We start from the raw sequence: 49,392 nt of genomic DNA on the forward strand, positions 1-49,392 counted from the left end.
ATATTAAGATGTTCGAAAAACTTGATGAACCTGCTCGAGAAAGTACGAACCCATGGAATAACGCTGGCACAGGACATGCTGCATTATGCGAGCTAAACTACACTTCTGAAGATGAGAACAAAAATATTGATATGACTAAGGCAATCAATGTGAATGAGCAATTCCAAGTATCGCTTCAGTATTGGTCATATTTAGTGAATGAAAACAAACTTTCAAATCCTGAAGAATTCATTAATTCAGTTCCACACTTGAGCTTTGTAGAAGGTGAAGAGAACGTGGACTTTTTAAGAAGAAGACAAGAATTAATGAGTACTAATCCATTGTTTGAAGGAATGGAGTTTACAGACGATAGAGAAGTATTAAAAGAATGGATTCCATTAATGATGGAAGGTCGTACTTATGATGAAAAGATTGCAGCAACATTTTCTGATAAAGGTACAGATGTGAACTTTGGATCACTGACAACACAGTTATTCGATAATTTAGAAGAAAGCGGAGCTATGCTTTCTTACGGGCATGAAGTAAAATCAATAAAGCGTATGGATAACGGTAAGTGGGAAATTAAAGTTTTAGATTTATCATCAGATGCAGTAGAATTCCATATTGCTGATTTTGTGTTTATCGGTGCAGGTGGAGCAAGTCTACCATTACTACAAAAAACTAAGATTCCTGAGTCTAAAAATATTGGTGGTTTTCCAGTAAGCGGCTTATTCCTAGTATGTGATGATGAAGAAATAGCAAATAAACATGACGGTAAAGTTTATGGTAAAGCAAAAGTTGGTGCACCACCAATGTCAGTACCACACCTTGACACACGCTATATCGACGGTAAAAAGTCACTATTATTTGGACCATTCGCTGGATTTACGCCTAAGTTCTTAAAAGAGGGTTCATACTTCGACTTGTTCGGTTCACTAAAAGCAAACAACCTCTTAACTATGATGGCTGCTGGTGTGAAAGAAATGAGCTTAACTAAATACCTTATTGGTGAATTGATGTTAAGCGAAGAACAAAGAATCGATGCATTGCGTGAATTTGTTCCTGAAGCTAAATCTAGCGACTGGAGAATAGCTGTAGCTGGTCAACGCGTTCAAGTCATTAAAGATACTGATAAAGGTAAAGGCACATTAATGTTTGGTACAGAGGTTATCGTTTCAGAAGACGGTTCTGTAGCAGCATTACTCGGTGCTTCACCAGGAGCTTCAACAGCGACTAGCGCAATGCTAAATGTATTAAAACAGTCATTCCCAGAACAGTACTCTTCATGGGAAGACCAACTAACTGAAATGATTCCATCATATGGACAAGCGTTAGCAGAAAACAAAGAACTCTTTAAGAAGATTGATAAAGATGTACGTAAAACCCTCAAATTAAATTAATATTCCTAAACAACACTATGTGATGCAGTGTAATATCACATAGTGTTATTTTTATGTGGAAAGTCTTTAAAAACGTGATATAATAAGATAAGTTAACGTAACGCCTAGCGTTATATATAGTGTTATTATGTAAAGGAGTACCGATTATGAGTCAACAAAATCAAATTTATTATACTACAGCACAAGTGACTGATATGGTAGAACTTTCGGATCAGAACGTACGTAAATATGTTCGTATGCTAGAAGAGCGTGGATACGATGTTGCTAAAGATGAGCACCAGAGACGTCTGTTTTCACAAAATGATGTGAGCGTTCTAAACGAAATGATTCGAACGTCAAAAACGCCAGGCTTCACACTTGAACTTGCTGCCGATGAAATCATGAAAAACTTAGATGAGATTGTTTCAAAAAATGAAATCGATACTGACGATAACAGAGGAACAAATGAAGACATTCTAAAGGTATTAGAAAAAGTTTTAGTTAAACTAGACGAAATGCGCCAAGAAAATATTGTTCTAAGAGAAAACGTGAGCCACCTTGTATCGAGATTAGAAGAATACGATGCACGTATTTTAGAGGTGGGGAACGAACAAAAATTAATTTCTACTCAAATGGAAGAAATTAAGGAACAGACAGAACCTCAGAATGAAAAAACTCAACAAGTGACAGCGTCTACTGAAACGACAGTTGAAGAAGAAAAATCACGTGAAATAGAGACAAAATCTGACTCTAGCGAAGCTAATACAACTGGAGATATGAAAGGAACAGAAGAATCTACAGAAACAGCTGAAGAAGAGAAATCAGAAACCTCATCAAATATTGATATGAGTAAGTATGAAGATCCGATGGAAGCAATCGAAGTACCTGAAGACAACAAAGAGACGATAAAAACGAATGAAGATACACAAACTAAAATACCAGAACAAACACGTCCAGTTGAAGAACCAAAGAAAAAAGGATTCTTTGCAAGACTGTTCGGAAATTAAATAAAGAGGGCATGTTACTTGAAAGTCGGGTAACATGCCTTTTGTTTAATTCATCAATAGATTTTATAATATCGTGTTAAAGATTGAATCAACGGTATAATCCACTAATCTTCCGGATTATATTCCAAATCATGTAAATCGTGATAGCGTCTCTTCGACTCTACCATCATCCTCTCCATCTTCTGGATATCATTCGTTCTAATAGCATCTTCCATACGTTCTATTTCATCTTTGAACAATGTAATATGACGCAACAGATGATTCTTATTCATTAAAAATAATTCTGGCCACAGCTTTTCATTTATATTTGTAATACGTGTCAAATCACGGTAACTATCGCCGGTATAACGCTTAGAGTTACGCTCTATATCGTCACTATTGATAAGTGATACAGCAATAACGTGTGCGAGTTGCGATGTAAACCCAATGACTTCATCATGAAATTCTGGTGTGACCTTAGAAACGTTACCAAAGCCAAGTTTTTTTACGAAATTCTCAAGAAACATTATATTCTCATGTTTATTTTTCTTAGTTGGTGTGATAATGTAGTTTGCATTTTGAAATATGTCACGGCTTGAAAAACCAAGTCCACGACTCTCACGTCCCGCCATCGGATGTCCAAACACAAAATCGATTTTACTATGAAGTAACGGTTCTATCTCTGCAATAATACTTTCCTTTACACCAGTCACATCTGTTAAAATCGCGTTTGGCTTGAAATATGGCGCATAACTTTCTACCATATTCTTTAAAGTCATTGGATATACCGAGAAAATAACAAGATCCGCTTCAGGTATTATTTCTTTAAAATCGGTATAACCTTTATTGATTATATCAAGTTTTTCCGCTTCTCTAAGCGTATCTACATTAATATCTATTGCATATATATTATAATCTTTAAACGAATGTCTGATGGACTTAGCAAAGGACCCACCAATATTTCCAAGCCCTACGATTACTACATTCATAGCTTACCTCCGAATGATTGATACACTTATTTTATAGATTGATTAAAATTTAATCAAATTTCAAAATAGTTAATATATTTAAAAAACTTTCCAATTTGTTTGACAAGTATAAATTATGTGTTTATAATTCAATTCAACACATTATAGAGAAGGCGATTTTTATGTTGAATTTAAATATTACTCAACTCAATAATGTAAATCGATTTTACTTTGGCTATTACTGATACCGTTTGTATTCATCATTGAGTACAAACGATACAAGTTTGTATCAATGATGGCTGAAGATTTTTGTAATGCTAGCCATTATTGCGAAATAAGTGGCTAGGTGAACGTATCTGATTTTTTTATATACCCAACTACCACTTATTAATTTTATAGGTGGTAGTTTTTTTATATTGTTTTATAATTTAGGAGGAAGCACTATGATTATTCATATATCAAACAATGCAACAGAGGCACAAATTGAGGAACTGATCGGAGCAATTCAGTCACTTGGTCTTCGAGTTCACACATCAGTAGGCGATGTACGTACTGTACTTGGTCTAATCGGAGATCTGTCTCAAGTTGATGTCAATACATTGAAAAAATATCAGATAGTAGATGGGGTGTACAGAATCTCAGCGCCATACAAGAAAGCTAACAGACAATTTCATGAAAAAGACAGTATTATCGATGTCGATGGTGTAAAAATCGGTGGTTCTAACTTCATGATGTGTGCAGGTCCATGTTCTGTTGAAAACGAAGAAGACACAGTGGAACTTGCTAAATTATTAAAAGAAGCAGGAGCAAACACACTACGTGGTGGTGCGTTTAAACCAAGAACATCACCATACAGTTTCCAAGGACTTGGAATTGAAGGATTACGCATTTTAAACATAGCAAAAGAAGAAACAGGATTACCAATTGTTTCAGAGTTAATGGGTACAGAGCACATAGATATATTTGTCGACATGGTGGACTGTATCCAAGTTGGAGCACGTAATATGCAGAACTACGATTTACTTAAAGCACTTGGACAAACCAATAAACCTATTTTATTAAAGCGTGGCATGTCAGCGACTTACGAAGAATGGTTAATGAGTGCCGAATACATCATGGCAGGCGGAAACAATAATGTAATCTTCTGTGAACGTGGTATCCGTACATTCGAAACAGCAACGCGTAACACATTAGATATTCAAGCTGTACCTGTGATTCAAAAAGAATCACATTTACCAATCGTTGTCGATCCATCACACGCAGCAGGTGTGCGTTACCTCATTCCTTCTATGGCAAAAGCCGCAGTAATGTCAGGTGCTAATGGTATGCAAATTGAAGTACACCAAAACCCTGAAAAAGCATGGAGTGACGGTCAACAATGCTTAACACCAGCAGAATTCAAAGAGCTTATGATTACAATAAACATGTTACTCGAAATTGAAGGCAAAACGATTATTCAAAAATAGGGTGGTGATTCCAATGACAAAACATGAGGAATTGAGAATTGAAATTAATAAAATTGATGCGTCCCTTGTAGAGTTATTCGAAGACCGAATGAAAATCTGTAAAGAAATTGCAGCTTATAAAAGTAAGAAAAATATCAAAATTTTTGACAAAGTTAGAGAACAAGAAGTTGTCAAAAATAATGTGAACAGATTATCGTGCCATGAGTTCGATGCTCATGCAGAGAAATTTTTTAAAGAATTAATGAAGATCTCACGCAAAATCCAAAAAGAACACATACAAAGTATTTAACTTGTATGTGTTCTTTTTTGTCTATTTAAGTGATTCAAAATAATACGATGTATACTTGGTACTGATTGCTAAGCTATTTATTAAAGAGGAGATGTCTGTAGATCTACCAGGCTTCACGTTCGTATTATTTACCACACGCTCGATAATTGTCAAATGATTTCCGCTACTCAATTGTCCGTAGTTAACTACTAAGAATTGTCTTTTCCAAATAATTCTAAATATAAAAGTGTTGATTTTTCTCAAAAGCACTGTATAATTTGATTAAATTAGTACATTTAGGATGAGATAGTATGAAAACTGACTTAAAGATTCTAAACGGTCATCTCACTACATATCAAATCAGTCAAGCTATTGATTTGCCGATTGAGACAACGAAGGATTTACTCGACAAGAAAATATCAATTACTGATCTTGACGGAACGACCCAGAAAAAGTTATTAGCACTAGAAGAAGCCTTATATGAAGATTAATAAATCACCGAGACTGACGATGTCAGTCTTGTTTTATTTGGAAGGATAGTATGAAAAAATTAAATCTACCGCACGTCCAAGTAATTTTCTTACTTGTGGTCATCGCACTGTTCCTACTCGCGTTTGTTATCTCGATGCAGGCGCTCGTTAAAAAGGAGACTGAACCAATGTATACATTTGAAGAAGCACTAGAAAGACAGTTAAACAACGGAACTGAAGACTTACGATTTGATGAATATGGATACCTTGTACCAGGAAGCCCTGAGGATATCCGAGACGCAATGAATGTTGATAACAGAAATATGTTTGAATTTATCCGTATTGATAAAGATACAAATATCACTGCAGATGAAGCGAACAAGCTTCTTGAAGGTAAAGGTATTTTAGAGGGTACTGGAAAGTATTTCATTGAGGCGGAAACAGAATATGATGTGAGTGCAGTTTATTTGATTGCACACGCACTGATTGAAACAGGGAACGGTCATTCTGAACTTGCGAAAGGAATTACCGTTAACGATGAAAAGTATTATAACTTTTTTGGAATTGGTGCATTTGACCATGCGGCGGTAAAAGAAGGCTCAAGTTTCGCAAAACGAGGAAACTGGAACTCACCTGAACGTGCAATCAAGGGTGGCGCGAAGTTTATTCGTGATAATTATTTAGAAAATGATCAAAACACGTTATATAAGATGAGATGGAATCCTGAGAATCCTGGGACGCACCTGTATGCGACAGATATACACTGGGCAGGATCTATCGCACGTAATATGGATGTATTCTATGATGAACTCTCATTACAACCAGCAATAAAAGAGGATCACATGTATAAGGAAGAGGCAGAGTAATTTTACTCCGCCTCTTTTTTGATGCGCCAAGGGTGGCTATATATATTGAATGATCCTCTTCTAATAAACCCAATCGCCGTGATATTCAAGTCATCAGCAAGATCAATTGCAAGGTCTGTTGCTGCTGCTTTAGAAAGTACAACTCCGACGCCGATCTTTGATGCTTTGGTTAAAATTTCCGAGGAAATACGACCGCTGAATACGAGGATTTTATCATGTACAGTAATGTTATTACGTAAGCAATAACCGTAAAGCTTGTCCAGAGCGTTATGACGACCAATATCCCCACGATGTATGATTAGGCCATCTGGTGATGCGATGCACGCATTGTGTATCGCACCGGTTTCTTTGAACGTGTCTGAAGATTCTTGCAGTTCTCTTTGAAGTGTCATTACTTGTCTTGGTGTTAAAGTCACTTTTGCAGCAGAAACTTTAGACATCTGCATGTCGTTTTGGAAGTAGAATTGTCTACTCTTACCACAACATGAACCGAGCACGCGTTTTGTGAATGTAAAGTAGTTCGGATCAATATCTCGTTTTGATTCAATATGACAGAATCCACTGCGGTCGTCGATATTCATTGAAATGATATCACTGAACGTACGAATCACACCTTCTGATGCTAAAAATCCGATAACAAGATCTTCAAGATAATCGGGGGTGCATACTAAAGTTGCAAATTCTACGTCATTAATATAGATGGTTAGCGGAAATTCTACAGCCATTATGTCTGTATCCTCTAAGAAGTCACCCGCACTAAATCTTGTTATAGTTTTGTTAGTAATAATGTCCATTTGCATAAACTCCTAAAATTTATTGAAAATTTCCTATATTAATAATATAATTCCCTTAACAAACATAAACAAATTTCTATAACACTATTTTACAGTGTTTTTGACTTAAGGAGGAGTTTTATGACTAAAACAAAAAATCGTTGGTTAATTGCACTTGCAGGCGTTGGGTTACATATCTCAATTGGTTCAGTGTATGCATGGAGTGTATTTACTAGCCCGCTTCAAGAAGAAATCGGTTGGACGCTCAGTGAAGTGTCGCTCATTTTTAGCATCGCTATATTCTTTTTAGGGGTCTCTGCGGCCTTTATGGGACACTTTGTAGAAAAGCACGGACCCAGAAAATCCGGTTTAATCTCCACTCTCTTTTTCGCTTCGGGTTTAGCTCTCTCTGGTTTTGCAGTTTCGATTGAAAATTTATATTTATTATATCTCGGTTATGGAGTACTTGGAGGAATCGGTCTTGGCATCGGGTATATCACTCCAGTATCGACACTAGTTAAGTGGTTTCCTGACCGTCGTGGTATGGCAACAGGTCTCGCGATTATGGGATTCGGTTTTGCTGCGATGATCGCAAGCCCAGTGATGAGCAGTCTTATCAATTCAGTAGGTATTTCAAATACATTTTACATAATGGCTTCAGTGTATTTTGTCATCATGATTTGCGCGAGTCTGTATTTAGAAAAACCCGCTGATGGTTATCATCCAAAAGGCCTTGATTTAAATAAAACTACAACAGTCAAAAAAGACTACGTACAGCTCCTCGCGAACGAAGCAATCAAGACACGTAGATTCTATTTTTTATGGTTTATGTTATTCATTAACGTGACTTGTGGTATTGCGATACTTGCGGTTGCGAGTCCAATGGGGCAAGAAGTTGCTGGACTTACACCAGCAGCAGCTGCGGTAATGGTAGGTATCATGGGAGTGTTCAATGGTGGAGGTCGTTTAATCTGGGCAACAATCTCGGATTACATCGGACGTCCGAATCTTTACACAACATTCTTTATTTTACAGATTGTTATTTTTGCGCTCTTGCCATTCACATCGAACGCACTTTTATTCATGTTAATGCTATTTATTATGATTAGCTGTTATGGTGGAGGGTTCTCAGCAATTCCAGCATACATTGCTGACCTATTCGGAACAAAGCAACTTGGAGCCATTCATGGATACATTCTAACAGCATGGGCAATGGCGGGACTCGTTGGACCATTTATTGTATCAAAAGTTCGCGAAGCTACAAATAGCTATAACTTAACGCTATACCTATTCGTTGCATTCTTTGTAGTCGCGCTTGTGATTTCAATACTTATTCGCCAAGATATTAAAAAGATAAAAGCAGAATCTGAAACAATACAAGGAAACAAGAATGAAACTGCTCCTGTTACCTCTTAATATAAAAACTACCCGTATAAATACGGGTAGTTTTTTGCACAAAAAAGCGTGTGACTACAGTCACACGCTTTTATTTTAATCATATACGATGAGTTCATCAGGTAGCTCTTCTCTTGTAGTATAGAGAATCGTTTCGGATATGTTTCTTGCATTATAGCCGATACGTTCTAAGTCACTAATGAGTTCTGCATACATAGCACCAGAGTCTGGTGAGCATGTACCATTGTTTAGTCGTTCAACATGATCTCGACGAAGTTTGTTTTCAATTCTATGTGACTGATTACCGAGCTGAATCACTTGTTCTAGGCCACTTGGGTCGTAGATATCAATAGATTCAGAAGTAAGTCTGAGAATACGTTCAATATGATGCATCAGAGTTTCTACTCCGAGTTTTGCATCGTCTGATAATATAATTTCAGATTCATTTTTCTTATGATAATTCTCGGCAAAATTACCAGTTAAATGTGATGCTTTAGTTAATAATCGGGTAATTTCAAGTAATGCTGCTAAATTTTCAGTATCTGCTTGACGACTGTTTTCAACTTCATTCATTTTCATAAGATATTTACGAATGCTTTCTTGAATGTTATCCGTTAACTGTACCTTTTCTTTTACGCGTCGATATACTTTCAAATCACCATTTTCGACATATTCTTTAAGATCAGAGAATGTATTTGAAACGAGATTACTTAAGTTTTGAACCTCCGTTTGAGCACTTTGAATCGCAAGTTGTGGCGATTGTTTCATCAGAATCGGATCTAGAAGGTTAGGCTTATAGTCTTCTGACAGGTCTTGGCCAGGAACAACTTTTGTAACTATCCAAGCTAAGACGCCTATGAATGGCAATTGAATCAGTGTGTTAATAATATTATATGATGCATGTGCAAATGCGATTGTCATTGGTTTGTTAAGATGTAGGAGCGTTTCCAGTGTTCCTACATACCAAATGAATAATGGCATGAGTATCATAAAAATAATTGCACCAATAACGTTAAAAATAACATGAACAGCTGCCGCACGTTTTGCTGCAAGTGATCCGACAAGCGCAGCAAGTATTGCTGTAATTGTAGTACCAATATTATCACCAAGTAATACAGGTAGAGCCGCATTTAGATCTACAAGATCATTCAAGTAAAAGTTCTGTAGAATTGCGATAGTTGCACTTGAACTCTGTACGATTAGAGTTAATATTAGTCCGACACCTAGACCTAAAAAGCTGCTATCACTCATCTGCAACATTAAGTCTGTGAACCATGGTAAATCAGCAAGGGGTTTTACACCATTACCCATTAAATCAAGTCCAAAGAATAGTGCACCAAAACCAAAGAATACACGTCCTAAGTTATTGATTGCAGGTTTGCTAAAGAAGAAAATCATGAATGAACCAATTGCAAGTATTGGCAAACCATAATCACCAATATTTAGACCGATAATAAACGCAGTTACCGTCGTACCAATATTGGCACCCATAATAACTCCAATTGCTTGTCTCAATGTGATAAAACCAGCAGATACAAGTCCAATGGTAATTACTGTTGTACCAGAGCTGCTTTGTATTAAAATTGTAACTAACATACCAGCAAAGATACCGCGTATTGGATTTTGTGTCATGCGGTTTAAGATCTCGCGCAAACGGTCACCAGCTGCAGCTTGCAGTCCGTCACCCATTTGCTTAATTCCGTATAAAAATATCCCTAATCCACCAATAAATGTTATGAATAGTTCGAGTGGAGAGATGCTCATAAAGTGGGCCTCCAAATGTTTTAATAATAGTTTACAAGAAATCTTAATCAATTTCTATTATATCATTATACTTCTACAAGTATAATTCAAGTAGTTATGATAAAATTAATACTGTTAAATTTTTAATGTGAGGTAAAACGATGATTAGATGGCTTAATATTTTCCGAGGTTTTCTAATGGGGATTGTAGAACTCGTCCCTGGAATTAGTAGTGGAACACTTGCTCTATTACTCGGTATATATGATGAATTACTTATTTCAATACAAAAATTATTTACTAAAGACTTTAAGAAAGCGGCTGGATTTGTATTCCCACTAATCATAGGTATGGCTATCGCAATCCTGTCGATGTCATCCATTATAAATTATTTTCTAGTAAATCACACAATTATTATTCACTGGTTCTTTTTAGGACTTGTCTTTGGAGTTATACCAATGATGTTTAAACTCGGTAACTATAAATATGAATTTAAATGGATACATTATATCCTTATCTTTTTAACGATTATTGGTATGTATGTTCTGAACAATGTAAAATCTGAGGTTCAAGAAGTAATGCAGGTCGATACATCATTCAGCGCACTTCTGTTTTTATTCATCGCAGGATTTATAGGCTCAATGGCACTTGTACTTCCTGGATTATCCGGATCCGTAATTTTACTGATTCTCGGTGCCTATCCTATTGTCATTTACGCCATCTCGGAATTTACAAGTTTCAACTTTGAGGTCTTACCTATATTGTTTGCGACTGGATTTGGAATTATGTTTGGTATCATATTCGCGAGCAAGTTCATTCATTATCTACTGACACACTATACGTATCTAACATACGCATTCATTATTGGATTATTACTCGGCTCGAGCTTTCCAATTTTCCATGGCTTTCCAACAAATGGATTGCAGTGGGTTTTATCTGTAATACTATTCCTATTTGGACTAGGTCTTAGTTACTCCGTTTCAAGACGAAATAACAAAGAAACGATTTAAAGATAAGTGACTAAAATCGTGTAACCATGAATAAGTGCTACAATTATATTTATAATCGATAAAATCACGGTGCTCTTTGGGCTCTTCACGATAATGTAAATAACAGAGAGTACAAAAGAAATCACAAATACCATGATGCGGATGCTCAATAATGAGATGATCTCATCATGGGCGTAGTTCATATATATGTCAAATGCATTCCAAGCATTAAAAATTATAAAGAAAATAACGAATAGATTTTTCATAAATCTCACCTTTCAGTTGTTATTATATCAAAAAAGAAGTATATGAAGGCGGAATTAAATGGAACAAATGATTTTAACTGAAAAAGAACACAATCAATTTATTGAAAATCACCCAAATGGAGACTTATTACAACTTTCTGACTGGGCGACTTCAAAAGAATTGACGGGTTGGTATTCAAAACGTATCGCAGTAGGGCATGGCGGGGATATTAAGGGAGTAGCAACGTTACAGTTCAAGAAGTTACCGAAAGTGAAGTATACACTCTGCTATATTTCGCGCGGATTTGTTGTTGATTATCATGACACGCTTGCGGTGAAAGCACTTCTTGCGATTGCGATTGAAGAAGCAAAAAACGAACATGCATATGTCATTAAAATTGACCCAGATATCGAAGAGGAAAATGAAGCGGCGTTCAAGCTTCTTAAAGACCTTGGTTTTATCCACCATGGATTTGTTGATGGTATGAGCAAAGATGCGATTCAGCCACGACAAACAATGGTCACGGATATCTCTGTAACGGATAAGGAACTTTTAAACAGCTTTGAAAGAAATAACCGTACTAGGGTGCGACGTGCATTAAAAACAGGAACAGAGGTTATAAAGAGTGATCGAGAGGGCCTGAAAGTATTCCACGAACTTATGAAAATAACGGGGGAACGTGATGGTTTCTTAACTCGTGATATCACGTACTTTGAATCGATGTATGATGCATTAAATCCAAATGGTCATATGGAGCTCTTTTTAGTTACACTTCATGGAAAAGAAGTACGTGAAAATCTGGAGAACGATATAAAGAAAGTTCAAAAAGATATTAAGAAGGCAGAGAAGAATAAGGACGAAACTAAACGTGCCAATTTACTTGAGAATTTAAACAACCGATTAGACAAATTGAACAGTCAAGTGGAAGAAACAAAATTGATTGAAGAGGAGTATCCAGAAGGTGCAGTGCTATCTGGTGCGCTTTACGCACAAAGTGGTAAAAAAGCGTACTACTTATATGGTGCTTCATCGAATGATTTTAGGGACTTCCTACCAAACCATCATATGCAATTTCATATGATGCAGTATGCACGTGAAAATGGTGCAACGTCATATGACTTTGGTGGAGTGTCCGTTTCACCAGATAAAGAATCGGAGTACTTTGGACTATGGCAGTTTAAGAGCCAATGGGGAACGAAAGTGTCAAATAAGATCGGAGAGTTTGATTTTATCTTAAATAGACCGGTTTATCATTTACTCAACATTGCAATTCCGGCAGCACAAAAAACGAAGATTGCATTAAATAGAATAAGAAATAAATAAACGAAACACCCTAATCTGAGGGTGTTTTTTCATGAAAAAACATCCAACCGGAAATTCCTGATTGGATGTTATAAATAATAGGGTTCAGTCACAACGATATAAAGTACAAATACGAGGCTAGACAGAGATAGTGTCACGAGCGTTAAGGAAAAATACCCTTGTAATTGTGTAGATTCTCTTGAAACTTGCTCTTTCATGAAGTCTCGTGCACCCGCTACTATAGAGATGAGTGCGACAGAGACCCAAATGTAAATATTAAAAAACAAAATGCCTTCATTCAGTGTGAAGTTTATGAAGAACAACATCTGAATGAATAAAAGCAAGATAAGTATGACACGTGTCACGTAATCCCCCTCCTAGACCGTGAATAAAAGAATAATCAATACGAGACTCATCGCAACTGTGAACGCATGAATAAGAAATAGTCGCTTGTCGTCTCCTTTATACTGCTTAAACGAAGTGATTTCAATTGATGAAATGATTGCGATCGCTAAAGATAGGATCAGATATTTATCAGTTCCAATGACGGGTAAGATAAACGCAATAATCATTACCAAGAATACAATCCCTGAAACAATGCGAAGGGCATCAAACAACTTTGATCTTATAAATAAAATCGTAAACATAGAAACGGTTAAATACATGAGAAGTAGTAAGGTTGTTAAAATAGTCACGCAATATTACCTCTTTTTCTATAGTATTGGTAGATAAAGAATGTAGATAGAAGTACCATAAGTGCGCCGAAATAGAACGGTAATCCGTAGTACATAACGAATAGTAAGTTAAAGAATATCGGGCCTACGATACGTCCGAGACTATCTAGTGAATATGTTGTTGCTGTTAATTTTCCAACTTCATGACTCATTGCTTCTTTTGTAATTTGGCTTGTCATCAGTGTCTTAACGAGCGCATTACCGCTCATCAGTAGGACGATACATATACCAGCATAAACGAGACCTGTCATATACGGTAACATTATGAATGCGATGAGAGCGAGTACCTGACCAATAATCATTGCTGGATACTCTTGCCCATCTTTTAATTTTCTAATTACGCCACCTTGAACAATCACGTTAAAAATACCACCAATAAAGAATAATACACCCATTTGACCTGGAGTGATATTAATTCGTTTTTGTCCAAGCAATTGAAACGTACTCTCCATACCGCTCATCATGAACATGACGAAGAATGTTGCAACAAGTAAAATGCCTACGGGTTGGATGAAGTATTCTTTAGCCATTGTGATTTTACCTGGTGCAGTAGTTGAAGGCTTGTATGTTTCTTGAATAAAGAGAAATGCTACAAATAATGCCACTAAAATGACGGCTGAGGTCATGAAGAATGGTATGCTCATCGCTACTGAACCGAGTATTCCTCCGATACCGGGTCCAAATACAAATCCGAACCCCATACTCATACCAATAAGTCCCATGTACTTCGTACGATCATGTACAGATGTCAAGTCTGCAACCATAGAAGTCGTCGCTGTGTATAATGCACCTGAAGCCATACCACCAACGAAACGAGTAATATAAAGTATCGTTAAGCTATGAGAGAATACAGCGAATACGAAGAAGCTCAGTGAGAAGATAAGTAGTCCGCCAATAAGTAAGGGACGTCTTCCTGTTTTGTCACTCAGAATTCCGAAGAATGGTGCTGAAATAAAGCTGGCAATCGAATAGATTGCAAGAACAAATCCAAGATGCATCGTACTGACATTATAGTCCACAATCAGCTGTGGCATCACAGGAATAATCATGCTGAATCCAAAATATATTAAAAACTGCACGAGCATGATAAAAACGATATGCTTCATTAAGTTATTTTTCATCTTAATCCTCCAATGATTGACGTGCACGGATTTCTTTTTTTAAATTACGCATCTCGTCTTCAATGTCGTGTAATTTCGCGATCATCTTTTCAGGACTATGACCTGTAGATTCGATTTTTTCAAGGTCACCCTGCAGACGGATATAGTCATATTTTAACTCTTTAAGTTTTTGTTCTAGGTCCATATGTATCACTCCTATATACTAGTATTATCATATCATAAATGCATTATCTTGTTTTAAACAAAAAAGAGACAGCCGATTGGCTGTCTTAATTATTTTAGTCATCAATTTCTACAAAGTCTCCTGATTTTGCATCGATGATTACATCAACTTCTTCACCGCTTTGGCTTACGATCGAAACTTCATAATATAGGACATCATCGTCCCACTCTGTACTAATTTCAACAGCTCTCCCATCAACTTCGTTTTTTGCAGTTTGAATTGCTTCTTCCAAAGTAACGAGGTCTTCATATTTAAAGGATTCATTATCGTCATCATCGTCTTCAGTTTCTGATTCCTGATTAATAACATCTAGAGTATTTACGTCGAATGTTACGTCGTATTCTTCAGTGTCACTTTCTAACTCAATTTTGTATACCCATTTATTGTTCTCATTATCTAAAGTAATATCAGTAAGTTGACCATCAAAGTTTGACTTAGCCTTTTTAATAGCATCTTCAATTGTTGAATCAAAGGATTCCAAGTTGATTTCAGACGAAGATGTTTTATCCGTATCATTGTCTGTACTGTCATCATCTGTCTCGGTTGTTGTCTCTGTAGCTGTCTCGTCAGTTTTTTGTACTGTGTCGCTATCGACCTTTGAATCTGAATTACTCGTGCCACATGCAGCAAGTGTGAGTGTCAATGCGAGCAGTAACGCTGTTAATCTTATTTTTTTATCCATATAATTATCACCCAAATTTTGAATACCCTTAAAAGGATATCTTAATCATTAAAAGAATGTGCACACGACTAAAACGCTACCAAACACGAATGATTTATTAAAAAACATTGAAATCATTCGGAAATGAGAGAAAAAGTATTGCGTAATGCTTAAAAAGCGTTTAAAATAAATGCGAACTTAGATAATAATAATAATGTCTTTCATATAATGTGGATGAGATAAGGAGAAGAGAATGAGGAAATATTTTGAGTTTGAACAACTCGGCACCAATTATCGCAAAGAGACTATTGGTGGTATTACAACGTTTCTATCCATGGCGTATATTTTAGCGGTAAATCCAGCGATGCTTTCACTTGCTGGTGTGGATGGTGTACCTGACAGCATGCGCATGGACATCAATGCAGTATTCGTTGCAACATGTTTAGCAGCGTTTGTCGGTACTCTAATCATGGGAGTTTATGCGAGATATCCAATCGCACTTGCACCAGGTATGGGATTGAATGCATTTTTCGCATTCGCTGTAGTTTTAGGAATGGGTATTCCTTGGCAAACTGGTTTAACAGGCGTTTTAGTTTCAGGAGTTCTGTTCGTAATTCTGACTGCATCTGGTTTAAGAGAATATGTTATTAACTCCATACCAATGGAAATGAAGATGGCGGTTAGTGCTGGGATTGGTTTCTTCATTGCTTTCGTTGGTTTACAAGGGGCAGGCATTATTGTTGCTGATCAAAACACGTTAGTAAGCGTGGGTGATTTCCATGATTCGTCAGTATTACTCGCTGTGTTTGGTATTGTACTTACGGTCGTATTAATGGCAAAACGTGTACCAGCCGCGATTTTTATTGGTATGATCATGACGGCAATTGCAGGTCTTATATTTGGGTTACTTCCAATGCCAGAAGCAATCGTAAGTAAAGTACCAAGTATCGCTCCAACATTCGGTGCGGCATTTGAAGCTTTTAGAAACCCAACAGAAATTTTTAACTTACAGTTCTTAGTAGTCGTTTTAACATTCCTATTTGTAGACTTTTTTGATACAGCAGGGACATTAGTCGGTGTTGCTTCACAGGCAAATTTAATTAAAGATAACAAATTGCCAAGAGCAGGACGTGCGCTTGTATCGGATTCAATTGCGACTATTACAGGTGCAATATTCGGTACTTCAACAACTACTTCATATGTAGAGTCTACCGCAGGTGTTGCAGCAGGAGCGCGTAGTGGTTTTGCAAGTGTAGTAACGGCTTTCTTATTCTTGCTTGCGATATTTTTCTCACCACTGATCGTTATGTTTACGTCAGAAGTAACTGCTCCAGCATTAATCATCGTTGGTGCGTTAATGGCTTCAAACCTATCGCGTATTGAATGGTCAAGATTTGAAATTGCGGTACCCGCATTTTTAACAGTATTATTAATGCCGCTCACTTATAGTATTGCAACTGGGATTGCTATTGGCTTTATCTTCTATCCAATAACATTGATGATGGCCGGCAAGAAAAAACAGGTGAACCCAGTAATGTGGGTTTTAGCAATTATATTTGTACTTTACTTCATATTTATATTATAATGATATGACGATTTTCAAAGTGAATAAATAAATTTATAAAAAAGAGCGAAAAAATCCAAGTTAACTCTTGATTTTCTCGCTCTTTTCATGTATTATTTATAGCGTTGGACTTAACTGTGGACGTTTTTCGTTCACATAATGCGATGCTAAGCCTTGATAGAAATGGCTTCGCGCATGATTATCGCTGAAACGAGAGGTTACTGACACACCCGGCCGCATTGCCATGGCATGTGTGACAGAAAATTTTCGTGGAGAAAGTCTATCAATTAATGATGGCGACCGAGGAGGTAAAATAATGGCAAAACAAAAAATTCGTATTCGTTTAAAAGCGTACGAGCACAGAGTGCTTGATCAATCAGCGGAAAAAATCGTTGAAACAGCTAAACGTTCTGGTGCAGAAGTTTCGGGTCCAATCCCACTTCCGACTGAAAGAACGGTATACACAATCTTACGTGCAGTACACAAGTACAAAGATTCACGTGAGCAATTCGAACAACGTACGCATAAACGTCTTATCGACATTTTAAACCCTACACCAAAAACAGTTGATGCTCTAATGGGCTTAAACTTACCATCTGGTGTGGACATCGAAATTAAACTATAAAATTTTCAGGAGGTGCGACTTTCGATGACCAAAGGAATCTTAGGTAGAAAAGTTGGGATGACTCAAGTTTTCGGTGAAAACGGTGAATTAATCCCGGTAACAGTAATTGAAGCGGCAGGAAACGTTGTCGTTCAAAAGAAAACAGAAGAAGTTGATGGATATAACGCAATCCAAATTGGATTCGACTCTAAACAAGAGTACAAACCATCTAGAAGAACAAACAAATTTGCGAATAAAGCAGAAACTGGACATGCTAAAGCATCTGGTGCTGCTCCTAAGCGCTTCGTACGCGAATTCCGCAATTTAAATGTAGATGAATTCGACGTAGGTCAAGAAGTCTCTGTAAATACATTCGTAGCAGGCGACATCGTTGACGTAACAGGAACATCTAAAGGTAAAGGTTTCCAAGGTAACATTAAGCGTCACGGTCAAAGCCGCGGACCTATGAGCCACGGTTCTCGTTACCACAGAAGACCAGGTTCAATGGGTATGGTTGACCCAGGACACGTTCTAAAAGGTAAAGCATTACCAGGACGTATGGGTGGAGAAAAAGTAACTCTTCAAAACCTAGAGATCGTAAGAGTTGACGAAGAACGTAACGTAATCCTTGTAAAAGGAAACGTTCCAGGACCTAAAAAAGGTTTCGTAAAAATCCAATCAGCAATTAAAGGTGTTAACTAATAAGGAAGGGAGGATATAACACAATGGCAAACGTAGATGTATTATCTATTGATGGTTCAAAAGTAAGCTCAATCGAACTAAGCGATGCAGTTTTCGGTATTGAACCAAACCAGCATGCATTATTTGAAGCAGTAACTCTTCAACGTGCATCTTTAAGACAAGGTAACCATAAAGTTAAAAACCGTTCAGAAGTACGCGGCGGTGGTAGAAAACCATTCAGACAAAAAGGTACAGGTAACGCGCGTCAAGGTACGATTCGAGCGCCGCATATGGTTGGCGGTGGAGTAGTATTCGGACCAACTCCAAGAAGTCACTCGTTCAAGATGCCGAGAAAAATGAGACGCTTAGCGCTTCGTTCAGCATTATCTGCACGAGTAAACGAAGAAGTTTTAACTGTGGTTGACGACTTCAAATTAGAAGCTCCAAAAACTAAAGAGCTTGTCTCAATATTAGGAAAGTTAGGTGCTGACAAAAAGGCACTAATCGTACTTGAGGATAGAAACGAAGCAGTTGAAAAATCAGCTAACAACCTTCAAGGAGTTAGAGTAATCACTGCTACAGGCCTTAACGTACTAGATATCCTTTCTGCAGACCGTGTTATTTTCACGGAGGGAGCAATTAAAAAAGCAGAGGAGGTACTTGGGTAATGGAAGCACGCGACATTATCAAACGCCCGGTAATTACTGAGCGTTCTGCTGACTTAATGGCAGAAAATAAATACACATTTGATGTAGATGTTAGAGCAAACAAAACACAAGTTAAACACGCGATTGAAGAAATTTTCGACGTTAAAGTTGAAAAAGTAAATATTATGAACGTTAAGCCTAAAAAGAAACGCATGGGTCGTTACGAGGGCTATACAAACAGAAGAAGAAAAGCAATTGTAAAATTAAGCGAAGGTTCAATCGAACTCTTCTAATTTAGATAGAAAGATACCATTAGGGAGGTAAAACGAGGATGGCAATTAAACATTATAAGCCAACTACAAACGCTCGTCGTAATATGACAAGCCTGGACTACTCTGAGATTACTTCAACTACTCCAGAGCGTTCATTATTACAGCCGCTACCGAAAAGAGCGGGACGTAACCATCAAGGTAAAATTACAGTGCGTCACAAAGGTGGCGGACATAAGCGTCAATACAGAGTGATCGATTTCAAACGTGACAAGGATGGAATTCCAGCGCGTGTTAAAACAATCGAATACGATCCAAACCGCTCTGCTAACATCGCGTTAGTAGCATATGCGGATGGTGAGAAGAGATACATCATCGCACCAAAAGGATTAGTGGTTGGACAAGAAATCATGAGTGGTAAAGACGCAGATATCAAAGTAGGTAACACACTTACTTTAGCGGACTTACCTATGGGTACAACGATTCACAATATCGAGTTGAAACCTGGTAAAGGTGGACAGATCGCGCGTTCAGCGGGGGCATCAGCACAATTACTTGGTAAAGAAGGTAAGTATGCAATCGTACGTCTTGCTTCAGGTGAGATGAGAATGATATTACTAACTTGCCGCGCAACAGTAGGTTCTGTTGGTAACGAGCAACATGAGCTTGTTAACGTAGGTAAAGCAGGTCGCTCAAGATGGGCGGGTAAGAGACCAACGGTTCGTGGTTCTGCAATGAACCCTAACGATCACCCACACGGTGGTGGTGAAGGTAGAACTCCAATCGGACGTCCTGCTCCAGTTTCACCTTGGGGTAAACCAGCTCTTGGTAAGAAAACGCGTAACAAGAAGAAAAAATCTAGCAAGTTAATTATCAGAAGACGTAAGAAATAATAGATCAATTAATTGTGCGGCATAAGCCGCACATGCTAATTGAAGGGAGGCGCCATAATGGCACGTAGTGTTAAAAAAGGACCTTTTGTTGATGGTCACTTAATGAATAAAGTTGAAGCGCTCAATGAATCAAACAAAAAGAGTGTAATAAAAACATGGTCACGTCGTTCTACGATTTTCCCGAACTTCATCGGACACACAATCGCAGTTTATGACGGACGCAAGCACGTACCTGTATACGTTACAGAAGATATGGTTGGACACAAACTTGGTGAGTTTGCTCCTACTAGAACGTACAAAGGTCACGGTGCAGATGACAAGAAGACAAGAAGATAATTGATAAACACCCTACAAAGGAGGAACCGAGATGCAAGCGAAAGCAGTTGCAAGAACAGTACGTATTGCACCACGTAAAGTACGTTTAGTACTTGACCTTGTAAGAGGTAAAGACGTTGGCGAAGCAGTAGCACTTCTTAAACTTACTAACAAAAGAGCAGCATCAGTTGTAGAAAAATTAGTTTTATCAGCTGTTGCAAATGCTGAACACAACTATGACATGGATACTGACAACTTAATAGTTTCAGAAATCTATGCTAATGAAGGACCAACACTTAAACGTTTCCGTCCTAGAGCACAAGGTCGTGCGACGCAAATTCTAAAACGTACGAGCCACATCACAGTAGTTGTAAGTGAAAAAGAACAAGTAGCAGAAGAAGCTACGGTAGAAAACGCTGAATAATACAAGGAGGGAATTATTTTGGGTCAAAAGATTAATCCAACTGGTCTACGCGTAGGCGTTATTAAAGACTGGGAAGCAAAATGGTATGCGGATAAAAACTTTGCTACGTTATTACACGAAGACTTAGAAATCCGTAAATATATTGAAACGAACCTAAAAGATGCAGCTGTATCTAAAGTTGAGATTGAGCGTGCTGCAAACCGTATTAATATCGCACTACATACTGGTAAACCAGGTATGGTTATCGGTAAAGGCGGTAGTGAGATTGAAAAATTACGTAATGCATTAGTTAAATTAACTAACAAACGTATCCACATTAATGTTATCGAAGTTAAGAAGGTGGACATCGACGCTAAGCTCGTTGCAGAAAACATTGCACGTCAACTTGAAAACCGTGTATCTTTCCGTAGAGCTCAAAAACAAGCAATCCAGAGAGCTATGAGATCTGGAGCAAAAGGTATTAAAACACAAGTATCAGGACGTCTTGGCGGTGCTGACATCGCGCGTGCTGAAGGCTATAACGAAGGAACAGTACCACTCCACACACTTCGCGCTGACATTGATTACGCACATGAAGAAGCAGACACTACTTACGGTAAGTTAGGTGTTAAAGTGTGGGTTTACCGTGGAGAAGTTCTTCCAACTAAAAAAAATAACTAAGAGAGGAGCACTTGTAAATGTTATTACCAAAAAGAGTTAAGTACCGTCGTCAACATAGACCAAGCTTAAAAGGCAAATCTAAAGGCGGGAATCAAGTAAGTTTTGGCGATTACGGCTTACAAGCTACGACTACATCTTGGGTTACTTCAAGACAAATCGAAGCAGCACGTATCGCGATGACACGTTATATGAAACGTGGCGGTAAAGTTTGGATCAATATTTTCCCACACACGCCACTCACAAAGAAACCATTAGAAGTACGTATGGGTTCTGGTAAAGGTGCAGTTGAGCAATGGATCGCATCAGTTAAACCAGGCCGCGTAATGTTTGAGGTTGCAGGTGTTTCTGAAGAAGTAGCAAGAGAAGCATTAAGACTTGCAAGCCATAAACTACCAGTAAAAACAAAGATCGTTAAACGTGAAGAATTAGGTGGTGATACGAATGAAGGCTAAGGAAATCCGTGATTTAACTACATCAGAAATCGAAACAAATATTAAAGAGCTTAAAGAAGAACTCTTCAACTTACGCTTTCAACTAGCTACAGGTCAGCTAGAGAACACTGCTCGTATCAAAGAGGTAAGAAAAACAATCGCGAGAATGAAAACTACAATTCGCGAAAGAGAAATTGAAGAAGCTAAAGCGAATCAATAATTTAGGGGAGGTTCTATAATAGTGGAAGGTAAAAACGAACGTAAAGTTTACCAAGGCCGTGTAGTGTCTGACAAAATGGACAAGACAATTACAGTACTTGTAGAAACGTACAAAAAACATCCAATTATTGGTAAACGTGTGAAGTATTCTAAGAAATACAAAGCACACGATGCAAATAACTCAGCTAAAATGGGCGATGTCGTTAAAATTCAAGAAACACGTCCTTTATCAGCAACAAAACGTTTCCGTTTAGTGGAAATCGTAGAAGAATCAGTAATTATCTAAACCAAGTAAAAAGGGAGGTAACCACGCATGATTCAACAAGAATCTCGTATGAAAGTTGCCGACAACTCAGGAGCTCGTGAAGTTTTAACGATCAAAGTACTTGGTGGTACAGGTCGTAAAACAGCTAATATCGGCGACGTTGTTGTTGCAACTGTAAAACAAGCAACACCTGGTGGTGTTGTCAAGAAAGGTGACGTCGTGAAGGCTGTCATCGTTAGAACTAAAACAGGTGTACGTCGTGAAGACGGTTCATATATTAAATTCGATGAGAACGCATGTGTTATCATTCGTGATGACAAAGGTCCAAGAGGTACGCGTATTTTCGGACCAGTCGCTCGTGAATTACGTGAAGGAAACTTCATGAGAATCATCTCATTAGCACCAGAAGTACTATAACTCATTAAAATATACAAGGAGGTGCGCCAAACGATGCACGTTAAATCAGGTGATAAAGTTATTGTTATCAGTGGTAAAGATAAAGGGAAGACAGGCACAATATTAAAAGCTATTCCTTCTAAAAATCGTGTTGTTGTTGAAGGTGTGAACATTGTAAAAAAACACCAAAAACCAACTCAAGATAATCCAGATGGTGGAATCTTAGAGACTGAAGCAGCAATTCACGTATCAAACGTTATGCACGTTGATCCTGAATCAGGTGAACGCACTAGAGTCCGTCACGAATTCAAAGACGGAAAGAAAATTAGAATCGCTGTTAAATCAGGTAAAGAGATTAAGTAGTTATATCGGAAGGAGGACAACATAAGTGATTCGTTTAAAAGATAAATACAACGAAACAATTAAAGATGAGCTAGTTAAAAAGTTTAACTATAGTTCAGTAATGCAAGCACCTAAAATCGACAAAATCGTAGTAAACATGGGTGTGGGTGACGCTGTACAAAACGCGAAAGTTTTAGACAACGCTGTTGAAGAACTGACTCAAATTACAGGTCAAAAACCACAAATTACTAAAGCGAAGAAATCAATTGCTACTTTCCGTTTACGTGATGGTATGCCTATCGGAGCGAAAGTTACACTACGTGGAGACAGAATGTATGACTTCTTAGATAAACTCATTGCAGTTTCATTGCCTCGTGTAAGAGACTTCAGAGGTGTTTCTAAGAAAGCATTCGACGGCCGCGGTAACTACACTCTTGGTATTAAAGAGCAGTTAATTTTCCCAGAAATTGATTATGATAAAGTATCTAAAGTAAGAGGTATGGATATCGTTATTGTAACTACAGCTAACACAGATGAAGAAGCTCGTGAGCTGTTAACTCAATTCGGTATGCCGTTCCAAAAATAAAAGGAGGCAAATCGGGTGGCTAAAAAATCAATGATTGCTAAACAGCAAAAACCACAAAAGTTTAAAGTTAGAGAATACACACGCTGCGAAAGATGCGGTCGTCCACATTCAGTACTTCGCAAATTCAAACTTTGCCGTATCTGTTTCCGTGAACTAGCATATAAAGGTCAAATTCCTGGCGTTAAAAAAGCTAGCTGGTAGGTTATATATTTCGAAAGGAGGCAATTTTAAATGACAGTTTCAGATCCAATTGCAGATATGCTAACACGCATCAGAAATGCGAACATTGTTAGACATGAATCTTTAGAAATTCCAGCATCTAACATTAAAAAAGAGATCGCTGAAATTCTCAAAAACGAAGGTTTTGTAAAAAATGTAGAATACGTAGAGGATGACAAACAAGGAATTATCCGAGTTTTCCTTAAATACGGAAGTAACAACGAACGTGTTATCACAGGTCTTAAGAGAATATCTAAACCTGGATTACGTGTTTACGCTAAAAGAGACGAATTACCAAAAGTACTTAACGGTTTAGGGGTTGCATTAATCTCTACTTCTGAAGGAGTACTTACAGATAAAGAAGCTCGTAACAAAAACGTTGGTGGAGAAGTTCTCGCTTACGTTTGGTAATAATTAATATAGGAGGTGCCATGAATGAGCCGTATTGGTAAACGTGTGATCGACATTCCAACGGGAGTTACAGTAGACATCGACGGAAGTTCTTTCACTGTAAAAGGCCCTAAGGGTGAATTAACAAACACATTCAATTCAGATTTAAACTATAAATTAGAAGATAATACACTAACTGTAGAACGTCCATCAGACTCTAAAGAGCACCGTTCAATTCACGGAACAACTCGCTCACTAATCAACAACATGATTCAAGGTGTTAGCGAAGGATTCGTTAAAGAACTTGAACTTGTTGGTGTAGGTTACCGTGCACAAATGCAAGGTAACAAATTAGTATTAAGTGTAGGACTTTCTCACCCAGTTGAATTCGAATCTAGCAAAGATTTAACAATCACTGTTGATGGAAACACAAATGTTAAAGTTGAAGGAATCAACAAAGAAGAAGTAGGAGCTCTTGCTTCTAACATTCGTGCTGTACGTCCACCTGAACCATATAAAGGTAAAGGTATTCGCTATAAAGACGAGTATGTTCGTCGTAAAGAAGGTAAAACTGGTAAATAATAAATAAGTGAGGAGGAGCTTAAATGATCGCAAAAATTGATAAAAATCAAGTGCGTCGTAAAAGACACTTTCGTGTGCGTAAAACAATTTCAGGTACACCTGAAAGACCACGTTTAAACGTTTATCGTTCAAACAAAAACATTTATGCACAAGTAATTGACGACGTTAATAATAAAACATTAGCGAGCGCTTCTACACAAGATAAAGATTTAGCTATAAAAGTTGGATCAAACATTGAAGCAGCAGCTGAAGTTGGTAAATTAATTGCAACTCGCGCGAAAGATGCTGGTGTAGAATCAGTTGTATTCGACCGCGGAGGTTACTTATACCACGGACGTGTGGAAGCTTTAGCAGAAGCAGCACGTGAAAATGGATTAAAATTCTAATCGAAGGAGGTTAACAATCTAATGGCTCGTAGAGATAATCGTAGAGAAAAAGAAGTTAAAGAGTTTGAAGAACGCGTAGTTACTATCAATCGTATTGCTAAAGTTGTTAAAGGTGGTAGACGTTTCCGTTTCTCAGCATTAGTAGTAGTTGGAGATAAAAAAGGCCGAGTAGGATTTGGTCAAGGTAAAGCACAAGAAGTACCTGAAGCAATCAAAAAAGCAATCGAGGCTGCTAAAAAGAATCTTGTTGAAGTACCAATTGTTGATGGAACGATTCCACACGAAATTAACGGTAGATTCAGCTCAGGTAACGTATTCATGAAACCAGCTGCTCCTGGTACAGGGGTAATCGCAGGTGGACCGGTTCGTGCCGTACTTGAATTAGCAGGTGTAACAGATATCTTAAGTAAATCAATCGGAGCTAACACTCCAATTAACGTGGTTCGTGCAACAATGCAAGGACTAACTGAACTTAAAGATGTAGAATCTGTTGCTAAACTTCGTGGAAAAACTGTAGAAGAGATCTTAAATTAAGGGGGAGAGACAAACATGGCAAAAGTTAGAGTAACCCTCGTAAAAAGTGTTATCGCTAAACCTGAAGCACAAAGAAAAACAGTTCGTTCTTTAGGTCTAGGCAAGATCAACTCTTTCGTTGAACTTGAAGACACTCCTCAACTTAGAGGACAAGTAGACAAAGTTAGTCATTTAGTAAAAGTAGAAGAAATATAGTAGATATTATAAAATAGGAGGTGCGACAATGAAATTACACGAACTCAAACCAGTAGAAGGTGCTCGTAAATCACGTAAACGTGTAGGACGCGGAACATCTTCTGGACACGGTAAAACATCTGGACGCGGTCACAAAGGACAAAATGCTCGTTCTGGTGGTGGTGTAGGTTTAGTATTCGAAGGTGGACAATTACCATTATTCCGTTCTATTCCTAAGCGTGGTTTCACAAATATCAACCGTAAAGAGTACTCAGTCGTTAATCTAAGCGATTTAAACCGTTTTGAAGCAGGAACTGAAGTAACACCTGAATTATTAATTGAATCAGGATTAGTAAAAGGGCGTTCTGCTGGGGTAAAAATTCTTGGTAACGGTGAATTAGAGGTTAAGTTAACAGTTAAAGCTAACAAATTCTCTAACTCTGCGAAAGAAGCGATTGAAGCACAAGGCGGCACTGTAGAGGTGATCTAATTGATCAGTAGCGTATCAAATTTCTTCAAAATTAAAGAGATTCGAGCTAAGATTTTATTCACATTAGCTATGCTTGTTGTATTTAAAGTGGGTACTTATATACCAGTTCCTGGTGTTGACCCAGGCGTATTCAATGCGCAAGAGCAAGGTGGAGTATTAGATTTAATGAATACCTTTGGTGGAGGAGCGCTTAAAAACTTCTCTATATTTGCTATGGGTATTATGCCTTACATCACAGCATCAATTGTAGTTCAATTACTTCAGATGGATGTAGTGCCAAAATTCGCTGAATGGGCGAGACAAGGTGAAGTAGGTCGTCGTAAACTGGCTCAGTTTACACGTTACTTTACAATTATACTCGCGTTCATTCAATCAATTGGGATGTCATTTGCATTTAATAAAATGTTTGGTGGCGGACTGATTACTAACAACGCGATTACGTCATATTTATTAATTGCTTTAGTGCTAACAGCGGGGACTGCTTTCCTTATGTGGCTAGGAGAAGAAATCACAGAAAAAGGAGTAGGTAATGGTATTTCTATCATTATCTTTGCAGGTATCTTAGCTTCACTGCCAAGTGCTCTCGTTCAGTACTATCAGCAGCAATTCGGTATGGCTACAGATACAACGATGGCGGTACTTAAGACCGCAATCTTAATTATCGCACTATTACTTCTTACGGCATTCGCGATTTACGTATTGCAAGCAATCCGTAAAATTCCGATTCAATACGCAAGAGGTACAGGTAGACAACAGATGCTTGCTCCACAAGCCACGTTTCTACCATTAAAAGTTAACCCTGCTGGGGTTATTCCAGTAATCTTTGCAATGGCATTCTTAATGTTGCCACAATCACTTTCACTGTTCTTCCAAGACCAAGCATGGGCTACTAAGCTCGCTGATATGGCGAACCCAGTGTCGAACGTTGGAATGATTGTTTATCTTGTACTGATTATTCTGTTCACGTACTTCTATTCGTTCGTACAAGTTAATCCTGAGAAAATGTCAGATAACCTTAAAGAACAAGGAAGCTATATTCCTGGTATTAGACCAGGTAAGAACACACAAAACTACATTACGTCTGTTTTATACAGATTATTATTTGTAGGATCACTATTCTTAGCGTTTATTTCAATCCTACCACTTCTAGTCACTAGATTTATGGACTTACCACAATCTATTCAAGTCGGTGGTACTAGTTTACTCATTGTTATTGGGGTTGCACTTGAGACTATGAAACAATTAGAAGCTCAAGCAAGCCAACAAGAGTATCGTGGTTTTAGAAGACATAAACATGGTAGAAAATAAGTAGGAGGATATTTAATGAATATCGTAATCATGGGATTACCTGGAGCGGGTAAAGGTACTCAAGCTGCAGAAATTATCAAAAAATACCCAATACCTCATATTTCTACTGGGGATATGTTTCGTTTAGCAATTAAAAATGAAACACCACTAGGAAATGAAGCGAAGTCTTATATGGATAGAGGAGAACTCGTTCCAGATGAGGTAACTGTTGGTATTGTAAAAGAACGATTGTCTGAAAGTGACGCAAAAGACGGTTTCCTTTTAGATGGCTTTCCAAGAACAGTACAACAGGCAGAAGCGCTTAATAAAATCATGGATGAGCTTGGTTCTAAGATCGAGAGCACAATCTATGTTGATGTTCCTGAAGAAGAGTTAATGAATCGCTTAACAGGTCGTCGTATTTGTGAAGTTTGTGGTACAACTTACCACCTAGTGTTTAACCCACCTAAGCAAGATGGTATATGTGACTTAGATGGTGGAAAACTCTATCAACGCGAAGACGATAACCCAGAGACTGTTCAAAACAGACTTGAAGTGAACATAAAACAAACGCAACCACTTCTTGATTTCTATGAAGCACAAGACGTCTTATCTAAAGTGAATGGTTCACAAGATATTGATGATGTATTCGAAGATATCAACAAAGTACTAGAGAAACTATAATATTCACCTTACAGTTCTTTAGGTGGATGTCGTAGGAATGGGTCCTTTCGAATGATGAGTGAATACTCTCACCTGAAGAAACACAAGTTAAACTGTAAAGGAGGAATATGAAGTGAGTAAACAAAACGTAATTGAATTAGAAGGTATTGTTAATGAAACATTACCTAACGCACAATTCAAAGTTGAACTAGAAAACGGACATGAGATTTTAGCTCATGTTTCTGGTAAAATCCGTATGAACTATATACGAATCCTTCCTGGCGATAAAGTAACAGTTGAAATGTCACCATATGACTTAACTCGTGGAAGAATCACTTATCGTTTCAAGTAATAGGACTCCAACTATTGAGGAGGTAACACAATGAAAGTTAGACCATCAGTTAAACCAATGTGCGAAAAATGTAAAGTTATTCGCCGTAAAGGTAAAGTAATGGTAATCTGTGAAAACCCTAAACACAAACAACGTCAAGGGTAATAATAATTCGGAGGTGTAATGAATGGCACGTATTGCAGGTGTAGACGTACCACGCGACAAACGCGTAGTAATCTCATTAACATATATCTACGGGATCGGAAATACGACAGCTAAAACTATCTTAGCTAAAGCTGGAGTAAACGAAGACACTCGTGTAAAAGATTTAACAGATGACGAATTAAACAAAATTCGTGAAGTAGTAGACACTTACAAAATCGAAGGTGACTTACGTCGTGAGACGAACTTAAACATTAAACGTTTAATGGAAATCGCATCATATAGAGGTATGCGTCACCGTCGTGGACTACCAGTTCGTGGACAAAACACGAAAAACAACGCAAGAACGCGTAAAGGTCCTAAGAAAACAATCGCGAACAAGAAAAAGTAAGCAATAAGTAAAGGAGGATCATAATGGCTCGTAAACAACAAACTCGTGCTAAACGCAGAGTGAAAAAGAATGTTGAATCAGGTATTGCACATATCCGTTCTACATTTAACAATACAATTGTAACGATTACTGATGACTTCGGTAATGCACTTTCATGGTCATCTGCAGGAGCGTTAGGATTTAGAGGTTCTAAGAAATCAACTCCATTCGCTGCTCAAATGGCTTCAGAAACTGCTTCTAAAGCAGCTATGGAACATGGACTTAAAACTGTTGAAGTAACAGTTAAAGGCCCAGGTGCTGGACGTGAATCTGCGATCCGTGCACTACAATCTGCTGGACTTGAAATTACTGCTATCAAAGACGTAACTCCAGTACCACATAACGGTTGTCGTCCACCGAAACGTCGTCGCGTATAATATACTTTATTAGTATCACAGCATAATTAGAAAATAACGGCGTTAAAAGGGAGGAAAAAGTTAACAATGATAGAAATCGAAAAACCTAGAATTGAAACAGTAGAGCTATCGGAAGATTCTAAGTTTGGTAAGTTTGTTGTAGAACCTCTTGAAAGAGGATATGGAACAACGCTTGGGAACTCCTTACGTCGCATTCTTTTATCATCATTACCTGGTGCGGCTGTAAAAACAGTAGAATTAGAAAACGTACTTCACGAATTCTCAACTATCGAAAACGTCATAGAAGATGTAACTACAATTATCACAAACATTAAGAGTCTTGCTTTAAAGATTTACTCTGATGAAGAAAAGATTCTTGAAATTGATGTTAATGGTGAAGGTGTTGTAACTGCAGCTGATATTACGCATGATAGTGACGTAGAAATCTTGAATAGAGATCTTAAAATCGCAACAATTGCGAAAGGTGGATCACTAAAAATACGTATGGTAGCAGGACGTGGACGTGGTTACGCATTAGCTGACGTGAACAACAGAAGCGACTTACCAATTGGGGTTATCCCAGTTGATTCTATTTACACACCAGTTGAGCGTGTGAACTATACAGTAGAAAATACGCGTGTAGGTCAAAATGCAGACTTTGATAAGTTAACACTTGATGTGTGGACAGATGGTTCAATTACACCACTTGAAGCAGTTTCACTTGGTGCAAAGATCCTAACTGAACATTTAAACATCTTCGTTGATTTAACAGATGAGGCGCAAAACGCTGAAATTATGGTTGAAAAAGAAGAAGACCAAAAAGAAAAAGTACTCGAAATGTCAATCGAAGAACTCGATCTTTCAGTGCGTTCTTATAACTGCTTGAAACGTGCGGGTATCAACTCCGTTCAAGAGTTAATCGACAAAACAGAACAAGACATGATGAAAGTACGAAATCTAGGACGTAAGTCTTTAGATGAAGTGAAAAATAAACTTGATGATTTAGGATTGGCATTACGCCAAGAAGACTAAAAAGGAGGTCAAACTAGAATGGCATTAAGAAAACTAGGCCGCGACTCGGCGCACAGAAAAGCAATGTTAAGAAACTTAGCTACTTCTTTAATCGTAAACGAACGTATTACGACTACTGAAGACCGTGCGAAAGAATTACGTAAAGTAGTAGATCGTTTAGTTACTTTAGGTAAACGTGGCGACATTGCTGCTAGACGTCGTGCTGGACAAACAGTACAAGATGTTAAAATTTTAAACGAAGACGGTTCGACAACATTTGCACTTCAAAAATTATTCGACGATATCGCTCCACGCTTCAGTGACCGTCAAGGTGGTTACACAAGCATCAAGAAGTTAGGTAAACGTCGTGGTGACGGTGCAGAACTTGTAATTATCGAATTTGTTGAGGGTGCTTAATACTTCGACTAATAAAGCAGTATGAGTGTTATGATAGAAAGAGAGTATTCTCTTTTCTGTCTAGCTCTTAAGTATCCTGCAAAACTATGAATTGCGCGACTCTTTGCAGGGTACGCGCTTTTTTTATACATATAATTAGAGGTGGAAATATGATTTCTTTAAAAGACATTACTTACAAATATCATAACGACGATGCATATGCTTTGAATCATATTTCCATCGATTTTAAACGAGGTAGTTTTGTCTCTATTTTAGGACATAATGGCTCAGGAAAAAGTACACTTGTAAAAATCATTATGGGGATACTACTACCGACAAGTGGTGCGATCTTTATAGATGGAAAACCAGTTGATAGAGACAATCCACTCGAACTACAGAGAAGATTTTCAATCGTTTTTCAAAATCCAGATAACCAGTTCGTTGGAGCGACGGTTTTAGATGATGTCGCATTTGGCTTAGAAAATCTCGGTGTTCCACATGAAACAATGGTTGAAAAGGTGGAAGCCGCATTAAAAGAGGTTGGAATGTGGGAATTTCGAAATCATGAACCACACAGATTATCTGGCGGACAGAAGCAACGAGTGGCTATCGCAGGCGCACTAGTGACCAACCCTGAAGTGTTAATTATGGATGAAGCAACGTCTATGCTAGATCCTGATGGAAGAAAAGAAGTTCTTTCAATACTTAAGAAGATTCATGCGAAAAGGGACACAACGATTCTCTACATCACTCATGACTTACGTGAAATAGAAGACAGTGACTATGTCTTTATCTTACGTAAAGGGCATGTTGTTAACGAGGGCACGGTTAGAGATGTTTACGAAGACACGGAGACGCTCGTGTCGTCGAACTTAGAGTTACCGTATAACATTAAATTGTCGAAAGCCTTGTGTGATGGTGCGTATATGTCGTATGAAGAGGTGGTTGAGCGTCTATGAATATTTTAATTGATGATGTATCTGTAACGTACCAACCCAAGACACCGTTTCAGTATCATGCGCTGAAAAACATCTCAACAGAGTTTCGTACAGGTAAATTTTACGGTATCGTAGGACAAACAGGTAGTGGAAAGTCGACTCTTGTACAACTCTTGAATGGTTTGATTTTACCAACGACAGGTACAGTCAAAATAGATGACTTGGAATTAAAACGAAGAACTAAGTATAAGATGATACACGAAGTACGCAAATATATTGGGATTGTGTTCCAGTTCCCTGAGCACCAGCTCTTTGAAGAGACGGTATTGAAGGATGTCATGTTTGGCCCTATGAATATGGGAGTTAGTGAAAAAGACGCTCAGACGCGTGCGTTACACTATCTAAATGAATTACACGTTGACCCAGCACTCTACGAAAAGTCACCGTTTGATTTGTCAGGTGGACAGATGAGGAAAGTGGCTTTAGCAGGGATTCTAGCAATGGAGCCGAAAGTTCTAATTTTAGATGAACCAACAGCTGGACTCGATCCATCTAGCCACAAAGAAACTATGGAACTCTTTAAGAGACTCCGTGAAGAATTGAAACTTACAATTATACTTGTCACACACGATATGAATGATGTGTTTGAGTATTCAGATGAAGTGAGGATCTTGGAAGCAGGACGCATTGTTGAGAGTGGTCCAACTGAGGATATCTTGACGGACCAGAAACTATTAGAGCGTTATAGCCTCAATCTGCCTGACGTCGTGAGGTTGTCTCATGATTTAATTAGAAAAGGACATACGATAGATAAAATACCGAAGAGTATAGATGAGTTTATCGTAGAATGGAGGCTTCGTGATGCTTAGTTCTATGATACTTGGGAGATATATCCCGGGAGATTCTGTGATTCATAAGATGGATCCGCGCTCTAAAATCATCATGACGGTGTTATTCATGGCGATTGTGTTCATGGCGAACAACACTTTGACGTATGCCGCTCTGATTCTATTTGTGCTCTTTGTACTTGCACTTGCAAAACTTAATCCGATATTTGTTATTAAAGGATTAAAGATTGTTTTCGTCTTATTGATATTTACATTCTTGATGCACTTATTCCTGACAAAGGGTGGAACAGTACTTATCGATGCAGGATGGTTTACGATTGAATCCGAAGGTATTGTTAGGGGTGTATTTATTGGTACTCGACTTGTGATGCTCGTAGTAATAACAACCATTATGACGCTGACGACGAGTCCAATTTCACTGACAGATGCGATCGAAAAGATGGCACATCCACTGAAAAAAATTAAAGTTCCTGTGCATGAGATTGCGATGATGATGTCAATCAGTCTGAGATTTATTCCAACATTGATGGATGAGACAGATAAAATAATCAAGGCACAAAGTTCAAGAGGCTCTACATTTATGACAGGTAAGGTGAAGGATCGTATCAAAGCTCTACTACCAATCATCATCCCACTATTCGTTTCAGCATTCCAACGAGCTGAAGATATGGCAATTGCGATGGAAGTTCGTGGATATACAGGTGGCGAAGGAAGAACGAGCTTTAGAGTACTCAAATGGACGTTTAAAGACACGTTAGGTATTATCTTTGTGATTCTTTTTGGCGTTTTAGTGTGGTGGCTTCGTACATGAGAATTTTAATGAGGATTGCATACAACGGGTTAAACTTTAATGGATGGCAATATCAAGAAGAAGGCCGTACGGTTCAAGGAGAGATTGAATCAGTGCTCACATCGATTCATAAAACATTTACGAGGATTCATCCAGCATCACGCACGGACAAGGGTGTACATGCGAGAGAACAATATGCACACTTTGATACGGAGTTAAATATACCAGCAGAGAAGTGGGCTTTTATCTTAAACAGTAAAATGCCGAAAGATATTGCGATTACAGAAACATTTCAAGTCCGTGATGACTATCACGTACGCTATGATTCAAAGGGGAAGACATATCGCTATAGCATCTACCAAACGAGTAAAAATCCGTTCTATAACGGCCTGAAGGCACATATAGATAAGACACTGGATATCGAAGCTATGAGAGAAGCTGCGAAACACTTTCTTGGTACCCATGACTTCACGTCATTTTCGAGTGCAAAAACAGTCATCGATTATAAAGTTCGACACATTTACGAGTTAAAAATAGAAGAAACGAACGACGGACTCGATATTGTGATTACCGGTTCTGGATTTTTATATAATATGGTGCGCATCATTGCTGCTTACTTATTTGAAGTCGGTCAGTTGAAGCGGAAACCAGAAGATACTTTAAAATTAATCGAAGCCAAAGATCGTACGCAAATACCACTTACGGCACCCCCGGATGGGTTGTATTTAGAACGCACGTTTCTAAATGAGCAAGAACTTCTAGAATATTTAGAAGAAAAATGAGAGAAACATTGACAAACACACGGTTTCTGAGTTACAATAAACAACGGTATAAAATTATATCACACACTGATAAGCCCCGGAAACTTATCTATGGATAGATATAACTTAACAAATTTAGAAATCATGAAATTGATATTTATTGGGAGGATTTAAGTATGCGTCAAACATTTATGGCGAACGAGTCAAACATTGAGCGTAAATGGTACGTAATTGATGCTGCAGGTCAGACACTTGGTCGTCTTTCTACTGAAGTAGCAACAATCTTACGTGGTAAACATAAAGCAACTTACACTCCACACGCTGACTGCGGTGACTATGTAATCATCGTTAACGCTGGTGGAATTGAATTATCAGGAAACAAAGCAGCAGACAAAGTATATTACAAACACACTGGACACCCAGGTGGAATTAAAGAAATCACTGCTGGTGAATTAAGAGAGAAGAACCCAACACGTCTTCTTGAAAAAGCAATCAGAGGCATGTTACCTAAAACAACTTTAGGAACAGCACAAGCTAAGAAATTATTCGTATACGCTGAAGATACGCATCCACATGCGGCACAACAACCTGAAAACTACGAGTTACGTGGTTAAGGATAATAGGAGGTAAATGAATTTGGCTAAAGTAGAATACAGAGGAACTGGACGTCGTAAGCACTCAGTAGCTCGTGTACGTTTAGTACCAGGTGAAGGTAAAGTGACGATCAACGATCGCGATATGAGAGATTACCTACCATTTGAAAGTTTAATTTTAGATTTAAGTCAACCATTCGCAGTTACAGAAACAGAAGGTAACTACGATGTATTAGTAAACGTTCATGGTGGAGGTTTCACTGGACAAGCGCAAGCAATCCGTCACGGAATTGCACGTGCTTTACTAGAAGCAAACCCAGAACACCGTGCAGAGCTTAAAAGAGCTGGACTCTTAACACGTGACCCACGTATGAAAGAGCGTAAAAAACCAGGTCTTAAGAAAGCACGTAAATCACCACAATTCTCAAAACGTTAATATCCCTTTATATCAAGGGTTACAAGCACTTCTCGAAGATATTTCGAGAGGTGCTTTTTTGTGTGTTGGTAGAAATTAATACCCCTTTAATACCCTTTAATGAAATTAATTTAAAAATCGATGTGATTTTGGAACTTCTCAGCCAATCTTTTTCTAGATGAAGTAGTTATATGAGTGTAAATATCCATAGTCGTTTTTATGTCACTATGACCTAATCTAGATTGTACTTCTTTAATTGTTGCACCTGCTTCAAAAAGTAAGGATGCATGAGTGTGTCTAAAACCATGAATTTTAATTTTGTGAAGTTCTTTGTGCCTGCCAAAAAAAGCCTCTAATTTATCATTTGGTGTAGACACTCTCATGTAGTTCATCTTATTAAGCCTATGATGGTACGTTGTAAAGATAGGTTGATTTTCATCATTTTGAACATGAAAACCGAATTCTTTATATAACTCTTTTTGTTCGATTTTCCATCTCTTAAGAAAATTTATAGTCTTTTGATCAATATCTAACCATCTATATGAAGCTTTGGTCTTTGGTGGTTGTAATAAGTGCTTATTACTCACTTTAACAAGCGTTTTTTGGACGTATAACTCATTAGTTTGAAGATTAACATCAGACCAATGTAAGGCAAGAACTTCGCCTTTACGCATGCCTGTGAATGCGAGTACTCTAAATAAACACGTGTTCAAAGTATTTTGTTCAGATTCTAGAATTTCCATAAACAATTTGAGTTCTAGACTATCAAGAAATTGCTTCTTTTCTACAACAAATTCTTTTTCATTTTTCTTTTTTGGCAAAGAAACTAGTCTCATAGGATTTTTGTTAATTATTTCTAAACGTTCAGCATAGTTAAATACTAATCTAGTTTGTATAATATAATCGTTGTAAGCTTGCATTTCTTTAGACCATTCATTTACAATTGATTGACAGTAGGCGACTGTTATTTCATTTATTAGAAGTCTTCCGAACTTAGGTAAAATACGTTTGTTAAATTTACTTTGCTTACTTGCTAAAGTTGTACCACGAATTTCATTTTTATGATTCTCTAGCCAAAGATTATAAATATCCTTGAAAGTATATTTATTGATACTACTTACGTTATTTTCAAATCTACTTAATTCTAATTTTCGTAAAGCTACTTCTGCTGATCGTTTTGATTTAAATCTTCTTGTCGTTCTTTTCTTTTTACCTGTTAATGGATCAATACCTAGGTATACATTAAATTCATACCTAAACTCTCCATTTTTTAATGTAATTCTATTAATTTTTGTCATTTATATCCCTTCTTATTTGCTGGTCGGCAGTAAAAAGGAATTAATCAAATATTAAACTAACATCTCTTTTAAAATCATCGTTAATACTTATAAAATTTATAAATTTGGTATTACTAAGACTTTCAATATTGGCAGTAACTTTATCTGTAGCAGTTATGTTATTTCTTTTTAAATGTAATGCAGAATCCTTTGAGGTTAAATTTACATAATATAACATTTTATTATTTAAAAATATGTTACCGACATCCGTAAAACGGGCTTCATCCTTACTTATATCCCTAGTAGTAAAAACAGGAACAATATTTGAAACATTTAAGATATATTGATCATAGATTGTTGATTCATCAGCAATCTCGGTGATGTATTCTTGAACAAGTAAATATGAGATTAACTCTAAAAAGCTATTATTATTATAAAATAAATTATTTCGTTCAAAATAATCATATGCAATTTTAGGCATTGTAAATAAACTACCAGGCAAAGTATCATCAAATTTGTCTAATATAAACTCTACTCTTTTATAATTTTCTCTGTTTTCCCTAACGACTTTAAATTGTACAGGTGTATTTTGATAAAATTCTTCATTATGCCACCATGTAATAATAAAGTACCCACTTTCACTTCTTTCATTAAATATTTCTTCAAATTTTATCGAAATGTTAAAAATATCTACAACCTTTGTTATTAAATCCTCTACAGTTATATCAAGTGCATAAGTAATCTTCTCTAATGTATTAAATTGGACACTTTCTACTTTTTGATTTTGAAAGGCACTTAAGGTTTTCATTGTTATACCAGTTTCTTTACTTAATTCTGTAAGTGTCATTTTCTTATCTTCTAAAATTTCTCTTAGATTTACTTTTATCATCGTATCACCTCCACTTAAATTAATTATACAATATTACCTAATACTTAAAAACAATTTTTCGTAAAGTGTATATTATCACTTGACATTATATAAACGTAACATTAAATTATACTTATAACGTAATTACGTTATTTTGTATAAATTAAGGGGGTGAAGTTATGAAACAGCAAATACCATTAGTTATTTCTGATGAAACAATTAGAGCTATTCAGAAAGTGATTAATGAAGTCATTGTAGAAGCAACAACTGATTCTGAACTCATTAGTAAAAGACAAAAAATGTATATGAATAAAAAAGAAGCATGTGAATATATAGGAGTTAGTTTTAATACATTGAAAAAATTTATTGATGAAGGATTACGTGTAGTAGAAGTAGCTGGTATAGAAATGATTAGAAAAGTAGATGTAGATGAATTTTTTGAAAAGCATACAGCTTAAAATTGGTCGGCAGTAAAAAGGAATTAAAAAATAGCAGTTTGATGTCTAGCACACATCAAACTGCTTTAAGAAAGGAAAACTATTATGTTTAAAGATAATTATAACACTAATTATGGTGTAATTAAAAACAAATTATTCAAGGATAAAAATGATAAGATCAATAGCTCAGTAGAAAATTTAAAAATTATATTTTCAGAGGATTACAATTTAGTAGATTTATTTGGAATTGATGAACGTACTGATTCTTTAATTCTACTTAAAAGTCCACCATGGAAAACTAATAAAAGAGATATTGAAAAAGTCTTTGATCCTAGAAAAGATATCGGTATGATTCACATGTATTTAAATGATAAGTATGGATTCGATAATAGATCCAAACTTTCTGATTTTATTTCAATTGTAGCAACTAGAAATTATGTACATCCAATAAAAATATATCTTGATAATCTTAAATGGGATGGTATTGAACGTATTGAAACATTATTTATTGATTATATACATGCTTTAGATAATTGGTTTAATCGTACAGTCACTAGAAAGACCTTAATAGGTGCAGTAGCAAAGATTTATCAACCTGGGCATAGTCATGATACTACAATTATTTTATCAGGTAAGCAAGGCTGTGGTAAGTCGCTTATTCTTAAAAAATTAGGTAAAGATTGGTTTAATGACAGCATGGAAAATTTTAAAGGTGATGAAACATATTTTAAAATGGCTAAGTCATGGATTATAGAATTATCTGAGCTTACAGCTTATAACAACTCAGATATTGGTAGAATAAAGCAAGTTTTGACTTCTACAACAGATACATTTAGAAATAAATATGCTGGAGAAAGTAGTGCTCATATTAGAGATTGTATCTTTTTTGGAACAACAAATGATGACACATTCTTAAAGGATGAAACAGGAAACCGACGATTTATTCCAATGAAGGTAGGGTTAAAAACAGAGAGTGAATTAAATATTCATAATTTAACAGATGAGATTGTAGACCAAATATGGGCAGAAGCTAAGCATTATTATATGAATAAAGAAACAAATCATCTAACTCAAATTGAAAAAGATTATCTGTATGAGCTACAAAAAGAATTCAAAACAATTGATGAAATGGAAGAAGAAATAGCAAAATTTATTATCAAAAAAATTCCGTTGAATTGGGATTATATATCAATTGAAGAAAAAAGAGAATTTATAAAAGAATATGATGATAACGATGAACAAGATAAATTTTTAGTAGATAGAGAAAAAGTTTGTGCAAGAGAAATTAGAGAAGTGTTATTTAAAGATGATAGAGTTGAAAATATTAACCTAACCTCAAAAATAAATTTGAAGTTAAAAAAATTACTCGACAAAGATCAAACGGAGAAAATTAATTATAAAAAATATTATGGGCAACAACGAGGATTTTATATTAATTCATCAATGATTTACAAACTCAAAAAAAAATTTAGTTAAAACACTGTCCCACTTGTCCCAAATTTTGGGACAGTTGGGACAGTCAAAACCATAAAGTTTAAAACGAACATCTTAAAAATGTTAGAAAACTGTATAATCTATTTAAATTTTTATAAAGAGCATAAGGGGCAATGATATCACTTTACGTTGTAAAAGTGATAGGTTGGCAGTGCCAACCATTGCTATTAAAGCATTTAATGAAGTCTGCTACCAGCAGACTTGATGATATCATCTTTTGTATTAAAGTCTGCTACAATCAGACCTAATTTAGTAACTATTAGAGTAATATTTTACCTAAGTCTGCTATCAGCAGACCATTATTTTATAGAAGGGATTTTAAAATGCATACTTATTTATTAAGAATAGATAAAGAGAAATTTAAATTATTAGAACAAAAATCTAAAGATCTAGATTTATCTGTGAACGCATATATAAACAAATTAATTGATGAACAACTACAGTCAGTTCTACAAAAAAATACAAATATAGAAATGTTTTCACGAATAAATCATTTAATAAATGTAGTAGACAAACAAACAATTGAATTAAATAAATTAAGTCATGCAAATGAAATAACTGTAAATATATTAGCAGATTTATTTGGAATTCATGATGAAGAGGAGTGATTTTTTGTTAAATAGTAAAGCAAAATTCCAAGTAACTACAACAGAAGATATTAAAGAAATTTTAGATGAACATGTAGAAAATAATAAACATTTATATTCTAATCGTTCACATTTTATTGAGGAAGCAATAAAAAATATGATAAATAAAGATGGAAATAACAAGGATATTGAATCAAACATAAGTGAAAAAATTAATTATATTGATTCAAATGTAGAATTACTTTTACAAATGCTAGTTGGATTTATGTTTAATAATGAGATGGCAGGCATGGATGACCACTATAAAGAATCTGTCATTTATATAAAAGCACAGAAAGCATTAGATAAATATTATAAAGAAAAAAAGATGAATGAGTTGACAAGCAAAGAAGTTAAAAACGAAGGAAATAATTTAGATTTCTTATCGAGTTTTGATGAACTTTAATCTATTAAAGGAGATGATTATTTGAAAGCAGGTGTCATATTAACATCAGATTTTGTTGTTGGTGGTCAGAAATCTTTTGAAAATTATGTACGTTATATTGATAGAGAAGATGCAAAGAAGCATATTGATTATGATAACGTATATGAAAATATTATAGAAAATAATTTAGAAGCAACGAATAAAAGTAGAGCGAAAAGTAGTTTAGATTATGAAAATTATTTAGATTATATGAATCGTGATTATGCAAAAAGTAAAGAAAAAAATATAGATAACGAAATTGATTATGGTTTATTTACTAATGTATCTGATAAATTAGACCAAAAAGAAAAGAAAGAAATTTATAAAAAATTTAAAGCTGCACAAGAAAATAAATCTGTTTTATGGAGAGATGTATTTTCTTTTGATCACGAATGGCTTAAAGAACAAAGGCTGCTTATTGGTAAACAATTAAATGATAAAGAAATAAAAAAAGCAGTACGCAAAGCAATGAATGAATGTTTTGATAGAGAAAATTTAAATGAAACTGGGTTTTGGGTTGCTGAAATTCATTACAACACAGATAACATTCATGTCCATGTTGCTTCATCAGAAACAATTAATACTCGACCAGTGATTGAATTTGAAAGACGAGATCAAGAAGGAAATATTTATACTTCTACAGAGCCTAAAGGAAAAAGAAGTTTAAAAACATCAGAGAAAATGAAATCATCCTTCATCAGTCATCTTGTAAGTAGAGAAAAAGTATTAGAAGAAATGACTAAAGTAAGAACCAATTTACATCATACTATTTCAATAGATACTAAAAATAATGAACAAGTAAATTTATTAAAATCAATTGTAGAACGGTTACCTGAAAATAAAAATCATTGGTCTTATAATCATAAAAATATGAAACATATTAAAGAAGATATTGATCAATATACTACAAATTATATTAAAAAGAACCATAACAATGAGTACAAGAAATACCAAGATTTATTAAATAAAGAGGAAGAATACTATAAATTAGTATATGGTGCAGGAGGAAAAGAACGATACAAAGACTACAAGAAAAATAAATTAGAGGAACTTAATTCTCGGATGGGTAACCAATTATTAAGAAGTTTGAAAGATGCTCATGAAAGAATTAATAAAGTACAGAGGGATAAATTAAGTGGAAATAAAAGTAAATATCAACCACAAAATTTTAAAAAGAAGCTACCAATTATAACACGATATGACTTATATAAAATTCAAAGAGCATTTCATGATCATAGACGAAAACATGAAGCAGAGATGCAGTATAAGCAAATGGAATATGAAATTCAAAGACCAAATAGTATGGATAGGGAGTTATAAAAATGGAAACAAACGAAAAAATTTTTATGTTAATGGAAGTAGACAAGGACAGTCAAATAGCAAAGTATGCGACGGTAAGCGAGTCAGAATCAGAGGAAATTACTCTACAACATGATAAATCATTTATAGATTATTTAGAACGATTTATTGATCAAGGGATTTGTTTTTATATAGACACTCATAAAAAAGAAATTATAGAACGAGAGTTATAAACAGACATTTAAATGGATGTCTGTTTTTTTTTATTTTAAATAAAAGGAGTTTTTAAAATGACTGGATATAAAAAGAAATATCAACCTAAAACTATAGAAGAACGTCGTGAAGAAGTTCAACAACTAACACTAAAAGCAAAGAGAGAATTAGAAAGATCAGTTAAAAAGCCAAAAGATTTAGTAGAATATTTAGAGTTTATGTCAAAGTTTTATAAGTATAGCTATAAGAATCAAACTTTAATACGCTCACAGTATAGTGGTGCATTTGGTGCTGTAAAATCAGCAAAAGGATGGAATAAAGACGATAATTTATATATCAGAAAAGGTCAAAAAGCAATTAAAATTTTTGCACCAACACAGTATGATATATATAAAATAAATGGAAAAGAATTAAGTTTTGGTCAGTTATCAAAAGAAATGCAAAAAAAAGCTAAAGCAAAAGAATTAGATCAATTTAAGGAAGAGAAACGAGGATTTTTTTTAGTTCCTATATTTGATATAACTCAAACAACAGCAAAACCAGAACAATATCCAGATTTTTATCCTAATAAGCCAATAAATTTTGTGTACAAAGGCGATAACATTAAAGCACTTGATGAAGCTACAAAATTATATATTGAGAGCAATGAAATTGATTATATCGAAGGTGCAACGTTAGATAGTGCTGCTCGTGGAGAATACTCAACTAATGTATTGACTGGTGAAGCAAAGATAAAGATAAGCGACAATGCTACTGAAACTGAAAAATTAAAAGTGGCATTTCATGAACTCGGACATTATCTTTTACACACTACCGGTAAAGGAACATCTTTATCTTCCAAAGAAGCAGAAGCAGAAGCAGAAATGACTGCATATGTAGTTTCTACTTATTATCAGTTAGATACTAAAGATTATTCAATGGACTATGTTAATTCATGGACACAACATTTAAGTAATGTGGAAGAGAAAGAATTGGATGACATTTTTTCTAATGTACAAAGAGCAAGCAGACAGATTATTGAAGGTATTGATCATCAATTAGAACAAATTTCTGAAAAAGAACGTTCACAAGAACGATTTATAGTTAAAGGACTAGATAAGGATTTAAAAGCACAAGAACGTACCTTAGATCAAGCTAACTATGATAGAAATTTCCAGAAAGAAAAGTCATTTGAAATATATGAGCTGTATGATCGAGAAAAAGAAACATCAGTGTTTGTGACTAAAGAAGCAGTAGAAGAAAGTCTAAAACAAAATTCAGATAAAGATTTTAAAAGCAATTTAATTGATGCAACGAAAAAATATGGAGATGAAAAAGCAAAAGATTTTATTAACGAATTAGATCCAAATCCTAAACAAAGTAAACAGCAATCTAGTTTAGAACGGGAATGAGTTCAAAGAATAATAGAGTAAATTTGCTTCTGTTGAATATAGGATGTTATAATATAGCTAACAAACAATGTGTTATACATGAAACACCTAACCCCCAATCTATGCCAGTAGATTGGGGGTTTTTTGGTGTATTGGTATCTCCAAGCGAGATTAATCTCTATCTAACCAATATTTAAATAGAGATATAATAACACCTACAATAATTGGTGCTATTAAAAACTCAAACAACGTGTTAAACATGATTTCACCTCCTTCTATGCTATATGCACAGAAGTGGCTTGGAGATAAAGTAATTATAACAATAAAATAAATATAGATTGAGAATAGAATTACGTTCTATTCTCTTTTTTTTGGAAAGAAGGAATAACAATGACAACAGTAATTATTGCCGAAAAACCATCACAAGCTAAAGCATATGCAGAAGCATTTTCAATTAAAAATCGAACTAAAACATATATTGAACTTGAGCCATGTTCAACATTTAAGTCAGGTGCATATCTTACATGGGGAATTGGTCACTTAGTTCAATTAAAGAAACCACAAGAATATCAAAATCCAACGAACACATGGGATTTAAATAACTTACCGTTTATCCCAGAACGATTTGAATTTGAAGTGGATCCAAAGAAGAAAGCACAATTCAACTCTGTAAAATCGTTATGTCAAAAAGCAGATATTATTATTAATGGATGTGACGTCGATAGAGAGGGGAGTAATATCTTTTATTTAATTTTGGAACATGCAGGTATTAAAAACAAAACAATAAAAAGGCTATGGATTAATTCATTAGAAAAAGAAGAGATTTTTAAAGGATTTAATCAACTTAAAGATAGCTCTATGGACTATCTGATGTACCAAGAAGCGAAAGCACGTATGATGAGTGATTATCTGATCGGCATGAATTTAAGCCCTTTATATACATTGCACATACAAAAAGCAATGAACATTTCTACTCCGTTTGGTGTAGGACGTGTACAAACCCCTACTTTATATATGATTTATAAGAGAGAACTAGAAATAGAACAATTTAAACCAGAAAAATTCTATGAAATTCATGGTGACTTTAATAAAGATGAACATACCTTTACAGCTAAGATGAAAATTAAAGATACAGATCACGATAAAATTACAGATATATTTAATGAAATTAAAGATGCACATACAGCTAACGTATCAAATATTGAAGTAGTAGAGAAATCACAATCATCTCCACAACTTCATTCTCTAAGTACACTACAAACAACAGCGAACAAAAGATGGAAATATAGTCCAAAGAAAACACTACAAATCATGCAGAAACTTTATGAAGCTAAATTAGTAACTTATCCAAGAACAGACACACAATATATCACAGAACAAGAACATCAATATTTAGTGAATCATTTAGATCATTATCTTACGATTAGTGATTTAAATGCATCTGAATTTACACAGAGGGATGCTAAAAAACGATATGTGAATAATTCAAAAGTACAAGAACACTATGCAATTATTCTAACTAAACAAGTTAATAAAAATCAGATTGAATCACTATCACAAGATGAACAAAACATATTTTTTGAAATATATAATACGACACTTGCTATGTTTATGGACGATTACAAGTATGAAGAAACTAAAGTGATACTTACTGTTGCTGAATCACATGATTTTTTTGCTACTGGTCGTGTAGACCGTTCACTCGGATGGAAGAATATCTATGCTAAGCAAGAAAAAACAGATGAAGAAAAACAAACTAAGTTACCAATGCTGGATGAAGGAGAAGAAATATCAGTAAAACCATATATACATGAAGGTATGACACAAGCCCCTAAACCATATACAGAAGGACAATTAATCACTGTAATGAAAACATGTGGTAAGTATTCAGAAAATCCAGAAGATGCTGAGATACTAAAAGAAGTTGAAGGTATAGGTACGGAAGCGACACGTGCTGATGTCGTAGAAAAGCTAAAACAACATGAATATATTACTGTATCAAAAAATAAAGTATCTATTACAGAAAAAGGACGTATTCTATGTCAAGCCGTTACGAACACATTATTATCTAGTTCAGACATGACAGCAAAATGGGAAAAATCATTAAAGGGGATCACTGATAAGAAACAAACGTTAGATGGTTTTCTTGATAACACAAAACGCTACATTACTCATCAGATAAGTAATGTAAATAAAGAACTGGTAGAGAATGGTATTTTAGATGAAACTGGTAAATCTAAGATTGCGTTAAGTAATGAATCTGAATATGGTCAATGTCCTAAATGTGGAAATCATGATATAAAACAAATCACATCAAAGTATGGAAAAATGTATGTTTGTGAAGATCGTGATTGTGGGTTTGTAATCTATGGTAAAGTAGTGGGCAAAAATTTATCAGATTCACTTGTTAAAGAACTCATAGAAAACAAACGAACAAAACAAAAAGTTAAAGGTTTTAAATCAAAGGCAGGGAAAACATTTGATGCGTATTTAAAACTAGATGAAGAATACAAAGTAGTTTTAGACTTTAAGAAAGAAGGGGTATGATGTGAGCTTTAATGACTATATGAATCAAATAGAAAAAAAGAGAAAAAAACGTAGATTAATCAGCCTAGTTATTATATTTATGTTATTACCTGCGATTGCACTGTTACTCTACCAACCATATCAATTCTATATTAAAGATCCATTGACGATTAAACATGCAAATGCAGATGCAAACACATATGATGCAACTCAAATCGAACAAAATGAAGCATGGATTGATTCTCTTACAAACGATAGTGATGTAGATGAGATTAAAGAAAATCATCCAAATTTATATGAAGATACAGGTATCACATATGATTGGAACGCTGTTAGACTGATTGATCGTATACCAAGTGATGCAACAATCAATAAACGCTTATATAGAGGTCAGTTATTTATACCTGCATTAGAAATGAATGTACCGATTGTTGAAGGAGTAAGTAACGAGAATTTATATACTGGTGCAAGTACAATGAAGCCGAACATGAAACTCGGTAAAGGAAACTATGCATTAGCAGGACATTTAATGCCTGATCCTAACACTCTTTTTTCTCCCTTGAAACGTGCTGAACATGGGATGAAGATATATACAACAGATAAAAATTATGTTTATGTATATGAAATAAAACAAATTGAGTATGTTGCACCAACAGAAATTCAATGGGTCGAGGATGTTGAAGGTGAAACATTAATTACACTTGTAACATGTGGAACATTAGACGGAAAAAGTCGAATTATTGTACAAGGTAGTTTTGTTGAAAAGTTAGATGTTAATGAATTAGATACACAATTATATGAAAGCTATATTGCAAACTAGCATATCTATATTGATGTGCTAGTTTTTTTATATTTAAGGAGAGATATTATGGATAAGAGTATTTTTGATAAAGCAGGGATGCTTAAAAAAGAAGCGATTGAACATGCAAAAACAGTAAGTATTGTGGAATATTTAGAAAGTGAGGGTTATGTACTACAAAAACAAGGGGATTACTACCGTATGCAAGATCATGACAGTTTAGTCATCAATGCACAAAAGAATGTGTATAAATGGAATTCAAGAGGATCAGGTGGTACTGTACTGCAACTACTCCAAGAAAAAGAATTGTTTAATATGAATTTTAGAGAAGCAGTTATTGAATTAAACAAACCTAAAAATAACCGTATTAGAAGCGAACAAGGGATGAATTTTAAAGAGATAAAGACTAAAGAGCCTTATGCTTTCCCTTATGACAGAATGAAAGAAGATACGACTAAAGTAAGAGATTATCTTGTAGAAGATCGAAAAATAGACCCAGACCTTGTAGATACATTGCTATCTAAAGGTTTAATACGACAAGATAAAAATAACAATGCTGTATATCCATGGATTAGTAAAGGAACAATCGTTGGACATAATGCCGAAGGCAGTTATGTAAAAGAGGGTAGTGAGAGATTTAAATTCATTGCATCAGGTGGAGATACCAACCAAGCATTCTCATTCCAAACCAATAATGGAAAACTAGATAAGATTTTCTTTTTTGAGGGAGAAGCTGATGCCCTTAGTTATGCCACATTAAATGGTTTAGAGCCTAATAGTAAGTATGTATCCATGCGTGGTGTGAATAACGACCAAGTCATTGCGCATCAACTAGGCAATGAATTTAAATCACATAAAGAGATACCAACGCTAGTGTACTGTGTAGACAACGATCAAGCAGGGTTAGAATTTATTCAGCGAAGATTGGAGAATCCATTTGTGCATCATGAATTAGGAGAAGTACCTATGTATTTTGATATACCTTCAAAATCAGAACATGTGAAAGATTGGAATGATGTATTAATTAAAAGAGAAGGACAAATGTTATCTGATATTGAAAAAACACAACCACTATCAAAGACATCTATAAAGTCATTACTAGAAGGTTCAAAACAAAAATCAAATGAATATGAAATGGATTAGGGGATTTTATAACAGGAAAAACTCATTCGGGTAGTCGATGATTAATAGGAATGTATATAGAAAAAATTGTAATTAGTTTAGATTTACACCATACAAAGTAAGTGTTTTATAACACATGTGATTTATCTTTATATAAAAAACAACAGAAAAAATGGTCTTCATTATTAACAGAAAATTCTGTCTTGTAAGCGAACACATTATGTGGTATGCTCTTTAAAAGGGGGTTTTTAATATGAATAAGTTCAATACGCTGGTACAAGATTTACAAGGAGATTACTCAAAAATTGCATCTTATTTATCAAACCCAGAAGAATTTCTAAAAAGTTATGATTTATCTGAAGCAGAATATAATGCTTTGCTATCAAAAGATTTTGATTCATTAGCTACATTAACTTCAGATAATGAACTTGCAGCAGGAGTAATGTCTGCTCCTTGGATGCACTCGCAAAGATGTACAGTTAAACCTTAAAATGATGTTATAAAGCTTACTTTCTTTGTAGATAGTAAGCTTTAATTTTTTAGAAAAGAAGTGATTATATTTGTATGAAGAAGATTTTTTATTAAATGTAAGCAAGAATTTAGAATATTTTTGCTATCTAAAAAAAAGAAACAAATAGTATTTTAGAAGTGAAAAATAGTAAGAATAAATTATTATACAAAAAACAGTTCGATAATGTGAAGTCTTTAAATTGGATAAATGATAGTATTCTAGTACAGTGTTCAAAAAATAGTTACGTTATAGAATGGAAAAAAGACTATATTAAAAGAATTGATAATTGTGCATACATAATTAACGAAGTTTGCAGAGTGGTAAGTAAAGAATCAGTAATTATTGAAGTGATAGAACACGGAAAATATTTTTATTATCTTTATAATTATTGTGAAAATTATCTAACTTTATTAGCCATAGCTAATTTGAATTATAGCTCAATAAAAGCAATAAAAAGCGAGAATAAACATATTAAAAAAATCTTGAAAAATAAAGTGAATAAAAGAGATTTGAGATTTAGAAACTATACTTTAAAAAACGAATATTATTTTTTACATGAAAGCAAATGGTATTTAAATGATACTTTATTAGCCGATACATTATTTATTGATAAGTGTTTTCTTTTAAAAAATGGTTTTGTTATGAGTATAAATAATTTTCATATGCCATCTAGAGTGCTTTATCATTCGTATAATGACATAGAAACATTTTCTTCCATTGAAGATAATAAAATAAAGTTTAAGCATAGTTATTTATTAGATAACAAACTTCCAACTTACTTTTATCATGATAATAAAAATGAAAATAC

The 49,392-nt window shown here is 35.4% G+C and carries 70 protein-coding genes (1 of these 70 running past the window's edge); 57 read left to right on the forward strand and 13 right to left on the reverse strand.

Annotated elements, in window-relative coordinates:
* Positions 1–1,379, forward strand: partial view of a malate dehydrogenase (quinone) gene (gene mqo, locus H9D55_RS02570; protein ID WP_186076575.1) — the 3' portion only. 97 nt of this gene lie to the left of the window's left edge; only the last 1,379 of its 1,476 coding nucleotides appear in the window; its start codon lies off the left edge, out of view; the stop codon is at positions 1,377–1,379.
* A gap of 146 nt (positions 1,380–1,525) precedes the next feature.
* Positions 1,526–2,365 (forward strand): hypothetical protein, encoded by an 840-nt coding sequence (locus H9D55_RS02575; RefSeq protein WP_186076577.1) that lies wholly within the window; start codon positions 1,526–1,528, stop codon positions 2,363–2,365.
* A 104-nt stretch (positions 2,366–2,469) separates the two neighbouring features.
* Here the strand turns inward: H9D55_RS02575 and H9D55_RS02580 are convergent, their stop codons facing one another.
* Positions 2,470–3,333, reverse strand: coding sequence for a prephenate dehydrogenase (locus H9D55_RS02580; protein WP_186076579.1), 864 nt, complete (start codon positions 3,331–3,333; stop codon positions 2,470–2,472).
* 422 nt (positions 3,334–3,755) lie between these two features.
* Between H9D55_RS02580 and aroF the strand changes: the two genes are divergently transcribed.
* The 4 genes from aroF to H9D55_RS02600 all read left to right on the forward strand — a co-directional run bounded on the left by aroF (position 3,756) and on the right by H9D55_RS02600 (position 6,382).
* Complete coding sequence (gene aroF / locus H9D55_RS02585) at positions 3,756–4,778, forward strand: 3-deoxy-7-phosphoheptulonate synthase (RefSeq protein ID WP_186076581.1); 1,023 nt, start codon at positions 3,756–3,758, stop codon at positions 4,776–4,778.
* Between the two features lie 13 nt (positions 4,779–4,791).
* Positions 4,792–5,067, forward strand: a complete 276-nt coding sequence (locus H9D55_RS02590) for a chorismate mutase (RefSeq protein ID WP_186076583.1) — start codon at positions 4,792–4,794, stop codon at positions 5,065–5,067.
* A gap of 290 nt (positions 5,068–5,357) precedes the next feature.
* On the forward strand, positions 5,358–5,537 hold the full coding sequence (locus H9D55_RS02595) for a hypothetical protein (protein WP_186076585.1): 180 nt from the start codon (positions 5,358–5,360) through the stop codon (positions 5,535–5,537).
* 50 nt (positions 5,538–5,587) lie between these two features.
* A complete protein-coding gene (locus H9D55_RS02600; protein WP_186076587.1) occupies positions 5,588–6,382 on the forward strand; it encodes an N-acetylglucosaminidase in 795 nt (264 codons plus the stop codon).
* Positions 6,383–6,384: 2 nt separating this feature from the next.
* Here H9D55_RS02600 and fdhD read toward each other — a convergent pair whose 3' ends face one another.
* The gene (fdhD, locus tag H9D55_RS02605; protein ID WP_186076589.1) at positions 6,385–7,182 is read right to left on the reverse strand and encodes a formate dehydrogenase accessory sulfurtransferase FdhD; all 798 of its coding nucleotides are present in this window, start codon (positions 7,180–7,182) and stop codon (positions 6,385–6,387) included.
* 114 nt (positions 7,183–7,296) lie between these two features.
* Here fdhD and H9D55_RS02610 point away from each other — a divergent pair, with 114 nt between their 5' ends.
* The gene (locus H9D55_RS02610) at positions 7,297–8,571 is read left to right on the forward strand and encodes an L-lactate MFS transporter (protein ID WP_186076591.1); all 1,275 of its coding nucleotides are present in this window, start codon (positions 7,297–7,299) and stop codon (positions 8,569–8,571) included.
* 75 nt (positions 8,572–8,646) lie between these two features.
* Here H9D55_RS02610 and H9D55_RS02615 read toward each other — a convergent pair whose 3' ends face one another.
* Positions 8,647–10,314 (reverse strand): Na/Pi cotransporter family protein, encoded by a 1,668-nt coding sequence (locus H9D55_RS02615; protein WP_186076593.1) that lies wholly within the window; start codon positions 10,312–10,314, stop codon positions 8,647–8,649.
* A 140-nt stretch (positions 10,315–10,454) separates the two neighbouring features.
* Between H9D55_RS02615 and H9D55_RS02620 the strand changes: the two genes are divergently transcribed.
* The gene (locus H9D55_RS02620) at positions 10,455–11,300 is read left to right on the forward strand and encodes a DUF368 domain-containing protein (RefSeq protein WP_186076595.1); all 846 of its coding nucleotides are present in this window, start codon (positions 10,455–10,457) and stop codon (positions 11,298–11,300) included.
* On the opposite strand, the gene H9D55_RS02625 is transcribed toward H9D55_RS02620, so the two are convergent.
* Complete coding sequence (locus H9D55_RS02625; RefSeq protein WP_186076597.1) at positions 11,297–11,545, reverse strand: hypothetical protein; 249 nt, start codon at positions 11,543–11,545, stop codon at positions 11,297–11,299. The genes H9D55_RS02620 and H9D55_RS02625 overlap by 4 nt on opposite strands.
* 58 nt (positions 11,546–11,603) lie before the next feature.
* Here H9D55_RS02625 and H9D55_RS02630 point away from each other — a divergent pair, with 58 nt between their 5' ends.
* The gene (locus H9D55_RS02630; protein WP_186076599.1) at positions 11,604–12,848 is read left to right on the forward strand and encodes a lipid II:glycine glycyltransferase FemX; all 1,245 of its coding nucleotides are present in this window, start codon (positions 11,604–11,606) and stop codon (positions 12,846–12,848) included.
* Positions 12,849–12,916: 68 nt separating this feature from the next.
* On the opposite strand, the gene H9D55_RS02635 is transcribed toward H9D55_RS02630, so the two are convergent.
* The 5 genes from H9D55_RS02635 to H9D55_RS02655 form a co-directional block, all read right to left on the reverse strand.
* A complete protein-coding gene (locus H9D55_RS02635) occupies positions 12,917–13,192 on the reverse strand; it encodes a hypothetical protein (protein ID WP_186076601.1) in 276 nt (91 codons plus the stop codon).
* Positions 13,193–13,204: 12 nt separating this feature from the next.
* Positions 13,205–13,444 carry a hypothetical protein gene (locus H9D55_RS02640; RefSeq protein WP_235963085.1) on the reverse strand — a complete coding sequence of 80 codons (240 nt, stop codon included), beginning with the start codon at positions 13,442–13,444 and terminating at the stop codon, positions 13,205–13,207.
* 74 nt (positions 13,445–13,518) lie between these two features.
* Positions 13,519–14,682, reverse strand: a complete 1,164-nt coding sequence (locus H9D55_RS02645; RefSeq protein WP_235963086.1) for an MFS transporter — start codon at positions 14,680–14,682, stop codon at positions 13,519–13,521.
* 1 nt (position 14,683) lies between these two features.
* Positions 14,684–14,866, reverse strand: coding sequence for an SE1832 family protein (locus H9D55_RS02650; RefSeq protein ID WP_186076603.1), 183 nt, complete (start codon positions 14,864–14,866; stop codon positions 14,684–14,686).
* Positions 14,867–14,960: 94 nt separating this feature from the next.
* On the reverse strand, positions 14,961–15,587 hold the full coding sequence (locus H9D55_RS02655; RefSeq protein WP_186076605.1) for a PepSY domain-containing protein: 627 nt from the start codon (positions 15,585–15,587) through the stop codon (positions 14,961–14,963).
* A gap of 232 nt (positions 15,588–15,819) precedes the next feature.
* On the opposite strand from H9D55_RS02655, the gene H9D55_RS02660 reads away from it, so the two are divergent.
* Positions 15,820–17,151 carry an NCS2 family permease gene (locus H9D55_RS02660; RefSeq protein ID WP_186076607.1) on the forward strand — a complete coding sequence of 444 codons (1,332 nt, stop codon included), beginning with the start codon at positions 15,820–15,822 and terminating at the stop codon, positions 17,149–17,151.
* Between the two features lie 96 nt (positions 17,152–17,247).
* On the opposite strand, the gene H9D55_RS08195 is transcribed toward H9D55_RS02660, so the two are convergent.
* Positions 17,248–17,376, reverse strand: a complete 129-nt coding sequence (locus H9D55_RS08195; RefSeq protein ID WP_268883997.1) for a hypothetical protein — start codon at positions 17,374–17,376, stop codon at positions 17,248–17,250.
* Between the two features lie 70 nt (positions 17,377–17,446).
* Between H9D55_RS08195 and rpsJ the strand changes: the two genes are divergently transcribed.
* From rpsJ to rpsI, 35 genes are all read left to right on the forward strand, one after another.
* Entirely contained in the window at positions 17,447–17,755 is a 309-nt protein-coding gene (gene rpsJ / locus H9D55_RS02665) for a 30S ribosomal protein S10 (RefSeq protein ID WP_186076609.1), read from the forward strand.
* Between the two features lie 24 nt (positions 17,756–17,779).
* The gene (gene rplC, locus H9D55_RS02670; RefSeq protein WP_186076611.1) at positions 17,780–18,436 is read left to right on the forward strand and encodes a 50S ribosomal protein L3; all 657 of its coding nucleotides are present in this window, start codon (positions 17,780–17,782) and stop codon (positions 18,434–18,436) included.
* Between the two features lie 23 nt (positions 18,437–18,459).
* Positions 18,460–19,083: a 50S ribosomal protein L4 gene (gene rplD, locus H9D55_RS02675; protein WP_186076613.1), complete on the forward strand. Its 624-nt coding sequence runs from the start codon at positions 18,460–18,462 to the stop codon at positions 19,081–19,083.
* Complete coding sequence (rplW, locus tag H9D55_RS02680) at positions 19,083–19,355, forward strand: 50S ribosomal protein L23 (protein ID WP_186076615.1); 273 nt, start codon at positions 19,083–19,085, stop codon at positions 19,353–19,355. Before rplD ends, rplW begins: the two co-directional genes overlap by 1 nt.
* A 38-nt stretch (positions 19,356–19,393) precedes the next feature.
* Positions 19,394–20,224: a 50S ribosomal protein L2 gene (gene rplB / locus H9D55_RS02685; RefSeq protein ID WP_186076617.1), complete on the forward strand. Its 831-nt coding sequence runs from the start codon at positions 19,394–19,396 to the stop codon at positions 20,222–20,224.
* Positions 20,225–20,281: 57 nt separating this feature from the next.
* Entirely contained in the window at positions 20,282–20,560 is a 279-nt protein-coding gene (gene rpsS, locus H9D55_RS02690) for a 30S ribosomal protein S19 (protein WP_186076619.1), read from the forward strand.
* Between the two features lie 31 nt (positions 20,561–20,591).
* Entirely contained in the window at positions 20,592–20,963 is a 372-nt protein-coding gene (gene rplV / locus H9D55_RS02695) for a 50S ribosomal protein L22 (protein WP_186076621.1), read from the forward strand.
* An 18-nt stretch (positions 20,964–20,981) separates the two neighbouring features.
* Positions 20,982–21,623 (forward strand): 30S ribosomal protein S3, encoded by a 642-nt coding sequence (gene rpsC, locus H9D55_RS02700; protein ID WP_186076623.1) that lies wholly within the window; start codon positions 20,982–20,984, stop codon positions 21,621–21,623.
* Between the two features lie 17 nt (positions 21,624–21,640).
* Entirely contained in the window at positions 21,641–22,075 is a 435-nt protein-coding gene (gene rplP / locus H9D55_RS02705) for a 50S ribosomal protein L16 (RefSeq protein ID WP_186076625.1), read from the forward strand.
* On the forward strand, positions 22,065–22,274 hold the full coding sequence (gene rpmC / locus H9D55_RS02710; RefSeq protein WP_186076627.1) for a 50S ribosomal protein L29: 210 nt from the start codon (positions 22,065–22,067) through the stop codon (positions 22,272–22,274). The genes rplP and rpmC overlap by 11 nt, the downstream gene beginning before the upstream one ends.
* A gap of 21 nt (positions 22,275–22,295) precedes the next feature.
* The gene (gene rpsQ / locus H9D55_RS02715) at positions 22,296–22,559 is read left to right on the forward strand and encodes a 30S ribosomal protein S17 (RefSeq protein ID WP_186076629.1); all 264 of its coding nucleotides are present in this window, start codon (positions 22,296–22,298) and stop codon (positions 22,557–22,559) included.
* A gap of 27 nt (positions 22,560–22,586) precedes the next feature.
* Complete coding sequence (rplN, locus tag H9D55_RS02720; protein ID WP_186076631.1) at positions 22,587–22,955, forward strand: 50S ribosomal protein L14; 369 nt, start codon at positions 22,587–22,589, stop codon at positions 22,953–22,955.
* A 33-nt stretch (positions 22,956–22,988) separates the two neighbouring features.
* A complete protein-coding gene (gene rplX / locus H9D55_RS02725) occupies positions 22,989–23,297 on the forward strand; it encodes a 50S ribosomal protein L24 (protein ID WP_186076633.1) in 309 nt (102 codons plus the stop codon).
* Positions 23,298–23,322: 25 nt separating this feature from the next.
* Positions 23,323–23,862, forward strand: a complete 540-nt coding sequence (gene rplE / locus H9D55_RS02730; protein ID WP_186076635.1) for a 50S ribosomal protein L5 — start codon at positions 23,323–23,325, stop codon at positions 23,860–23,862.
* Between the two features lie 15 nt (positions 23,863–23,877).
* Positions 23,878–24,063 carry a type Z 30S ribosomal protein S14 gene (locus tag H9D55_RS02735; protein WP_183672995.1) on the forward strand — a complete coding sequence of 62 codons (186 nt, stop codon included), beginning with the start codon at positions 23,878–23,880 and terminating at the stop codon, positions 24,061–24,063.
* 30 nt (positions 24,064–24,093) lie between these two features.
* Complete coding sequence (gene rpsH / locus H9D55_RS02740) at positions 24,094–24,492, forward strand: 30S ribosomal protein S8 (protein ID WP_186076636.1); 399 nt, start codon at positions 24,094–24,096, stop codon at positions 24,490–24,492.
* 24 nt (positions 24,493–24,516) lie between these two features.
* Positions 24,517–25,053 (forward strand): 50S ribosomal protein L6, encoded by a 537-nt coding sequence (gene rplF, locus H9D55_RS02745; RefSeq protein WP_186076638.1) that lies wholly within the window; start codon positions 24,517–24,519, stop codon positions 25,051–25,053.
* 23 nt (positions 25,054–25,076) lie between these two features.
* On the forward strand, positions 25,077–25,439 hold the full coding sequence (rplR, locus tag H9D55_RS02750; RefSeq protein WP_186076639.1) for a 50S ribosomal protein L18: 363 nt from the start codon (positions 25,077–25,079) through the stop codon (positions 25,437–25,439).
* Between the two features lie 21 nt (positions 25,440–25,460).
* Positions 25,461–25,973: a 30S ribosomal protein S5 gene (rpsE, locus tag H9D55_RS02755; protein ID WP_186076641.1), complete on the forward strand. Its 513-nt coding sequence runs from the start codon at positions 25,461–25,463 to the stop codon at positions 25,971–25,973.
* Between the two features lie 15 nt (positions 25,974–25,988).
* Positions 25,989–26,168 carry a 50S ribosomal protein L30 gene (gene rpmD / locus H9D55_RS02760; RefSeq protein ID WP_186076643.1) on the forward strand — a complete coding sequence of 60 codons (180 nt, stop codon included), beginning with the start codon at positions 25,989–25,991 and terminating at the stop codon, positions 26,166–26,168.
* A gap of 28 nt (positions 26,169–26,196) precedes the next feature.
* On the forward strand, positions 26,197–26,637 hold the full coding sequence (gene rplO / locus H9D55_RS02765; protein ID WP_186076645.1) for a 50S ribosomal protein L15: 441 nt from the start codon (positions 26,197–26,199) through the stop codon (positions 26,635–26,637).
* Positions 26,638–27,945, forward strand: a complete 1,308-nt coding sequence (gene secY / locus H9D55_RS02770) for a preprotein translocase subunit SecY (RefSeq protein ID WP_186076647.1) — start codon at positions 26,638–26,640, stop codon at positions 27,943–27,945.
* A gap of 15 nt (positions 27,946–27,960) precedes the next feature.
* Positions 27,961–28,608 (forward strand): adenylate kinase, encoded by a 648-nt coding sequence (locus tag H9D55_RS02775; protein ID WP_186076649.1) that lies wholly within the window; start codon positions 27,961–27,963, stop codon positions 28,606–28,608.
* Positions 28,609–28,720: 112 nt separating this feature from the next.
* Positions 28,721–28,939, forward strand: a complete 219-nt coding sequence (gene infA, locus H9D55_RS02780; RefSeq protein WP_186076651.1) for a translation initiation factor IF-1 — start codon at positions 28,721–28,723, stop codon at positions 28,937–28,939.
* A 30-nt stretch (positions 28,940–28,969) separates the two neighbouring features.
* A complete protein-coding gene (gene rpmJ / locus H9D55_RS02785; protein WP_186076653.1) occupies positions 28,970–29,083 on the forward strand; it encodes a 50S ribosomal protein L36 in 114 nt (37 codons plus the stop codon).
* Between the two features lie 22 nt (positions 29,084–29,105).
* Positions 29,106–29,471 carry a 30S ribosomal protein S13 gene (gene rpsM / locus H9D55_RS02790; protein ID WP_186076655.1) on the forward strand — a complete coding sequence of 122 codons (366 nt, stop codon included), beginning with the start codon at positions 29,106–29,108 and terminating at the stop codon, positions 29,469–29,471.
* A 23-nt stretch (positions 29,472–29,494) separates the two neighbouring features.
* Complete coding sequence (gene rpsK / locus H9D55_RS02795; RefSeq protein ID WP_186076657.1) at positions 29,495–29,887, forward strand: 30S ribosomal protein S11; 393 nt, start codon at positions 29,495–29,497, stop codon at positions 29,885–29,887.
* 66 nt (positions 29,888–29,953) lie between these two features.
* On the forward strand, positions 29,954–30,898 hold the full coding sequence (locus H9D55_RS02800; RefSeq protein WP_186076659.1) for a DNA-directed RNA polymerase subunit alpha: 945 nt from the start codon (positions 29,954–29,956) through the stop codon (positions 30,896–30,898).
* An 18-nt stretch (positions 30,899–30,916) separates the two neighbouring features.
* Positions 30,917–31,294: a 50S ribosomal protein L17 gene (rplQ, locus tag H9D55_RS02805; RefSeq protein ID WP_186076661.1), complete on the forward strand. Its 378-nt coding sequence runs from the start codon at positions 30,917–30,919 to the stop codon at positions 31,292–31,294.
* Positions 31,295–31,443: 149 nt separating this feature from the next.
* Entirely contained in the window at positions 31,444–32,232 is a 789-nt protein-coding gene (locus tag H9D55_RS02810) for an energy-coupling factor transporter ATPase (protein WP_186076663.1), read from the forward strand.
* The gene (locus tag H9D55_RS02815; RefSeq protein ID WP_186076665.1) at positions 32,229–33,080 is read left to right on the forward strand and encodes an energy-coupling factor transporter ATPase; all 852 of its coding nucleotides are present in this window, start codon (positions 32,229–32,231) and stop codon (positions 33,078–33,080) included. The genes H9D55_RS02810 and H9D55_RS02815 overlap by 4 nt, the downstream gene beginning before the upstream one ends.
* Entirely contained in the window at positions 33,073–33,870 is a 798-nt protein-coding gene (locus H9D55_RS02820; RefSeq protein ID WP_186076667.1) for an energy-coupling factor transporter transmembrane component T family protein, read from the forward strand. The genes H9D55_RS02815 and H9D55_RS02820 overlap by 8 nt, the downstream gene beginning before the upstream one ends.
* Entirely contained in the window at positions 33,867–34,631 is a 765-nt protein-coding gene (gene truA / locus H9D55_RS02825) for a tRNA pseudouridine(38-40) synthase TruA (RefSeq protein ID WP_186076668.1), read from the forward strand. The genes H9D55_RS02820 and truA overlap by 4 nt, the downstream gene beginning before the upstream one ends.
* 155 nt (positions 34,632–34,786) lie before the next feature.
* Positions 34,787–35,224 (forward strand): 50S ribosomal protein L13, encoded by a 438-nt coding sequence (gene rplM / locus H9D55_RS02830; protein WP_186076669.1) that lies wholly within the window; start codon positions 34,787–34,789, stop codon positions 35,222–35,224.
* A gap of 22 nt (positions 35,225–35,246) precedes the next feature.
* Positions 35,247–35,639 carry a 30S ribosomal protein S9 gene (gene rpsI, locus H9D55_RS02835; protein WP_235963087.1) on the forward strand — a complete coding sequence of 131 codons (393 nt, stop codon included), beginning with the start codon at positions 35,247–35,249 and terminating at the stop codon, positions 35,637–35,639.
* Between the two features lie 110 nt (positions 35,640–35,749).
* On the opposite strand, the gene H9D55_RS02840 is transcribed toward rpsI, so the two are convergent.
* Positions 35,750–36,916 (reverse strand): tyrosine-type recombinase/integrase, encoded by a 1,167-nt coding sequence (locus H9D55_RS02840; RefSeq protein WP_186076672.1) that lies wholly within the window; start codon positions 36,914–36,916, stop codon positions 35,750–35,752.
* 40 nt (positions 36,917–36,956) lie between these two features.
* The gene (locus tag H9D55_RS02845; protein WP_186076674.1) at positions 36,957–37,784 is read right to left on the reverse strand and encodes a helix-turn-helix domain-containing protein; all 828 of its coding nucleotides are present in this window, start codon (positions 37,782–37,784) and stop codon (positions 36,957–36,959) included.
* A gap of 158 nt (positions 37,785–37,942) precedes the next feature.
* On the opposite strand from H9D55_RS02845, the gene H9D55_RS02850 reads away from it, so the two are divergent.
* From H9D55_RS02850 to H9D55_RS02880, 7 genes are all read left to right on the forward strand, one after another.
* Positions 37,943–38,221, forward strand: a complete 279-nt coding sequence (locus H9D55_RS02850) for a helix-turn-helix domain-containing protein (protein WP_186076676.1) — start codon at positions 37,943–37,945, stop codon at positions 38,219–38,221.
* Between the two features lie 84 nt (positions 38,222–38,305).
* The gene (locus H9D55_RS02855) at positions 38,306–39,676 is read left to right on the forward strand and encodes a virulence-associated E family protein (protein WP_186076678.1); all 1,371 of its coding nucleotides are present in this window, start codon (positions 38,306–38,308) and stop codon (positions 39,674–39,676) included.
* 341 nt (positions 39,677–40,017) lie between these two features.
* Complete coding sequence (locus H9D55_RS02860) at positions 40,018–40,302, forward strand: hypothetical protein (protein ID WP_129407008.1); 285 nt, start codon at positions 40,018–40,020, stop codon at positions 40,300–40,302.
* 4 nt (positions 40,303–40,306) lie between these two features.
* Positions 40,307–40,726, forward strand: coding sequence for a ribbon-helix-helix domain-containing protein (locus H9D55_RS02865; RefSeq protein ID WP_186076680.1), 420 nt, complete (start codon positions 40,307–40,309; stop codon positions 40,724–40,726).
* A 21-nt stretch (positions 40,727–40,747) separates the two neighbouring features.
* Positions 40,748–42,064, forward strand: coding sequence for a MobP2 family relaxase (gene mobP2 / locus H9D55_RS02870; protein ID WP_186076682.1), 1,317 nt, complete (start codon positions 40,748–40,750; stop codon positions 42,062–42,064).
* Between the two features lie 2 nt (positions 42,065–42,066).
* Positions 42,067–42,276, forward strand: a complete 210-nt coding sequence (locus H9D55_RS02875) for a hypothetical protein (RefSeq protein WP_186076684.1) — start codon at positions 42,067–42,069, stop codon at positions 42,274–42,276.
* A 57-nt stretch (positions 42,277–42,333) separates the two neighbouring features.
* Positions 42,334–43,647, forward strand: coding sequence for an ImmA/IrrE family metallo-endopeptidase (locus H9D55_RS02880; protein WP_186076686.1), 1,314 nt, complete (start codon positions 42,334–42,336; stop codon positions 43,645–43,647).
* A 150-nt stretch (positions 43,648–43,797) separates the two neighbouring features.
* On the opposite strand, the gene H9D55_RS02885 is transcribed toward H9D55_RS02880, so the two are convergent.
* Entirely contained in the window at positions 43,798–43,887 is a 90-nt protein-coding gene (locus H9D55_RS02885; protein WP_129407003.1) for a type I toxin-antitoxin system Fst family toxin, read from the reverse strand.
* A gap of 129 nt (positions 43,888–44,016) precedes the next feature.
* Between H9D55_RS02885 and topB the strand changes: the two genes are divergently transcribed.
* From topB to H9D55_RS02910, 5 genes are all read left to right on the forward strand, one after another.
* Complete coding sequence (gene topB / locus H9D55_RS02890) at positions 44,017–46,173, forward strand: type IA DNA topoisomerase (RefSeq protein WP_186076688.1); 2,157 nt, start codon at positions 44,017–44,019, stop codon at positions 46,171–46,173.
* A 1-nt stretch (position 46,174) separates the two neighbouring features.
* Positions 46,175–46,972 (forward strand): class A sortase, encoded by a 798-nt coding sequence (locus tag H9D55_RS02895; protein WP_186076690.1) that lies wholly within the window; start codon positions 46,175–46,177, stop codon positions 46,970–46,972.
* 48 nt (positions 46,973–47,020) lie between these two features.
* A complete protein-coding gene (locus H9D55_RS02900) occupies positions 47,021–48,094 on the forward strand; it encodes a DUF3991 and TOPRIM domain-containing protein (protein ID WP_186076692.1) in 1,074 nt (357 codons plus the stop codon).
* Positions 48,095–48,326: 232 nt separating this feature from the next.
* The gene (locus H9D55_RS02905; RefSeq protein WP_186076694.1) at positions 48,327–48,563 is read left to right on the forward strand and encodes an arginine deiminase; all 237 of its coding nucleotides are present in this window, start codon (positions 48,327–48,329) and stop codon (positions 48,561–48,563) included.
* Between the two features lie 338 nt (positions 48,564–48,901).
* Positions 48,902–49,392, forward strand: a 491-nt coding sequence (locus H9D55_RS02910) for a hypothetical protein (protein WP_186076696.1), incomplete at its 3' end; no start/stop codon positions are given.

This window comes from Phocicoccus pinnipedialis (assembly GCF_903994035.1).
In the GTDB taxonomy this organism is placed as follows: domain Bacteria; phylum Bacillota; class Bacilli; order Staphylococcales; family Salinicoccaceae; genus Phocicoccus; species Phocicoccus pinnipedialis.

Excerpts from the sequence above, each read along its gene's own strand:
- H9D55_RS02575 (WP_186076577.1), top strand. The coding sequence starts at position 1,526 with ATGAGTCAACAAAATCAAATTTATTATACTACAGCACAAGTGACTGAT.
- rplO (WP_186076645.1), top strand. The coding sequence starts at position 26,197 with ATGAAATTACACGAACTCAAACCAGTAGAAGGTGCTCGTAAATCACGT.
- H9D55_RS02845 (WP_186076674.1), bottom strand. The coding sequence starts at position 37,784 with ATGATAAAAGTAAATCTAAGAGAAATTTTAGAAGATAAGAAAATGACA.
- rpsE (WP_186076641.1), top strand. The coding sequence starts at position 25,461 with ATGGCTCGTAGAGATAATCGTAGAGAAAAAGAAGTTAAAGAGTTTGAA.
- H9D55_RS02625 (WP_186076597.1), bottom strand. The coding sequence starts at position 11,545 with ATGAAAAATCTATTCGTTATTTTCTTTATAATTTTTAATGCTTGGAAT.
- rplP (WP_186076625.1), top strand. The coding sequence starts at position 21,641 with ATGTTATTACCAAAAAGAGTTAAGTACCGTCGTCAACATAGACCAAGC.
- rpsM (WP_186076655.1), top strand. The coding sequence starts at position 29,106 with ATGGCACGTATTGCAGGTGTAGACGTACCACGCGACAAACGCGTAGTA.
- rplR (WP_186076639.1), top strand. The coding sequence starts at position 25,077 with ATGATCGCAAAAATTGATAAAAATCAAGTGCGTCGTAAAAGACACTTT.
- rplC (WP_186076611.1), top strand. The coding sequence starts at position 17,780 with ATGACCAAAGGAATCTTAGGTAGAAAAGTTGGGATGACTCAAGTTTTC.
- H9D55_RS02905 (WP_186076694.1), top strand. The coding sequence starts at position 48,327 with ATGAATAAGTTCAATACGCTGGTACAAGATTTACAAGGAGATTACTCA.
- H9D55_RS02880 (WP_186076686.1), top strand. The coding sequence starts at position 42,334 with ATGACTGGATATAAAAAGAAATATCAACCTAAAACTATAGAAGAACGT.
- H9D55_RS02620 (WP_186076595.1), top strand. The coding sequence starts at position 10,455 with ATGATTAGATGGCTTAATATTTTCCGAGGTTTTCTAATGGGGATTGTA.
- H9D55_RS08195 (WP_268883997.1), bottom strand. The coding sequence starts at position 17,376 with ATGGCAATGCGGCCGGGTGTGTCAGTAACCTCTCGTTTCAGCGATAAT.
- H9D55_RS02630 (WP_186076599.1), top strand. The coding sequence starts at position 11,604 with ATGGAACAAATGATTTTAACTGAAAAAGAACACAATCAATTTATTGAA.
- H9D55_RS02815 (WP_186076665.1), top strand. The coding sequence starts at position 32,229 with ATGAATATTTTAATTGATGATGTATCTGTAACGTACCAACCCAAGACA.
- H9D55_RS02820 (WP_186076667.1), top strand. The coding sequence starts at position 33,073 with ATGCTTAGTTCTATGATACTTGGGAGATATATCCCGGGAGATTCTGTG.
- rpsK (WP_186076657.1), top strand. The coding sequence starts at position 29,495 with ATGGCTCGTAAACAACAAACTCGTGCTAAACGCAGAGTGAAAAAGAAT.
- H9D55_RS02660 (WP_186076607.1), top strand. The coding sequence starts at position 15,820 with ATGAGGAAATATTTTGAGTTTGAACAACTCGGCACCAATTATCGCAAA.
- rplQ (WP_186076661.1), top strand. The coding sequence starts at position 30,917 with ATGGCATTAAGAAAACTAGGCCGCGACTCGGCGCACAGAAAAGCAATG.
- truA (WP_186076668.1), top strand. The coding sequence starts at position 33,867 with ATGAGAATTTTAATGAGGATTGCATACAACGGGTTAAACTTTAATGGA.
- H9D55_RS02840 (WP_186076672.1), bottom strand. The coding sequence starts at position 36,916 with ATGACAAAAATTAATAGAATTACATTAAAAAATGGAGAGTTTAGGTAT.
- H9D55_RS02900 (WP_186076692.1), top strand. The coding sequence starts at position 47,021 with ATGGATAAGAGTATTTTTGATAAAGCAGGGATGCTTAAAAAAGAAGCG.
- rpmJ (WP_186076653.1), top strand. The coding sequence starts at position 28,970 with ATGAAAGTTAGACCATCAGTTAAACCAATGTGCGAAAAATGTAAAGTT.
- rplD (WP_186076613.1), top strand. The coding sequence starts at position 18,460 with ATGGCAAACGTAGATGTATTATCTATTGATGGTTCAAAAGTAAGCTCA.
- H9D55_RS02595 (WP_186076585.1), top strand. The coding sequence starts at position 5,358 with ATGAAAACTGACTTAAAGATTCTAAACGGTCATCTCACTACATATCAA.
- H9D55_RS02645 (WP_235963086.1), bottom strand. The coding sequence starts at position 14,682 with ATGAAAAATAACTTAATGAAGCATATCGTTTTTATCATGCTCGTGCAG.
- rplV (WP_186076621.1), top strand. The coding sequence starts at position 20,592 with ATGCAAGCGAAAGCAGTTGCAAGAACAGTACGTATTGCACCACGTAAA.
- rplB (WP_186076617.1), top strand. The coding sequence starts at position 19,394 with ATGGCAATTAAACATTATAAGCCAACTACAAACGCTCGTCGTAATATG.
- aroF (WP_186076581.1), top strand. The coding sequence starts at position 3,756 with ATGATTATTCATATATCAAACAATGCAACAGAGGCACAAATTGAGGAA.
- rplF (WP_186076638.1), top strand. The coding sequence starts at position 24,517 with ATGAGCCGTATTGGTAAACGTGTGATCGACATTCCAACGGGAGTTACA.
- topB (WP_186076688.1), top strand. The coding sequence starts at position 44,017 with ATGACAACAGTAATTATTGCCGAAAAACCATCACAAGCTAAAGCATAT.
- rpmD (WP_186076643.1), top strand. The coding sequence starts at position 25,989 with ATGGCAAAAGTTAGAGTAACCCTCGTAAAAAGTGTTATCGCTAAACCT.
- H9D55_RS02590 (WP_186076583.1), top strand. The coding sequence starts at position 4,792 with ATGACAAAACATGAGGAATTGAGAATTGAAATTAATAAAATTGATGCG.
- rplW (WP_186076615.1), top strand. The coding sequence starts at position 19,083 with ATGGAAGCACGCGACATTATCAAACGCCCGGTAATTACTGAGCGTTCT.
- rpsS (WP_186076619.1), top strand. The coding sequence starts at position 20,282 with ATGGCACGTAGTGTTAAAAAAGGACCTTTTGTTGATGGTCACTTAATG.
- rpsJ (WP_186076609.1), top strand. The coding sequence starts at position 17,447 with ATGGCAAAACAAAAAATTCGTATTCGTTTAAAAGCGTACGAGCACAGA.
- H9D55_RS02580 (WP_186076579.1), bottom strand. The coding sequence starts at position 3,333 with ATGAATGTAGTAATCGTAGGGCTTGGAAATATTGGTGGGTCCTTTGCT.
- H9D55_RS02650 (WP_186076603.1), bottom strand. The coding sequence starts at position 14,866 with ATGGACCTAGAACAAAAACTTAAAGAGTTAAAATATGACTATATCCGT.
- H9D55_RS02610 (WP_186076591.1), top strand. The coding sequence starts at position 7,297 with ATGACTAAAACAAAAAATCGTTGGTTAATTGCACTTGCAGGCGTTGGG.
- rpsH (WP_186076636.1), top strand. The coding sequence starts at position 24,094 with ATGACAGTTTCAGATCCAATTGCAGATATGCTAACACGCATCAGAAAT.
- H9D55_RS02655 (WP_186076605.1), bottom strand. The coding sequence starts at position 15,587 with ATGGATAAAAAAATAAGATTAACAGCGTTACTGCTCGCATTGACACTC.
- fdhD (WP_186076589.1), bottom strand. The coding sequence starts at position 7,182 with ATGCAAATGGACATTATTACTAACAAAACTATAACAAGATTTAGTGCG.
- H9D55_RS02885 (WP_129407003.1), bottom strand. The coding sequence starts at position 43,887 with ATGTTTAACACGTTGTTTGAGTTTTTAATAGCACCAATTATTGTAGGT.
- H9D55_RS02855 (WP_186076678.1), top strand. The coding sequence starts at position 38,306 with ATGTTTAAAGATAATTATAACACTAATTATGGTGTAATTAAAAACAAA.
- H9D55_RS02775 (WP_186076649.1), top strand. The coding sequence starts at position 27,961 with ATGAATATCGTAATCATGGGATTACCTGGAGCGGGTAAAGGTACTCAA.
- H9D55_RS02615 (WP_186076593.1), bottom strand. The coding sequence starts at position 10,314 with ATGAGCATCTCTCCACTCGAACTATTCATAACATTTATTGGTGGATTA.
- H9D55_RS02875 (WP_186076684.1), top strand. The coding sequence starts at position 42,067 with ATGGAAACAAACGAAAAAATTTTTATGTTAATGGAAGTAGACAAGGAC.
- rplN (WP_186076631.1), top strand. The coding sequence starts at position 22,587 with ATGATTCAACAAGAATCTCGTATGAAAGTTGCCGACAACTCAGGAGCT.
- rpmC (WP_186076627.1), top strand. The coding sequence starts at position 22,065 with ATGAAGGCTAAGGAAATCCGTGATTTAACTACATCAGAAATCGAAACA.
- H9D55_RS02600 (WP_186076587.1), top strand. The coding sequence starts at position 5,588 with ATGAAAAAATTAAATCTACCGCACGTCCAAGTAATTTTCTTACTTGTG.
- H9D55_RS02860 (WP_129407008.1), top strand. The coding sequence starts at position 40,018 with ATGCATACTTATTTATTAAGAATAGATAAAGAGAAATTTAAATTATTA.
- H9D55_RS02810 (WP_186076663.1), top strand. The coding sequence starts at position 31,444 with ATGATTTCTTTAAAAGACATTACTTACAAATATCATAACGACGATGCA.
- rplX (WP_186076633.1), top strand. The coding sequence starts at position 22,989 with ATGCACGTTAAATCAGGTGATAAAGTTATTGTTATCAGTGGTAAAGAT.
- H9D55_RS02800 (WP_186076659.1), top strand. The coding sequence starts at position 29,954 with ATGATAGAAATCGAAAAACCTAGAATTGAAACAGTAGAGCTATCGGAA.
- H9D55_RS02850 (WP_186076676.1), top strand. The coding sequence starts at position 37,943 with ATGAAACAGCAAATACCATTAGTTATTTCTGATGAAACAATTAGAGCT.
- rplM (WP_186076669.1), top strand. The coding sequence starts at position 34,787 with ATGCGTCAAACATTTATGGCGAACGAGTCAAACATTGAGCGTAAATGG.